At 61.6% G+C, this 53,622-nt stretch carries 60 protein-coding genes and 1 pseudogene (2 of these 61 only partly in view); 32 read left to right on the forward strand and 29 right to left on the reverse strand.

The window, feature by feature from the left end; genetic code table 11:
- On the forward strand, positions 1-165 hold the 3' portion of the coding sequence (locus AC1DLT_RS11455) for a hypothetical protein (protein ID WP_477486802.1). 81 nt of this gene lie to the left of the window's left edge; the window shows 165 of its 246 coding nt (coding positions 82-246); its start codon lies beyond the left edge, outside the window; the stop codon is at positions 163-165.
- Positions 166-483: 318 nt separating this feature from the next.
- Here AC1DLT_RS11455 and hutX read toward each other — a convergent pair whose 3' ends face one another.
- Positions 484-1,002: a heme utilization cystosolic carrier protein HutX gene (gene hutX, locus AC1DLT_RS11460; protein WP_477486803.1), complete on the reverse strand. Its 519-nt coding sequence runs from the start codon at positions 1,000-1,002 to the stop codon at positions 484-486.
- Between the two features lie 7 nt (positions 1,003-1,009).
- Positions 1,010-1,357: a heme-degrading protein HmuQ gene (hmuQ, locus tag AC1DLT_RS11465; protein WP_037076909.1), complete on the reverse strand. Its 348-nt coding sequence runs from the start codon at positions 1,355-1,357 to the stop codon at positions 1,010-1,012.
- Between the two features lie 163 nt (positions 1,358-1,520).
- On the opposite strand from hmuQ, the gene AC1DLT_RS11470 reads away from it, so the two are divergent.
- From AC1DLT_RS11470 to AC1DLT_RS11480, 3 genes are read left to right on the forward strand one after another with little or no spacing between them, the layout of a single operon-like run.
- Positions 1,521-2,405: a heme/hemin ABC transporter substrate-binding protein gene (locus AC1DLT_RS11470; RefSeq protein ID WP_477486804.1), complete on the forward strand. Its 885-nt coding sequence runs from the start codon at positions 1,521-1,523 to the stop codon at positions 2,403-2,405.
- The gene (locus AC1DLT_RS11475; RefSeq protein WP_477486805.1) at positions 2,405-3,493 is read left to right on the forward strand and encodes a FecCD family ABC transporter permease; all 1,089 of its coding nucleotides are present in this window, start codon (positions 2,405-2,407) and stop codon (positions 3,491-3,493) included. The genes AC1DLT_RS11470 and AC1DLT_RS11475 overlap by 1 nt, the downstream gene beginning before the upstream one ends.
- Positions 3,490-4,272 carry a heme ABC transporter ATP-binding protein gene (locus AC1DLT_RS11480; protein WP_477486806.1) on the forward strand — a complete coding sequence of 261 codons (783 nt, stop codon included), beginning with the start codon at positions 3,490-3,492 and terminating at the stop codon, positions 4,270-4,272. Before AC1DLT_RS11475 ends, AC1DLT_RS11480 begins: the two co-directional genes overlap by 4 nt.
- Before the next feature lie 11 nt (positions 4,273-4,283).
- Here AC1DLT_RS11480 and AC1DLT_RS11485 read toward each other — a convergent pair whose 3' ends face one another.
- Genes AC1DLT_RS11485 through AC1DLT_RS11495 form a run of 3 tightly spaced genes read right to left on the reverse strand, consistent with a single transcriptional unit; the run spans position 4,284 to position 5,333 of the window.
- Positions 4,284-4,640 (reverse strand): YbaN family protein, encoded by a 357-nt coding sequence (locus AC1DLT_RS11485; protein WP_477486807.1) that lies wholly within the window; start codon positions 4,638-4,640, stop codon positions 4,284-4,286.
- 20 nt (positions 4,641-4,660) lie between these two features.
- Entirely contained in the window at positions 4,661-4,984 is a 324-nt protein-coding gene (locus tag AC1DLT_RS11490) for a helix-turn-helix domain-containing protein (protein ID WP_247037887.1), read from the reverse strand.
- The gene (locus tag AC1DLT_RS11495) at positions 4,974-5,333 is read right to left on the reverse strand and encodes a type II toxin-antitoxin system RelE/ParE family toxin (RefSeq protein ID WP_247137092.1); all 360 of its coding nucleotides are present in this window, start codon (positions 5,331-5,333) and stop codon (positions 4,974-4,976) included. Before AC1DLT_RS11495 ends, AC1DLT_RS11490 begins: the two co-directional genes overlap by 11 nt.
- A 116-nt stretch (positions 5,334-5,449) precedes the next feature.
- Between AC1DLT_RS11495 and galE the strand changes: the two genes are divergently transcribed.
- The 4 genes from galE (at position 5,450) to AC1DLT_RS11515 (ending at position 8,861) form a co-directional block, all read left to right on the forward strand.
- Positions 5,450-6,439: a UDP-glucose 4-epimerase GalE gene (gene galE, locus AC1DLT_RS11500; protein WP_477483192.1), complete on the forward strand. Its 990-nt coding sequence runs from the start codon at positions 5,450-5,452 to the stop codon at positions 6,437-6,439.
- A gap of 11 nt (positions 6,440-6,450) precedes the next feature.
- On the forward strand, positions 6,451-7,137 hold the full coding sequence (ung, locus tag AC1DLT_RS11505) for a uracil-DNA glycosylase (protein WP_477486808.1): 687 nt from the start codon (positions 6,451-6,453) through the stop codon (positions 7,135-7,137).
- Between the two features lie 149 nt (positions 7,138-7,286).
- On the forward strand, positions 7,287-8,219 hold the full coding sequence (locus AC1DLT_RS11510) for a VOC family protein (RefSeq protein WP_477486809.1): 933 nt from the start codon (positions 7,287-7,289) through the stop codon (positions 8,217-8,219).
- A gap of 27 nt (positions 8,220-8,246) precedes the next feature.
- Positions 8,247-8,861, forward strand: a complete 615-nt coding sequence (locus AC1DLT_RS11515; protein ID WP_477486810.1) for an alpha/beta hydrolase — start codon at positions 8,247-8,249, stop codon at positions 8,859-8,861.
- Positions 8,862-8,931: 70 nt separating this feature from the next.
- On the opposite strand, the gene AC1DLT_RS11520 is transcribed toward AC1DLT_RS11515, so the two are convergent.
- Entirely contained in the window at positions 8,932-9,849 is a 918-nt protein-coding gene (locus tag AC1DLT_RS11520) for a DUF4344 domain-containing metallopeptidase (protein WP_477486811.1), read from the reverse strand.
- A gap of 444 nt (positions 9,850-10,293) precedes the next feature.
- On the opposite strand from AC1DLT_RS11520, the gene AC1DLT_RS11525 reads away from it, so the two are divergent.
- The 6 genes from AC1DLT_RS11525 (at position 10,294) to AC1DLT_RS11550 (ending at position 16,241) form a co-directional block, all read left to right on the forward strand.
- On the forward strand, positions 10,294-10,797 hold the full coding sequence (locus AC1DLT_RS11525) for a MarR family winged helix-turn-helix transcriptional regulator (protein WP_247137078.1): 504 nt from the start codon (positions 10,294-10,296) through the stop codon (positions 10,795-10,797).
- Positions 10,790-11,947, forward strand: a complete 1,158-nt coding sequence (locus tag AC1DLT_RS11530; RefSeq protein ID WP_477486812.1) for an HlyD family secretion protein — start codon at positions 10,790-10,792, stop codon at positions 11,945-11,947. Before AC1DLT_RS11525 ends, AC1DLT_RS11530 begins: the two co-directional genes overlap by 8 nt.
- Before the next feature lie 5 nt (positions 11,948-11,952).
- Positions 11,953-13,494: a DHA2 family efflux MFS transporter permease subunit gene (locus AC1DLT_RS11535; RefSeq protein ID WP_038544677.1), complete on the forward strand. Its 1,542-nt coding sequence runs from the start codon at positions 11,953-11,955 to the stop codon at positions 13,492-13,494.
- Between the two features lie 286 nt (positions 13,495-13,780).
- Positions 13,781-15,208, forward strand: coding sequence for an aldehyde dehydrogenase family protein (locus tag AC1DLT_RS11540; protein WP_477486813.1), 1,428 nt, complete (start codon positions 13,781-13,783; stop codon positions 15,206-15,208).
- Positions 15,198-15,590 (forward strand): RidA family protein, encoded by a 393-nt coding sequence (locus tag AC1DLT_RS11545; RefSeq protein WP_477486814.1) that lies wholly within the window; start codon positions 15,198-15,200, stop codon positions 15,588-15,590. Before AC1DLT_RS11540 ends, AC1DLT_RS11545 begins: the two co-directional genes overlap by 11 nt.
- Positions 15,591-15,812: 222 nt before the next feature.
- The gene (locus AC1DLT_RS11550; RefSeq protein WP_477483200.1) at positions 15,813-16,241 is read left to right on the forward strand and encodes a L,D-transpeptidase; all 429 of its coding nucleotides are present in this window, start codon (positions 15,813-15,815) and stop codon (positions 16,239-16,241) included.
- 8 nt (positions 16,242-16,249) lie between these two features.
- On the opposite strand, the gene AC1DLT_RS11555 is transcribed toward AC1DLT_RS11550, so the two are convergent.
- Together AC1DLT_RS11555 and AC1DLT_RS11560 are read right to left on the reverse strand one after the other, a co-directional pair.
- Positions 16,250-16,825 carry a transglycosylase SLT domain-containing protein gene (locus tag AC1DLT_RS11555; protein WP_038544669.1) on the reverse strand — a complete coding sequence of 192 codons (576 nt, stop codon included), beginning with the start codon at positions 16,823-16,825 and terminating at the stop codon, positions 16,250-16,252.
- A gap of 54 nt (positions 16,826-16,879) precedes the next feature.
- A complete protein-coding gene (locus tag AC1DLT_RS11560) occupies positions 16,880-18,079 on the reverse strand; it encodes a low temperature requirement protein A (protein ID WP_477486815.1) in 1,200 nt (399 codons plus the stop codon).
- A 107-nt stretch (positions 18,080-18,186) separates the two neighbouring features.
- Here AC1DLT_RS11560 and AC1DLT_RS11565 point away from each other — a divergent pair, with 107 nt between their 5' ends.
- Positions 18,187-18,654 (forward strand): GNAT family N-acetyltransferase, encoded by a 468-nt coding sequence (locus AC1DLT_RS11565; RefSeq protein WP_477486816.1) that lies wholly within the window; start codon positions 18,187-18,189, stop codon positions 18,652-18,654.
- Positions 18,651-18,800, forward strand: coding sequence for a hypothetical protein (locus AC1DLT_RS11570; protein ID WP_477486817.1), 150 nt, complete (start codon positions 18,651-18,653; stop codon positions 18,798-18,800). The genes AC1DLT_RS11565 and AC1DLT_RS11570 overlap by 4 nt, the downstream gene beginning before the upstream one ends.
- On the opposite strand, the gene AC1DLT_RS11575 is transcribed toward AC1DLT_RS11570, so the two are convergent.
- From AC1DLT_RS11575 to AC1DLT_RS11600, 6 genes are all read right to left on the reverse strand, one after another.
- Positions 18,797-19,375, reverse strand: a complete 579-nt coding sequence (locus tag AC1DLT_RS11575; RefSeq protein ID WP_477486818.1) for an NAD(P)H-dependent oxidoreductase — start codon at positions 19,373-19,375, stop codon at positions 18,797-18,799. The genes AC1DLT_RS11570 and AC1DLT_RS11575 overlap by 4 nt on opposite strands.
- Positions 19,375-20,781 (reverse strand): FAD-binding oxidoreductase, encoded by a 1,407-nt coding sequence (locus AC1DLT_RS11580; RefSeq protein ID WP_247137087.1) that lies wholly within the window; start codon positions 20,779-20,781, stop codon positions 19,375-19,377. The genes AC1DLT_RS11575 and AC1DLT_RS11580 overlap by 1 nt, the downstream gene beginning before the upstream one ends.
- 2 nt (positions 20,782-20,783) lie before the next feature.
- On the reverse strand, positions 20,784-22,094 hold the full coding sequence (locus AC1DLT_RS11585; protein ID WP_408962383.1) for a cytosine deaminase: 1,311 nt from the start codon (positions 22,092-22,094) through the stop codon (positions 20,784-20,786).
- Positions 22,094-22,933 carry an ABC transporter permease gene (locus tag AC1DLT_RS11590; RefSeq protein WP_046632217.1) on the reverse strand — a complete coding sequence of 280 codons (840 nt, stop codon included), beginning with the start codon at positions 22,931-22,933 and terminating at the stop codon, positions 22,094-22,096. Before AC1DLT_RS11590 ends, AC1DLT_RS11585 begins: the two co-directional genes overlap by 1 nt.
- Entirely contained in the window at positions 22,933-23,757 is an 825-nt protein-coding gene (locus AC1DLT_RS11595; protein WP_477486819.1) for an ABC transporter ATP-binding protein, read from the reverse strand. The genes AC1DLT_RS11590 and AC1DLT_RS11595 overlap by 1 nt, the downstream gene beginning before the upstream one ends.
- A gap of 95 nt (positions 23,758-23,852) precedes the next feature.
- Positions 23,853-24,869 (reverse strand): ABC transporter substrate-binding protein, encoded by a 1,017-nt coding sequence (locus AC1DLT_RS11600; RefSeq protein ID WP_038544656.1) that lies wholly within the window; start codon positions 24,867-24,869, stop codon positions 23,853-23,855.
- A 191-nt stretch (positions 24,870-25,060) separates the two neighbouring features.
- Between AC1DLT_RS11600 and AC1DLT_RS11605 the strand changes: the two genes are divergently transcribed.
- On the forward strand, positions 25,061-26,032 hold the full coding sequence (locus AC1DLT_RS11605) for a LysR family transcriptional regulator (RefSeq protein WP_038544654.1): 972 nt from the start codon (positions 25,061-25,063) through the stop codon (positions 26,030-26,032).
- Here the strand turns inward: AC1DLT_RS11605 and AC1DLT_RS11610 are convergent.
- Positions 26,029-26,817 carry a creatininase family protein gene (locus tag AC1DLT_RS11610; protein ID WP_477486820.1) on the reverse strand — a complete coding sequence of 263 codons (789 nt, stop codon included), beginning with the start codon at positions 26,815-26,817 and terminating at the stop codon, positions 26,029-26,031. The genes AC1DLT_RS11605 and AC1DLT_RS11610 overlap by 4 nt on opposite strands.
- A gap of 249 nt (positions 26,818-27,066) precedes the next feature.
- Between AC1DLT_RS11610 and AC1DLT_RS11615 the strand changes: the two genes are divergently transcribed.
- Together AC1DLT_RS11615 and AC1DLT_RS11620 are read left to right on the forward strand one after the other, a co-directional pair.
- On the forward strand, positions 27,067-27,288 hold the full coding sequence (locus AC1DLT_RS11615; protein ID WP_477486821.1) for a hypothetical protein: 222 nt from the start codon (positions 27,067-27,069) through the stop codon (positions 27,286-27,288).
- Positions 27,289-27,626: 338 nt separating this feature from the next.
- Positions 27,627-29,801 carry a methyl-accepting chemotaxis protein gene (locus AC1DLT_RS11620; RefSeq protein ID WP_477486822.1) on the forward strand — a complete coding sequence of 725 codons (2,175 nt, stop codon included), beginning with the start codon at positions 27,627-27,629 and terminating at the stop codon, positions 29,799-29,801.
- 113 nt (positions 29,802-29,914) lie between these two features.
- On the opposite strand, the gene AC1DLT_RS11625 is transcribed toward AC1DLT_RS11620, so the two are convergent.
- A complete protein-coding gene (locus tag AC1DLT_RS11625) occupies positions 29,915-30,805 on the reverse strand; it encodes a DMT family transporter (protein WP_477486823.1) in 891 nt (296 codons plus the stop codon).
- A 289-nt stretch (positions 30,806-31,094) separates the two neighbouring features.
- Here AC1DLT_RS11625 and AC1DLT_RS11630 point away from each other — a divergent pair, with 289 nt between their 5' ends.
- The 4 genes and pseudogenes from AC1DLT_RS11630 to AC1DLT_RS11645 form a co-directional block, all read left to right on the forward strand.
- The gene (locus AC1DLT_RS11630) at positions 31,095-32,393 is read left to right on the forward strand and encodes an adenylosuccinate synthase (protein WP_038544646.1); all 1,299 of its coding nucleotides are present in this window, start codon (positions 31,095-31,097) and stop codon (positions 32,391-32,393) included.
- 59 nt (positions 32,394-32,452) lie between these two features.
- Complete coding sequence (locus AC1DLT_RS11635) at positions 32,453-35,140, forward strand: hypothetical protein (RefSeq protein WP_477486824.1); 2,688 nt, start codon at positions 32,453-32,455, stop codon at positions 35,138-35,140.
- A 72-nt stretch (positions 35,141-35,212) separates the two neighbouring features.
- Positions 35,213-35,491 carry a type II toxin-antitoxin system RelE/ParE family toxin gene (locus AC1DLT_RS11640; RefSeq protein ID WP_258719030.1) on the forward strand — a complete coding sequence of 93 codons (279 nt, stop codon included), beginning with the start codon at positions 35,213-35,215 and terminating at the stop codon, positions 35,489-35,491.
- Positions 35,492-35,504: 13 nt separating this feature from the next.
- A pseudogene (locus AC1DLT_RS11645) lies at positions 35,505-35,726 on the forward strand (HigA family addiction module antitoxin); the annotation flags it as partial.
- Between the two features lie 120 nt (positions 35,727-35,846).
- Here AC1DLT_RS11645 and AC1DLT_RS11650 read toward each other — a convergent pair.
- The 6 genes from AC1DLT_RS11650 to AC1DLT_RS11675 all read right to left on the reverse strand — a co-directional run bounded on the left by AC1DLT_RS11650 (position 35,847) and on the right by AC1DLT_RS11675 (position 40,060).
- Positions 35,847-36,230 carry an ACT domain-containing protein gene (locus AC1DLT_RS11650; protein WP_477486825.1) on the reverse strand — a complete coding sequence of 128 codons (384 nt, stop codon included), beginning with the start codon at positions 36,228-36,230 and terminating at the stop codon, positions 35,847-35,849.
- Between the two features lie 92 nt (positions 36,231-36,322).
- Complete coding sequence (gene rpoH, locus AC1DLT_RS11655) at positions 36,323-37,225, reverse strand: RNA polymerase sigma factor RpoH (RefSeq protein ID WP_038544637.1); 903 nt, start codon at positions 37,223-37,225, stop codon at positions 36,323-36,325.
- Positions 37,226-37,474: 249 nt separating this feature from the next.
- The gene (locus AC1DLT_RS11660; RefSeq protein WP_247039798.1) at positions 37,475-37,780 is read right to left on the reverse strand and encodes a DUF1127 domain-containing protein; all 306 of its coding nucleotides are present in this window, start codon (positions 37,778-37,780) and stop codon (positions 37,475-37,477) included.
- A gap of 99 nt (positions 37,781-37,879) precedes the next feature.
- Positions 37,880-38,041 (reverse strand): hypothetical protein, encoded by a 162-nt coding sequence (locus AC1DLT_RS11665; protein WP_247039799.1) that lies wholly within the window; start codon positions 38,039-38,041, stop codon positions 37,880-37,882.
- A 92-nt stretch (positions 38,042-38,133) separates the two neighbouring features.
- A complete protein-coding gene (locus AC1DLT_RS11670; RefSeq protein WP_477486826.1) occupies positions 38,134-38,967 on the reverse strand; it encodes a helix-turn-helix domain-containing protein in 834 nt (277 codons plus the stop codon).
- Positions 38,968-39,037: 70 nt separating this feature from the next.
- Positions 39,038-40,060, reverse strand: a complete 1,023-nt coding sequence (locus tag AC1DLT_RS11675) for an RluA family pseudouridine synthase (protein WP_247038038.1) — start codon at positions 40,058-40,060, stop codon at positions 39,038-39,040.
- A gap of 41 nt (positions 40,061-40,101) precedes the next feature.
- Here AC1DLT_RS11675 and AC1DLT_RS11680 point away from each other — a divergent pair, with 41 nt between their 5' ends.
- A complete protein-coding gene (locus tag AC1DLT_RS11680; RefSeq protein WP_038544630.1) occupies positions 40,102-40,488 on the forward strand; it encodes a hypothetical protein in 387 nt (128 codons plus the stop codon).
- The gene (locus tag AC1DLT_RS11685; RefSeq protein ID WP_477486827.1) at positions 40,488-41,309 is read left to right on the forward strand and encodes a TrmH family RNA methyltransferase; all 822 of its coding nucleotides are present in this window, start codon (positions 40,488-40,490) and stop codon (positions 41,307-41,309) included. The genes AC1DLT_RS11680 and AC1DLT_RS11685 overlap by 1 nt, the downstream gene beginning before the upstream one ends.
- Before the next feature lie 5 nt (positions 41,310-41,314).
- On the opposite strand, the gene AC1DLT_RS11690 is transcribed toward AC1DLT_RS11685, so the two are convergent.
- Together AC1DLT_RS11690 and AC1DLT_RS11695 are read right to left on the reverse strand one after the other, a co-directional pair.
- Positions 41,315-42,520: a coiled-coil domain-containing protein gene (locus AC1DLT_RS11690; protein WP_038544627.1), complete on the reverse strand. Its 1,206-nt coding sequence runs from the start codon at positions 42,518-42,520 to the stop codon at positions 41,315-41,317.
- 158 nt (positions 42,521-42,678) lie between these two features.
- Positions 42,679-43,272, reverse strand: coding sequence for a DUF1134 domain-containing protein (locus AC1DLT_RS11695; RefSeq protein ID WP_151043662.1), 594 nt, complete (start codon positions 43,270-43,272; stop codon positions 42,679-42,681).
- Between the two features lie 185 nt (positions 43,273-43,457).
- On the opposite strand from AC1DLT_RS11695, the gene chpT reads away from it, so the two are divergent.
- Both chpT and AC1DLT_RS11705 read left to right on the forward strand, forming a co-directional pair.
- Positions 43,458-44,105, forward strand: a complete 648-nt coding sequence (gene chpT / locus AC1DLT_RS11700) for a histidine phosphotransferase ChpT (RefSeq protein ID WP_038544625.1) — start codon at positions 43,458-43,460, stop codon at positions 44,103-44,105.
- A 104-nt stretch (positions 44,106-44,209) separates the two neighbouring features.
- Entirely contained in the window at positions 44,210-44,572 is a 363-nt protein-coding gene (locus AC1DLT_RS11705; protein WP_038544623.1) for a response regulator, read from the forward strand.
- Between the two features lie 146 nt (positions 44,573-44,718).
- Here AC1DLT_RS11705 and ctrA read toward each other — a convergent pair whose 3' ends face one another.
- A complete protein-coding gene (gene ctrA, locus AC1DLT_RS11710; protein WP_038544621.1) occupies positions 44,719-45,417 on the reverse strand; it encodes a response regulator transcription factor CtrA in 699 nt (232 codons plus the stop codon).
- A gap of 423 nt (positions 45,418-45,840) precedes the next feature.
- Here ctrA and AC1DLT_RS11715 point away from each other — a divergent pair, with 423 nt between their 5' ends.
- The gene (locus tag AC1DLT_RS11715; protein WP_007769465.1) at positions 45,841-46,191 is read left to right on the forward strand and encodes a hypothetical protein; all 351 of its coding nucleotides are present in this window, start codon (positions 45,841-45,843) and stop codon (positions 46,189-46,191) included.
- Positions 46,192-46,310: 119 nt separating this feature from the next.
- Here the strand turns inward: AC1DLT_RS11715 and AC1DLT_RS11720 are convergent, their stop codons facing one another.
- Positions 46,311-46,589 carry a GNAT family N-acetyltransferase gene (locus AC1DLT_RS11720; RefSeq protein ID WP_038544619.1) on the reverse strand — a complete coding sequence of 93 codons (279 nt, stop codon included), beginning with the start codon at positions 46,587-46,589 and terminating at the stop codon, positions 46,311-46,313.
- A gap of 106 nt (positions 46,590-46,695) precedes the next feature.
- Here AC1DLT_RS11720 and AC1DLT_RS11725 point away from each other — a divergent pair, with 106 nt between their 5' ends.
- Positions 46,696-47,148, forward strand: a complete 453-nt coding sequence (locus tag AC1DLT_RS11725) for a paraquat-inducible protein A (protein ID WP_477486828.1) — start codon at positions 46,696-46,698, stop codon at positions 47,146-47,148.
- A 90-nt stretch (positions 47,149-47,238) separates the two neighbouring features.
- Here AC1DLT_RS11725 and sciP read toward each other — a convergent pair whose 3' ends face one another.
- The 3 genes from sciP to AC1DLT_RS11740 form a co-directional block, all read right to left on the reverse strand.
- Positions 47,239-47,514, reverse strand: coding sequence for a CtrA inhibitor SciP (gene sciP, locus AC1DLT_RS11730; protein WP_018327815.1), 276 nt, complete (start codon positions 47,512-47,514; stop codon positions 47,239-47,241).
- 195 nt (positions 47,515-47,709) lie between these two features.
- Positions 47,710-48,462: a sugar transferase gene (locus tag AC1DLT_RS11735; RefSeq protein WP_477486829.1), complete on the reverse strand. Its 753-nt coding sequence runs from the start codon at positions 48,460-48,462 to the stop codon at positions 47,710-47,712.
- A 128-nt stretch (positions 48,463-48,590) separates the two neighbouring features.
- A complete protein-coding gene (locus AC1DLT_RS11740; protein WP_477486830.1) occupies positions 48,591-49,622 on the reverse strand; it encodes a DUF2793 domain-containing protein in 1,032 nt (343 codons plus the stop codon).
- Positions 49,623-49,860: 238 nt separating this feature from the next.
- Between AC1DLT_RS11740 and AC1DLT_RS11745 the strand changes: the two genes are divergently transcribed.
- The 3 genes in view from AC1DLT_RS11745 to AC1DLT_RS11755 are tightly spaced (at most 12 nt apart) and all read left to right on the forward strand, a layout consistent with a single transcriptional unit that may run on beyond the window.
- On the forward strand, positions 49,861-51,111 hold the full coding sequence (locus AC1DLT_RS11745; RefSeq protein ID WP_477486831.1) for a sarcosine oxidase subunit beta family protein: 1,251 nt from the start codon (positions 49,861-49,863) through the stop codon (positions 51,109-51,111).
- A gap of 12 nt (positions 51,112-51,123) precedes the next feature.
- Positions 51,124-51,405 (forward strand): sarcosine oxidase subunit delta, encoded by a 282-nt coding sequence (locus AC1DLT_RS11750; protein ID WP_151043638.1) that lies wholly within the window; start codon positions 51,124-51,126, stop codon positions 51,403-51,405.
- Positions 51,402-53,622, forward strand: the 5' portion of a protein-coding gene (locus tag AC1DLT_RS11755; RefSeq protein ID WP_477486832.1) for a sarcosine oxidase subunit alpha family protein. 737 nt of this gene lie beyond the right edge of the window; the window shows 2,221 of its 2,958 coding nt (coding positions 1-2,221); it begins with the start codon at positions 51,402-51,404; the stop codon falls past the right edge of the window. The genes AC1DLT_RS11750 and AC1DLT_RS11755 overlap by 4 nt, the downstream gene beginning before the upstream one ends.

Below are 53,622 nucleotides of genomic sequence, written 5' to 3' on the forward strand. Positions count from 1 at the left end.
GACGACCTGATGGAAGACTGGTTTGCGCCTGGAACGGGCATGAACCCCGTGAGCGAGGCAGCCTTGAAGGCGGCGGAAGCCTACGGCCGCCGCTTCGAATGCGAGTTCAAATATTATCCGGAGCGTATGGAAGGCGTTTTCTGGAAATGGGTGCCAGCTCTCTAGCGCGTCTTTCAAGTCTCGATGAGCAAGCCTCGATGAGGCTGGAAAAGTCGATGAGGCGCGCCGCGCCGCTAAGGATCGCTCTTCTCTGCCTCATGGCCAAGCGATCGGTCCGCCTATGGCGCGGCGGCGCCTCATTCAATGACAATCACCTCAAGGGGCGGTACGGGGGGCTGAAACGATCGTAACGCAGCCGCCAGCCTGCTTCGCAAGGCCTGCCATGACGCTGCAAATGCACGAGAAAAGGAAAGGTTCCGCTGAAAAGTGATTCGAACGGTTATTTTTCGTCCGAATCACCAAAACTCACGGAACGGCCACTGCTCAAGCGTAGCTGTCGCGCAGTGCTTCGAATTTCTGAAGCTGCTCGGCGATCAGTTCGCGTGCGGCATCCCGCTTCACGAAGACCTTGAACATCGCCGAACCCTTGGCATTCATGAACCAGACCGAGCAGGAGCGACGACCGTGGAAGGCACGATCGACGAAGGTCACCGACGCGCAGTTATCCTTCTTGATGTGACCGCCGATCGGGCTGTCGCCGTGGATGTTGAACCAGCCATGGCCCTCCGAACCCATCGGCAGGGTGCCTTCGGCTTCCAGCACGATGTCTTCGGTATGGACGATGAACAGGACCTCACCCCAGGTGCTCATCTCGGCCCAGATATCCGCGAAATTCTCCTTGTCGGCGATGACCGCCGCGCCCTTGGGCAGGATTTCGAGGATCTCGGCGGGCGTCACCTCGGCATTGGCGGCGATCGCCTCGACGACGCCGTCGGGCTTCTCCGCCAGAGCGGCGAGAGCTCGTTGGCGACGGTCCGGGCTGATTTCGGAAACGGCGTTCATCAGGACCTCAGGCAGCAGCGTCGGCGCGCACGCCGTTCTTGTCTTCGTGGATGATCACTTCGAAACCTTCGAAATGCGGACCCGAGAGATATTCCACCTTGCCGCGGTTGTTGCCGGCATTCGCATGGGCGGCGCGGAACTGTTCCGACTTCGTCCAGGCCTGGAAGTCCTCGAAGGTTTCCCACACGGTATGGGATGCGTAGAGGGTGTGATCCTCCGCCTTCGGGCCCTTGAGCATGTGGAACTCCACATAACCGGGCAGTTCTGCAAGCCGGCCCTGGCGGCCGCGCCAGATGGCTTCGAACGCCTCTTCATAACCCGGCACGACGCGGAATCGGTTCATGGCGATGTACATGGATAGTCCCTCACTTAAAGTTTCACTTTCGGCTCAAGATATCTGCGGCCGGTCCCCTTGAAAAGCCTAAAAAACTTGCGTAGTCAACTCAAGTTATCTCCGCCGGCCAGGCGGACCCGAGGCATATTGCGCCTCGATTTGGGCAGACAAGGAGCAGGGTATCATGGGGTCTTCCTTCACCTTGAGGGGGCTTTTCACAGCCGTCCTCCTGGGCACCGGTCTCGTCGCGGGCGTCGCGGCTGCATCCGACAAGGGCAATCCGGAGGCCAAGCGGATCGTTTCCATCGGCGGCACGATCACCGAGATCCTCTATGCGCTTGGCGCCGAGGACCGGATCGTAGCACGGGACTCGACGAGCTTCTATCCGGATGCGGCCAACTCCAAGCCGGATGTCGGCTATATGCGCGCCTTGTCTGCGGAAGGCATTCTCGGCCAGAAGCCCGATCTGATCCTGATGGAGCAGGATTCCGGCCCGCCGCCGGTCATCGAAATCCTCAAAGCCAGCGAAGTGCCGATGGTGGTCATCCCGACACCGCCGAAGGCGGATGCGATCGGCAGGAAGATCCGCGACGTGGGAGCGGCAGTCGGGCTTTCCGACAAGGCCGAGGCGCTTGCCGTGAAGACGGAAGAGGGGCTGAAGAAGCTCGCCGCTGACGTCGCCAAGATTCCCGGTCCGAAGAAGAAGGTCCTGTTCGTGCTGTCGCTCACCAATAACCGCGTCATGGCCGGCGGTGCCGATACGGAAGCGGGTGCGGTGATCGAAATGGCCGGCGGTATCAATGCCGCGCCGACGATCAACGGCTACAAGCCGCTCGCCGACGAAGCCGTCATCGCGGCCAAGCCGGATGTCGTGCTCGCCATGTCGCGCGGCGATCACGTCATGACGCCGGAACAGGTTTTCGCGATGCCGTCGATGCAGACGACGCCGGCTGCCGCCAACAAGGCGCTGGTCACCATGGACGGCCTGCTGCTGCTCGGTTTCGGCCCGCGCACCCCGGACGCTGCCCGCTCGCTCGCCGCCCAGATCTATCCCGGGGCGATCAACTGATGATGAAGGCGCTGGCGATGCCGTTCCGGCCGGCGGAGGATGGAGACCGGACCCGCCAGGGCGTCGTCATGCTTCTTCTCCTGGCGGTTATGCTGTTTGCCGCGTGCCTGCTTTCGCTCGGTATCGGCCCGACCGGCGTCGGCCTGCGCGATCTCTGGACCTATGCGACCGGCAACAGCGCCAGCCTGTCCACCCAGGAACGGGTGATCCTCGAAGCGGTTCGCCTGCCGCGCACCGCGCTCGGCCTGCTGGTCGGCGCCGGGCTTGCCGTCTCCGGCGCGATGATGCAGGGCCTGTTCCGCAATCCGCTTGCCGATCCCGGCATCGTCGGGGTGACTTCTGGCGCGGGACTTGCCGCGGTTGCGGCGATCGTGCTCGGCAACAGCATTCTGGCGCCGGTCGCCATGCTGCTCGGCAACCAGTTCCTGCCGCTGATGGCCTTCTTCGGCGGTCTCTTCAACACTTGGGCGCTCTATCTCATCGCCACCCGCGACGGGCGGACGTCGACGACGGCTCTGATCCTGTCCGGCATTGCGATCGGTGCGCTTTCGGCGGCGCTGATGGGCCTGATGATCGTCATGGCCGACGACCGGCAGCTGCGCGACATTACCTTCTGGAGCCTCGGCTCGCTCGGCGGCGCCACGTTCGGCCGAGTGTTGTCCATTCTGCCTTTCATCGGCGCGGTGATGCTCATCATGCCCTTCGTGGCGCGCGGGCTCGACGCGCTGGTGCTTGGCGATGCGGCGGCCTTCCACATGGGAATACCGGTGCAGCGGCTGAAGAAGATCGTCATCGTCGCGGTCGCCGCCGCCTGCGGTTCGACCGTTGCGGTTGCCGGCTCGATCGGCTTCGTCGGCATTGTCGTGCCGCATCTGCTGCGCCTCGTCATGGGGCCGTCGCACCGCTTCCTGCTGCCGGGTTCGGCGCTCGGCGGCGGCGCGCTCCTGCTTCTGGCCGATGCCGTTGCCCGTACGGTGGCTGCTCCGGCGGAACTGCCGATTGGCGTTATCACCGCCCTGTTCGGTGCGCCTGTCTTCCTCTTCCTGCTGCTGGGTAAAAACGGCGTCAACATGAGGGATATGCCATGATTTCCGCCGACCACGTCACCGTCACCCGCTCGGGCCGTAAACTGCTCGACAATGTCGGCATCGATCTCGAGCCGGGCCGATTCACCGTCGTCATAGGCCCGAACGGCGCCGGAAAATCGACGCTTATGAAGGTGATCTCCGGCGAGATGAAACCCGATATCGGCTTCGTCAGCTATCACGGCACCAGCGTCGATCTCTGCCAGCCGGTCGAGCTTGCCAAGCGCCGGGCGGTGCTGCCGCAGGCGACGCAGCTTGCATTTCCGTTCACAGCGCTCGAAATCGTCCGCATGGGCGCGGTGGCGCAAGGGGCGCTCAATCCGACCGAGCAGGCGCGCCTGGCCTTGTCTCGCGTGGGCCTGCGCGGTTTCGAAAGCCGGCCCTATCCGTCGCTGTCGGGTGGCGAGCAGCAGCGGGTGCAGTTTGCGCGCGCCCTTGCGCAGGTGCCGCAGCCGGTCGCAGACGGCGTGCCGAGGGCGCTGTTCCTCGACGAGCCGACTGCGAGCCTCGACCTCGGACACCAGATCTCGGTGCTGGAAATCGCCCGCGACTTCGCCAATGCCGGCGGGATCGTGCTCGCCATCCTGCACGACCTCAACCTGGCTGCCGAGTTCGCCGACCATCTCGTGGTGCTGAACCACGGCCGGGTGGTGGCGGAAGGCGCCTGCGCGGAAACGGTGAACGACGAGATCATCGCCAGCGTCTATGGAATAACCGGTGCCGTCGGCCGCCTGCCGGCTGCCCACATCCCCTACGTATTGCCGCAGTCGCGACACCGCTGACGATTGGATGGTCAGGTGTCCGGGCGGGTGACGATGAAGGTCGCCGAGCCGAACATGACCGCGGCCACCAGCGCCGCCCGCCACAACGGCGGCGAGGTGCCGAACCAGAACACCGCATAACTCACCGCCATCAGCGAGATCGCTGCAATCTTTGCCTTCCGCGCGATCGCACCCTTTTCCCGCCAGTTCCTGAGCGACGGCCCGAATTTCGGATGCTCGAGCAACCACGCCTCCAGCCGCGGCGAGGAGCGGGCGAAGCAGGCGACAGCGAGAAGCAAAAACGGCGTGGTGGGCAGGACAGGCAGGAAAGCGCCAACAATGCCGATTGCGACGAACAGCCATCCGAGGGCGAGAAAGAGAAGACGCATGAAAACTCTTAAATGAAAAATTAGGCCAACATCTGAAGACCATGTTTGCGCACGATGTCCAGAAGTTTCAGCGCGGGCCCACTGGGGCGCTTGGCGCCGGTCTCCCACTTCTGCACGGTCGATTCGCTGGTGTTGAGATAACGGGCAAAGACCGGCTGGCTGACGTGATTGCCCTCCCGCAAGGCCTTGATCTCCTCAGGTCCAAGTTCCACCGGTACCGAAAGGCAGGTCTCGTCAAAGGTCCGCATTGTTTCCTTGTCGATCGTGCCGGCTTCGTACATGCCTTCCACGGCGTTATGGATCGCCTCGAAAGCATCGCTCTTAAATTTCCGGTTAGTTGCCATTGCAAATCTCCACCAGTGCGCCGCTTTTCAGTTCCGCATCGAAAGCACCGGGCGTCTTCTTTCGATAAAGTTCGGCCAGCTTGCGGAACGCCGCCAGTTCGTCATCGTCGATATTGGCCTGATCCTGTTTGGCGAACAGATAGGCATAGACCCAGAACTCGGCCGCTTTCGCCAGAATGATGGACCGATGCCGGTTGTCGTTGAGGCGCTTCTTGAAAACGCCGCCGCCGAGGTCATCCGCCTGACCCGAGGCAACCTGAGCAATGGCTTTGCAAAGCTCGCGGTCCGATATCCGGGCTTTCTTTGCCGCCTTGGCAAACCATGCCGTTTTGAATACCCGACCAAGCATAGTTGAATATAGCACCAGGTGCTATATTTTTCAATGTGGCTTGTTGTGGTCAAGTGCTGGCTTTTCGATCGCCGCCGGTTATAGTGCCGCCGGCTTCAATAACCGCAGGGGAAATGATGTCAGGGAAAAAAGTACTCGTGGTCGGCGGGGCTGGCTATATCGGCTCCCATACGTGCCTGGTGCTCGCCGAGCGAGGTTATCAGCCTGTTGTCTTCGACAATCTCTCCAATGGGCATGCGGAATTCGTGCGCTGGGGTGAACTGGAACAGGGCGATATCCGTGACCGCGCCCGGCTCGATGAGGTATTTGCCAAACACAAGCCGGACGCCGTGCTGCATTTCGCGGCGCTGATCGAGGTGGGGGAATCGGTCAAGAACCCGGTGGCCTTCTACGACAACAACGTGATCGGCGCGCTGACGCTGCTGTCGGCGGCGATCGATGCGGGTGTGAAAGCCTTCGTGTTTTCCTCCACCTGCGCCACTTACGGCCTGCCGGATCGCGTGCCGATGGACGAGACCCACAAACAGGCGCCGATCAACCCGTACGGGCGTACCAAATTCATCGTCGAGCAGGCGCTGAAGGACTACGGCACCTACAAGGACCTGAAATCGGTCATGCTGCGCTATTTCAATGCGGCCGGCGCCGATTTCGAGGGCCGAGTCGGCGAGTGGCATACGCCTGAGACCCATGCCATTCCGCTCGCGATCGAGGCGGCGCTCGGCCGCCGCCAGGGTTTCAAGGTGTTCGGCGACGATTACGACACCCGCGACGGCACTTGCGTGCGCGACTATATCCACGTGCTCGATCTGGCCGACGCGCACGTCCGGGCAGTCGACTACCTTCTCGCCGGTGGCGAAACGGTTGAACTCAATCTCGGCACCGGCACCGGCACGACGGTGAAGGAACTGCTCGCGGCGATTTCGGCGGTTTCCGGAAAACCGTTCCCGGTGGAATATACCGGCCGGCGCGAAGGTGATTCCACATCGCTGGTCGCCAATAACGACAAGGCGCGGGCGGTTCTCGGCTGGGAGCCRAAATACAGCCTGAACGATATCATCCGTTCGGCCTGGGACTGGCACTCCCGCTCCAACCATCATGTGATTTGAAGGACCACGGCATGGCGGAAGGCGAGGTCAAGCTCGAGGAAAGCTGGAAACACGCGCTCGGGCCTGAGTTTTCCAATCCCTATATGAGCGAACTGCGCCGCTTCCTGGTTTCAGAAAAGGAAGCGGGCAAACGCATCTTTCCGAAGGGCTCGGAATATTTCCGGGCGCTCGACCTGACGCCGCTCGATGAGGTGAAGGTGGTGATCCTCGGCCAGGACCCCTATCACGGCTTCGGCCAGGCGCATGGGCTTTGCTTCAGCGTTCGTCCGGGTGTCCGCGTCCCGCCGTCGCTCGTCAACATCTACAAGGAGATGGAGACCGATCTCGGCATTCCGCCGGCCAGGCACGGATGCCTCGAACATTGGGCGGAGCAGGGCGTCCTGCTGCTGAACAGCGTGCTGACGGTCGAGGAGGCGAGGGCGGCCTCGCATCAGGGCAAGGGCTGGGAACGGTTCACCGATGCGGTGATCCGGGCGGTTAACGACGAATGCGACGGTGTCGTCTTTATCCTGTGGGGCTCCTATGCCCAGAAGAAGGCGGCCTTCGTCGATCAGCAGCGCCATCTGGTGATCAAGTCGGCCCATCCGTCGCCGCTTTCTGCGCATAACGGCTTTCTGGGCTCGCGGCCGTTTTCCAAGGCGAATGCCTATCTGCAGTCGATCGGCAAGGATCCGGTCGATTGGCGCCTGCCGGAATAAGTCTAGTTCTGTGAACGATTAACCGATGATCGTCTACGCAGAGTGAACAATGCGTTCGGATCGTCGCGTCTATCCAATCCCCGGTCCTTCCACCATCTTTACCCCAGAACAGCAGGCCGCACAGGCGGTCCGCAGAAAAGGGGTTTAAAATGCTCGACCAGATCAAAGGCCTCCACCACGTCACGTCGATGGCTGCCAGCGCCAGCACCAACAACAAGTTCTTCACCGACACGCTCGGCCTTCGCCGGGTCAAGAAGACCGTCAACTTCGACGCTCCGGATGTCTACCATCTCTACTACGGCGACGAAGTCGGTTCTCCCGGCTCTGTCATGACCTATTTCCCGTTCCCGCATATCGCCCGCGGCCGTCAGGGCACCGGCGAAGTCGGAACGACACTCTTCTCGGTTCCTGAAGGTTCGTTCGGTTTCTGGACCGACCGCCTGACGAAAGCCGGTGCGGAAGGCATCAAGGCCGATAGCGCCTTCGGTGAAAACCGCCTGCATTTCGCCGGCCCTGACGGCGACGGGTTCGCGCTCGTTGAAGTCAAGGACGATGCCCGCAAGCAGTTCGTCGGCAACGGCATCTCCGAAGATCACGCGATCCGCGGCTTTCACTCCGCTTCGCTTCGTCTTCGCGATGAGGGTGCTACCGCCGAGCTCCTGAAATTCATGGGCTATCAGCAGATCGACGACAAGGATGGCGTGCTGAGACTTGCCATGCCGGGCGGCAACGGTGCCGATGTCATCGACATCGAGACCATGCCGAACATTGCCCGCGCCAATCTCGGTGCCGGCTCGGTCCACCACATCGCCTTTGCCGTCGAGAACCGCGCCAAGCAGCTCGAAGTCCGCAAGGCGCTGATGGATACCGGTTACCAGGTCACGCCGGTCATCGACCGCGATTACTTCTGGGCGATCTATTTCCGTACGCCGGGTGGCGTGCTGTTCGAAATCGCCACCAACGAACCCGGCTTCGACCGCGACGAGGATACCGCCCATCTCGGCGAAGCCCTGAAGCTGCCCGCACAGCACGCACATCTGCGGGCAACGCTCGAACAACATCTCGAACCGCTGGACGCCTAGTCAGTCGACGCGTCCAAGGAGACCATCATGAGTTACGACAGTTATGTGCACCGGGCGCGCCCCGGTGCATCCGGAGCGCCGATCCTCTTTGTTTTTCACGGCACAGGCGGTGACGAAAACCAGTTCTTCGATTTCGGCGGCCGGTTGCTGCCGGAAGCCACCGTAATCTCGCCACGCGGCGACATTTCCGAACACGGGGCGGCGCGTTTCTTCCGCCGCAAGGCTGAAGGTGTCTATGATTGCGAGGATCTCGCCCGGGCGACCGAGCGGATGAGCGAATTCGTCGCCGCCAACCGCGAACGTTACGGTTCCTCGACCGTGCTCGGCCTCGGGTTTTCGAACGGTGCGAACATTCTCGCCAATATCATGATCGAGAAGCCCGGCCTGTTCGACGCGGGCGTGCTGATGCATCCGCTGATCCCGTTCGCGCCAAAGGACCGCAAGGGCAAGCTTCAGAGCCGTGTGCTGATCACCGCCGGCCAGCATGATCCGATCGCCTCCGTGGCCCAGACCACCGACCTTGCGGACTACTTCAAGACGCAGGGCGACACGGTGACGCTGGAATGGCATGGCGGCGGGCATGAGATCCGTCCCAACGAGATCGAGGCCGCCAAAAAGTTCTTCGCGCCCTACGGCGCTTGACGCCAAAATGAAAACGCCCGGCTCCTCGATTGAGAGCCGGGCATTTTGATCTCAAGTTTTGCCGGCTTTTCTATTGGCGGGCAGTCGCCGTTCCGAATACTCTTGTCGGGGCCGGCTTTGCCTCGGAGGTCTTCTCCTCCGCTTCGTCGTCGCTGCTCTTCTCGCCGTTGCGGAAATAGTTGGCAACCGTTTGCGTGTGCAATTGCATCAACTCGTAGCAGTAGGTCACTTCCCGTTCGCTTGGCGACCAGTAAGCATTCGACTCGCCGCATTCGGCGGCCGTCAGCTTGATGCCGTCATCGAGTTTGTAGAGCCCGGAAAGAAGCTCGGCCAGGATATCCAGAACCTTCGCCGTCTTCGTTAGGTCCGCATAATCCTGGAGCTCCTTGTTGTTCGGCTTCTTGTAGGTGATCGTGAACTTGTTGTTCTGTCCGTCGGCCTGCTGATGCGGTTTCAGGACACCGAACCAGCTGTCACGGGCTTTCTGATATTCGCCGACGCACTGCTTGCGGCGCTCCTCCGGAAATTCCAGGTTATCGGCTGATTCCTTGAATTTCTCCGCACCCTTGCCGACCATCATGCAGACCATGCTGAAGGCGCGCTGGCGGTCGAGTGCGTGGACATCCCACAGGGCCTGCTCCTCTTCAGCCGCCTCGCTGGCCTCGGCGGATAACGTCCAGCCGTCGACGGAGTCGGTCAGCGCCGTATCGAAAACCTCGCCATCCGCCTCCAGCAGGAGCAGCGTGGAGAGCGTGTCGACGGCATCTTCCTCGCGGCCAAGAACCGGCAGGTTGAATTCCGAAACCAGCATATGTCCGGCTTCATGGAACAGGAAAAACAGCGCATTGCCGAATGCGAACTCGACACTGTCCTCGACCTGCTGCTTGGAAAGGCCTTGAAGGTCGTCGGTGAGTGCTGCCGCCTGGGCGCCGGGCATCGGCAGCGCAAGCAGCCCGATAAGGGCGAGAGGGAGAAGGCTGCGTTGCATCGGGCCGGTGCTTTCTGAAATCGATATTGATCTGTCGCGTCCGCGATCCAAGCGATGCGGAGAGATTTGCCGGTCGTCGCGAGGCTGATTTATTCTATAACGCCGAGCTTTTAAGGTTGGATGAAGCAGTATTGTTGCCGATGTATTTCGACAGCCTTCGCGAACATTTAAGGTTTGTTAGAATTCCCTCACTTTCATTGGTGAGCGAACTCCTAATGTAGCAGCGGGATCGTCCCGCAATTGATTTGCCGGCCTATAGCGAGATCGCCGAAAGCTTCCACATGTCCGGAAAATCAAGTTTGCCCTACAGCAGGCAGCGAGGCGATCCGCGCACGAAACTGTGATGCCGACGGCGACAGAACGTCGCAGGGTTCTTGGTTGTCAATCGACCTCAGAATATATACATGCTTATCATCAGCGCACTAGTATTTGCAGAATATATACATGCTTATCATCAGCGCACTAGTATTTGCCATGCCAAACAACAACCCGACTCTCGGCTTTCTTTTTAATGACGTCGCACGCCTGTTTCGAAAGCGCTTCGAGCAGCGCGCGAAGCATATCGGCCTGACGCGCGCCCAGTGGCAGACGATTGTCTATCTCTCCCGCTGCGAAGGCATTCACCAGAAGGCGCTTGCCGAGCTTCTGGAAATTTCGCCGATCTCGGTGATGCGGGTGCTCGACAACCTTGCGGAACGCGGCCTCATCGAGCGACGCCCGCATGAGACCGACCGGCGGATCACATTGCTCTACACGACCGAAAAATCGAGGGCTCTAATCGACGACGGCCGCGAACTTGGAGATGCGACGCGCCAGGATGCGCTCGAGAACATTTCGGACGCCGACCGCGCCCGTCTCTTTGAAATACTCGAACACATGAAATCCAACCTCGTTACGGCCTGCCGCGCGCCGGCCGACAAAGCTCAAAAGAAGTCCTCCCATGACTGAGACCACCGCCCGTTCGTCCGAAGACAGCAACGTCACCGTTCTCGAAACACCCGCTCCGGCAGCCGCCGAACACAGCAGGGCGCGCAAGCGACGGAACCTCAAGCGCCCGGTGCTCTTCGCGCTGCTGCCGATCGCGCTGGTCATCGGCGGTTATTATTACGTCGAAGGCGGCCAGATCCTGTCGACCGACAACGCCTATCTCCAGGCGGACATGATCGGCGTAACGACCGATGTCGCCGGCACCGTGGCGTCCGTCGATGTGCATGAGAACCAGGAGGTCAGCCAGGGCCAGGTTCTCTTCACGCTGAAGCCGGACAGTTTCCGCATCGCGCTTGACGGGGCCAAGGCAAAGCTCGGGGCCGCACGCAACCAGCTCCTCAACCTGCAGGCCTCCTACCGTGAATCGCTCGCCCAGATCGCTCAGGCGGAAGCCGACATTCCTTATTTCCAGACCGTTGTCGAACGTCAGGAACGGCTGATCTCCGGTTCGGCCGCCTCGCAGACGGCATTGGATGACGCCAAGCACAATCTCGACGCCGCCCACCAGAAGGTGGCGGTCGCCAAGGCGCAGGCCGATGCGACGCTTGCCCAGCTCGGCGGCAATGCCGACCAGCCGATCGAACAGAACCCGCTCTATCTCGAAGCCCAGGCCGCGGTCGACGATGCGCAACGCCAGTTGAATAACACGGTCGTGCGGGCGCCGTTCGACGGCATCGTCACCAATGTCAGCGCGCTGCAGGTCGGCAGCTATCTCGAAGCCGCTCAGCAGGGCTTCTCGCTGGTCTCGACCAGGAACATGTGGATCGCCGCCAATCCGAAGGAAACCGAGCTTACCTATATCAAGCCCGGCCAGCCGGTGACGATCAGCGTCGATACCTATCCGGGCGTCCAGTGGACGGGCAAGGTCGCGAGCGTCAGCCCGGCTTCCGGTTCCAGTTTCGCGTTGCTCCCGGCCCAGAACACGTCCGGCAACTGGGTCAAGGTCGTGCAGCGCATCCCGATGCGCGTGACGATCGACGACACGGCCGGGAAGCCGCCGCTTCGGGCCGGCATGAGCACGGTGGTCGATGTCGATACCGGCCACAAGCGCGGCCTGCCGGAATTCGCCCAGAAGTTCCTCAAACTGTCGACCGCCTACGCGCAAGAGTAACGACCATGAGCAACGTCGTTTCATCGGCAGCGTCCGTGGTCGCCAATCGCGGTGCGATCACCGCCTGCGTCATCCTGGCCGTCATCATGCAGGCGCTCGATACGACGATCGCCAACGTCGCGCTGCCCTATATCCAGGGCAGCGTTTCGGCTTCCGCCGACCAGATCAACTGGGTGCTGACCTCCTATATCGTCGCCGCGGCGATCATGACGCCGCCGTCCGGTTTCCTGGCCGCCAAGTTCGGCCGCAAGCGGGTGCTGCTCGTCGCAATCTTCGGCTTCGTCGCCGCCTCGGTCCTCTGCGGGCTCGCCCAGTCGCTGCCGCAGATCGTCGGTTTCCGCCTGCTGCAGGGTTTTTTCGGCGCAGCGCTCGTGCCGCTGTCGCAGGGCATCCTGCTCGATATCTATTCTGTCGAGGAACGTGGTTCGGCGATGGCGCTGTTCGGCGTCTCGGTCATGGTCGGCCCCGTGCTCGGCCCGGTCATCGGCGGCTGGCTGACTGACAATATCAGCTGGCGCTGGGTGTTCTATATCAACGTGCCGATCGGCATCCTGGCCTTCATGGGCATCAGCGTCTTCGTCAAGGAGACCAAGATCGACGCGCAGGCGAAGCTCGACTGGTTCGGCTTCGGCATGCTCAGTCTCGCTATCGCGTCGCTGCAGCTCTTCCTCGACCGCGGCCAGCAGCTCGACTGGTTCTCCTCGAGCGAGATCGTCGTCGAAGCCATGGTCTGCGCGGCAGCCTTCTACCTGCTGCTCGTCCACACGTTCACGGCAGAAAAGTCGTTCATCAATCCGCGCCTTTTCCTCGACCAGAATTTTACCGTCAGCATGATTTTCATCTTCGTGATCGGGGTGACCTATCTCGCCTCGCTCGCGCTGATGACGCCGTACCTGCAATCGCTGATGGGCTATCCGGTGATTACCGCCGGCATCGTCATGGGGCCGCGCGGTCTCGGCACGATGGTGTGCATGTTCTTGGTCGGGCGGCTGATCGGCAAGGTGGATACGCGCATCCTGATCTTCCTTGGCCTCGCGATCACCGCCTGGGCGATGTATGACATGATGGGCTGGACGCCTGACGTCTCGCAGTGGACGATCGTCTATGTCGGCTTCATACAGGGTGCGGGCCTCGGCTTCCTGTTCGTGCCGCTGACGACGATCGCGTTCGCGACGCTGCCGGCGCATATGCGCGGCGACGGGACCGGTCTCTACAATCTGTCGCGTAATATCGGCTCCAGCGTTGGCATCGCCGTCGTCTCGGCGCTGCTGGTGGAAAATGTCCAGCGCAATCATGCGGACATCGTCAGCTACGTGACGCCGTTCAACCACGCCTTCCACGCAAAGGCTGCGGCGGGCCTGGACCCGACGACGGTTGCCGGCGCCAGCGCACTCGACAGCATCATCACGCTGCAGTCGACGATCATCGCCTATGTGGATGATTTCAAGCTGCTGATGATCATGTCGCTTGCGGTGATGCCGCTGCTGTTCGTGCTGCGCAAGCCGGCCAAGGCACCGGCTGTGGATCACAGCGTGGCGATGGAATAATCGGCCTTCCGGGGCATGGAATTGCCCCTCATCCGGCTGCCGCCACCTTCTCCCCGTTCTGACGGGGAGAAGGACGCAAGCCGCGTGATCCCCGTCCCTCTGGATCGGGGTTTCGGCTGGGCAAAGTGGTGCGGCATATCTCTTCTCCCCGTCCATACGGGGAGAAGGTGGCGGCAGCCGGATGAGGGGCAAAGCTCCACATGCAAACGCCTCCTTCGGGCTTGCGAGGCAAATAACGATGGCCGATAGTGGCTCGATCACGTTTCTGGCTGCCCGGAGGTCTCCCATGAGTAACCACCTGAAATTCTTCATCGACGGTGTCTGGGTGGGGCCGGCCATTCCGGTTGCTCTGGATGTCATCGACCCATCCACCGAAGAGGCCTATACGCGCATCGCGCTCGGCTCCAAGGCGGATGTGGACAAGGCCGTTGCGGCAGCCAAGGCTGCTTTCCCGGCCTTCTCACAATGGTCGAAGGAGGAGCGGCTGGCGTTGCTCCGTCGGATTCTTGTCGAATACGAAAAGCGCTACGAGGATATCGCGCAAGCCGTTTCCCAGGAAATGGGTGCGCCGATCGGCTTTGCGAGGGACGCGCAGGCCGCTGCCGGGCAGGGGCATCTCAAGGCGACGATCGAGGCGTTCGAAGCCTACGAATTCACGGAGACGCGCGGTACGACGACCATCGTGAAAGAGCCGATCGGCGTTTGCGCGCTGATCACGCCGTGGAACTGGCCGCTCAACCAGATCGTCTGCAAGGTGGCACCGGCGATCGCCGCCGGCTGCACCATGGTGCTCAAACCCTCCGAGATCGCGCCGATCAGCGGCATCATCTTTGCAGAAGTGATGGAGGCAGCGGGTGCGCCGAAGGGCGTCTTCAACCTCGTCAACGGCACCGGACCGGACGTGGGCCAAGTGATGGCCGGCCATCCGGATGTCGACATGGTGTCCTTCACCGGCTCCACCCGCGCCGGCGTGATCGTCGCCAAAACCGCCGCCGATACCGTGAAGCGGGTGGCGCAGGAACTCGGCGGCAAGTCCCCCAACATCATCCTGTCCGATGCGGAATTCGAAAAGGCGGTGGCGGACGGCGTGACCACCTGCTTTGGCAATTCCGGCCAATCCTGCGATGCGCCGACCCGCATGCTGGTGCCGGCCAAACGCCATGACGAGGCGCTTCAAATTGCGAAGGCTGCGGCCGAGAAACTGAAGACCGGCGATCCGCGCGCCGACGGCATCGATCTCGGCCCGGTGGTCAGCCAGACCCAGTTCGACAAGATACAGCGGCTGATCGAGGCGGGCATCGCGGAAGGTGCGACGCTGGTCACCGGCGGCCCCGGCCGGCCGGAAAACCTCAACCGCGGCTATTATATCCGCCCGACCGTGTTCGGAAACGTCAGCAACGACATGACCATCGCGCGAGAGGAGATCTTCGGGCCGGTGCTGTCCATCCTCCCTTACGAGACGGAGGAGCAGGCGATCGAGATCGCCAACGACACGCCCTATGGATTGGCGGCCTATGTCCAGTCCGGCGATCTCGGCCATGCCCGCAAGGTGGCGGCGCGCCTACGCGCCGGCTCGGTGTTCATCAATTATCCCGAATGGGATCTCTTCGCGCCCTTCGGCGGCTTCAAGCAATCCGGCAACGGCCGCGAATATGCCGACTGGGCCATCCACGACTTCCTCGAAATCAAGGGTATCGTTGGTTATGGCGTTTAAGACCTTCAATCCTCCCTCCGTCCGCAAGCCGTTCGGCGGCTACAATCACGGCCTGCTGGTGCCGCCAGGCGCGAGCCTGCTGGTCACCTCCGGCCAGCTCGGCATTTCGCCGGAAGACAGGATCCCGCCGGATGTGGCGGGCCAAGCCGAACTTTGCTTCAAGGCGATCGGCGCGATCCTCGAAGAGGCGGGCATGACCTATGCGGACGTCATCCGCATTTCCGGCTTCGTCACCAGCCGGGAGGATTTTCCGGCCTATATGGCGGTGCGCGACCGCTATACGCTCGACCCGAAACCGGCCTCGACGCTGATCGTCGTCGGCGGCTTTACCCGGGCCGAATTCCTGGTGGAAGTGGAAGTGACGGCGGCGAAGGTGTTCTGACGCCGCCTTCAAATAAATAAAGGATTTGTACCTTTGATGTCGAGCATGATCGCTCTAGACGGATTTATTTTTTATTGATCACGTGATTGTTTCTATTGGGAAGCCAAGTGCCGGATTTTTTCATTTGCAGAAAAATCACGGCCACTCTTTAAATATTCCTTGAGCTGATTGGGGTATCAGTGAGCCGTGGGGTTCTGATCAAGGTTATTCGGGGGTTTTTCCATGCGTCCTGTTGTAATGGGTGCCTTAGCACTTCTGTCTGCGCAATTTCTCGCGCCCGCTGCCTTTTCCGCAGGTCTCGTTGCCAGCGTCAGCCTGTCGTCGCAGACCATGACTGTCGAGCGTGACGGCGTCGTGGTTTACGAATGGAAGGTCTCGACCGCTCGGCCAGGTTATTCGACGCCGACAGGAAACTGGGGCGCCAAGTCGTTGTCCAGGAACCATCGTTCGCGCAAATACGACAACGCGCCGATGCCGTTTGCGGTGTTCTATAACGGCGGTTATGCCGTGCACGCCACCTTCGAGACAAGGCGGCTCGGCCGTCCGGCCTCGCATGGCTGCATCCGCCTGCATCCCGAAAACGCCGCGACATTCTTCACGCTCACCAGCCAATACGGCCTGTCGAACACGCGCATCGTCGTCAGCCGCTGAGTTACGGCTCAGTAGCCGCAGCTCCTCAGCTGCGCTTCGTATTTGGCGGCCATGCCGGCGGATTTCTGCGCGGTCTGCTTGACCCCGTTGCCGAATTCGCCGCGCGCATATCCTGCCTGGCCGGTGTAGTAGGCGAGGTAGAGATTATAGCTGTCGGTGAGTGGAATGCCGTTCTTGAGATGGCTGCGGTTGTGATACCAGCCGACGAAATGAACAGCATCGCCGAAATCGGTGCGGCTGGCGCTCCAGCGGCCAGTATCCTGCTTGTAGGTCAGCCAGGTGCCGTCGAGCGCCTGGGCGTAACCATAGGCCGTCGAGGCGCGCGTCCACGGGATGAAGCCGAGCAGTTTGGTGCGCGGCGGCCGGGCATAGGGCTGGAAGCCCGATTCCACATAGATCGTCGCCATCAGGATCGGCACGGGCACGCCGAATTCCCGCTCGGCCTTCTTGGCGTCGCGCGCCCAGTTGTTGAACAGCCCGTCGCGCTGCTCGAAGATCGCGCAGGCATTGGTGACCCGGCTCGGCGCAGACGCGCAGGCAGACAGGGACACGGTCAGGAGGGCGATGAAAAACGCAATACGCATCGCTTAATCTCTCGGTTTCCAGAGATTAATAACCGGTAAAATTTAAGGAAAAGTTTAGTGGCCGGGATGAGATGTTGGTGACGCTAAATGGGCGCGTCCGGCAAACAGGTTTCGCACGATGACGCCGAGCGCGGTCGCCGCCGCAATGCCTTCGAGCCCAAGCCCGATTGCCGGCGCAAGCAGCGTCAGAACCGCAAACACCGCGAGCGTGAAGCGTGCTGGGCCTATGCAGACATACCGGTCGCGCACGAACCACAGGCTCGCCAGATAGATCGCGACCGGGATCGCCACTGCATAATCTCCGACGAGGATGGAGACTTCGGAATGGTGGGTGATGATGTCGACAAGCACGGCAAAACCGGCGCCAACGGCGGCTCCCGAGGTGAAGATGAAGAAATGGCCGTAGCCCCAGAGAAGCGAGCGCCTCAAATGATGGCTGCCCAGTTGTTCCTCGCGGGCGAAATAGACCCACCAGAGTGAAAAGACGATGACCAGCGCCGAAAGCGCCGTATGCACCAGCATGATGTTGACCTCGCCGGCGAACTGGCGAAGTGCGGTCGAACCGGCGAGCAGCGTCTCGCCGAGGACGATGATGTTGAGCAGGCCGTAACGTTCGACGATGTGGTGGCGATGCCAGGGCGTGTTGGCGGTCAGCCGTTCGGCGACGGCGGGCACCGCAAGTTCAAGAACTACGGCGAGTGCCCAGAGGATATAGGATACGCCGAAGGTGAGGGGCTGCAGAAAGAGGAAGCTCAGCCAGAGAAGCTGGACGAGGAAGATCCCGATCGCATAACCGAGCGCAGTGGGCCGGCAGCCCGGGTCGTGATAGGCCGCGCGCAGCCACAGGATGATCATGGCGATGCGCATGACGGCGTAGCCATAGATCACCAGCGTGAAATCCGGTGCCACGGTAAAGAGAGCCGGAATGCCGGCGGCAATCGTCAGCGAGCCACCCATCAGCACCATGGTCAGCAACCGATAGACGACGTCGTCATTGTCATAGGCAGACGAGAACCAGGTGAAGTTCATCCAGGCCCACCAGATGGCGAAGAAGGCCATGATGAAGGTCATCACCCCCTGCGCCGCATGATTTTCGGCAATCGCATGATGCAGGCCGGCAGCGGCGGATGCGATCGCGATCACCGACACGAGGTCGAACAGCAGTTCGAGCGGCGTTGCGACCCGGTGATGCTCGTTCGGATCACGAGGATGCAAGGGACGCAGGATAGTGGCGAGTGGTGAAGCCTCAGTCATTTTCTGCCAGTCCCTCAGCATGAAGATTCGCGATCGAGGAAAATAGCGCAAAAAAGCATGTTCAAGTAAAGAGTGGCGGGCGATATCGCGATGATCGAGGACTTGGGATGCGTGACGTTCTTGAGACGGAAAGGCTGATATTGCGGGAGATCGGGAAATCCGACCTGCCGATCTTGTTCCGCATCTTCGGCGATGCCGAGAGCATGCGCTTTTATCCGCGCGCCAAGAGCCTCGAAGAGACCGAAGCATGGTTCGAAAAGCTTGCTTTCCGGAGTTATGCGGAAAACGGTTTCGGTCTCTGGGGTATCGTAGAGAAGGCAACCGGCGAGCTGATCGGTGATTGCGGCATTACCCTTCAGCCGACGCCCAACGGCTTGGAGCCGGAGATCGGTTATCATCTCCGGCGCGAATGGCTCGGTCGTGGTTATGCCGCCGAGGCGGCCGCTGCCTGCCGTGATTTTGGTCTCGGCGGCCTCGGTTTCGAGCGGATCGTCTCGATCGTCAGCCCGGAAAATATACCGTCGCTCCGGTTGCGGCGAGGATCCATCAGCGGTGGGAAATCTATCGGACGGTGACGGCGGCTGGGGCGCAGGTGGATCGGTTTCTGTTCATCTCCGAGCGGAATACGCCGGACGCAGACGAACCGGATGCGGCCACGCGGGTCGCAATGGTCGAGGCGGCGGCTCTTCTGGTAATGCGCCGCCGCGAAACGGAGGGCTAGAACCGCTCCATCTCGCGCCGGACCTTGTCGAGGAACGCAGCGCGTGTCTCCGGCGTGCAGTTGTTCATGTCGTAATGGGCCAGAAACGTTACCGGCCGGGCAGGGTTGGTCTGCACCCGCAGCACGCGTTTCGACAGCTTTCGCGGCGGGTCGCCGGCGAGGAAGGCGCGCCAGCGGGTGGCGCCGTAGGTGGTGACCACCGCCACTTTTTCGATATGCAGCTTTCGCGTCAGCTTGCCGTCCTTCAACTCGAAGGTGATACCCGGCAGCCAGACACGATCGAAATAACCCTTCAGCATGGCCGGCCAGCCGAAATTCCAGACCGGGGTGACGATCACCAGTCCTTCCGCCGCCTGCAGACGGTCGACATAGGGTTTCACCAGCGACAGGTTGTTCGGATAGTCGTGATAGGTCATCCGGTCATGGCGGGACATGACCGGATCGAAACCTTCGGCATAGAGGTTGCAGTCATCCACCTCATGGCCGGCCTTCAGAAGGCTTTCGCGTGCCTGCCTGTGCAGCGCTGCGCCATAACTTTCCTCGACCGGATGCGAATGGACGAGCAGGACACGCATCAGCCACCTGCTGCGGCAAGGCCCGGGAAGAGGTAGTTCTTGCCGGCCGAGAAATCGAAATCGGGATTGTCCCAGGCGATCATCTTGCCGGGGTTGAGGAGGCCCTTGGGATCGGTCTCCTTCTTGAAGGCGAGCTGGACGATATCCGTCTGTTTCATGCCGCCTTCTTCCAGCGTATAGCGGTGGGGGTTGAAGATCGGGCAGCCGTTGTCGCGATGGATCTGCATGATCTCCTCCAGCCGCTCCCTGGTCGTGTAACGGACGAGAGGAAGGCCGGAGCACTGCATGCGGCCGTCGAACTTGATGAATTCCAGATGGCCCGGCACCTCGTCGCCGAACAGTTTCGTCATCTTCTCGACCTTGGCGACATGATCCGGTCCCGGATACTGGACCTGCAGATAGGTGAAGCCGGGATCGACTTTCAGGGCACGCAGCGTCGTGTGGTTCCAGGCAAGTTCGTAGGCATGCGGAATGCCTTTCATGCTTTCCACCTTGTCGGAGCGGAACAGGATCTCGCCCTTCTGGCGCTCGGCAAAGGCGGTGAATGCGTCGATCGAATGCGGCGCGATCATCAGCACGACGATCGACTGGTTGCGGTCGCGCAGGAACGGCTTGTGTCGCGGGAAATAGTCGTAGGGGATCGGTGCGGCGATCGGGGCGATTTCCTTGATCAGCAGGCCGTTCTTGTGAGCCAGCGCATCGCCGAAGCGCACTGCGTCCATGAAGTCGTCGTAACCGACCAGCACGTCCACCCAGTCATAGGCAGGCGCCAGCGGCATCTCGACCTCGACGATGATGCCGTTGGTGCCATAGGCGTGGGTCACCTTCTGCAGGTCCCAGGCGGTGAGGTCGAGCACGCGCGGCTCGGCTTCCATGGTGACGACGCGCAGCCGCAGGATATTGCCGAGGTCGCGCAAACCGCCCCAGTGGATCGAGCCAACGCCGCCGGAACCGCCGGCAACGAAACCGCCGATCGTCGCGGTCTGGGCGGTGGAGGGATGGAAGCGCAGTTCCTGGCCGGAATGCGCTTTTGTCTGCCGGTCGAGTTCGGCGATCACGATGCCGGGCTCGGCGATGACGCGGCCCGGATGGATTTCCTTGACCTTGTTCATGTTGATGAGGTTGAGCACGATACCGCCGGAGAGCGGCATGGCCTGGCCGTAATTGCCGGTGCCTGCACCGCGCGGGGTCACCGGCACGCCATGCGCATAGGCCACCTTCAACACCCGGATCACCTCTTCCTCGCTTTTCGGCGAGACGACGAGATCGGCGGTGACGCTCTCGAGTTCTTCCTTGAGGATCGGCGAGTACCAGTAGAAATCGCGGCTCTTCTGGCGCACCAGCGCCGGATTGTCCTCGACCGCGAGGCCTTCGAGTTCTTTCTTGATCTGTGCGTAATCCGGCATGTTCACTTGTCCAAAATCGGGTCCAGGTCACGGTAATCCGGCAGGCGACGGTCGATGCCCATGCCATTCCGCATCACGATGCGGTCGGCCTGCGGACGGGAAAGGAATTCGCTCCAGCGCCTTGCGCTGAACAGCACGAGATCGGCGGGGCCACCTTCGGCAATGACGCCGATATCCGGCCGCCCAAGGATTTCGGCGGGCGTCAAGGTGACGACGCGGGCGGATGTGTCGAGCGGGTGGTCGAGATGCAGGATGCGGACCGCCTCGCGGAACACTTCGACCGGGTCCATGTCGCCATAGGCGTAGAACGGGTCGCGGGTATTGTCGGAGGAGACGGCGGTCTTCACGCCGGCAGCCGCCAGTTCGTGGAACAGCGTGACGCCGCGCCAACGGGGCGTGCGGCCGGCATGGCGGTCCTGCAGGTACATGTTGCACATCGGCAGCGAGACGACCGAGATGTCGGCTTTGGCCACCTTGTCGATGACGCGGCTTGCGGTCTCGTCGTCCTGCCGGGCCAGTGAGCAGCAATGGCCGACGGTCACCGAGCCTTCGAAACGGTTGCGGAGTTTTGCCTCGGCAATGGCCTCCAGGGTGAGGACCTGCTTGTCTTCCGTCTCGTCCACATGCAGGTCGATGTCGAGGCCGTTGTCGGCGGCCGCCTCGAAGAGCGTGTCGAGGATCCGTTCGAAATCCGGCAGAATGCGGGTGGCGCCGCCGAGTAGTCCGCCATAACGCCTCGCCGTCGCGACGATGCCGCCGAAGACGCTTTCGTCGAGCACGCATTCCAGCGGCAGCAGGGCGACTGCCTGCAGCGCAATCCTATCCTTCCATTCGGCGCGAAGCTCGTCGAACAACGGAAAGGAGATATCCGGCTGCGGTGGGATCGAATCCAGATGGGTGCGGATGAGCTTGGTGCCGTGGGCATAGGCGCTTTTCAACGAGAATTCGAAGCGGGCGCGGATGTCTTCGGCCGTCCAGTTGGCGATCCGGTCCTCGCGCACATTCATCAATGCGCCTTCGAACGTGCCGTCCGGGTTGGGGCGTCGGTCCCAGAAATGGCCCTTATCGAGATGGGTGTGCATGTCGACAAAGCAGGGCCAGATCATGCCGCCGCGCATGTCCGCAGTCACCAGATCGGCGGGTGCGGAACCCCTTGGCAGGATCGCTTCGATCTTCCCGTCCGCGATGACGAGATCGGCCTCTACGAGCCCATCCCTTACGATAGCCGACAGGCCTTTGACGAGAACCGCCGGCAGCGTTGCATTGGTGAGCGCGAAACGGCGGGCGTCGGGAAGCGTCATGAAGGCAGTCATCAGTTTTCTCTTTTCAGGCTGCTTTCATGCCAGCGGTGCAGGAAAAACCAGGAGATGAAGGAGGTGATCGCAAAAATCACCACGCCGAGCAGCGACAACAAAATCAATGCCGCAAACAGGCGCGGAATGTTGAGGCGATACTGGGATTCCAGCAGCCGGAAGGCAAGGCCCGAACCGGCGCCCGCCGAGCCTGCCGCGAACTCCGCAACGACCGCCGCGATCAGTGCCAGGCCACCGCCGATCCTCAAACCCGTCATGAAATAGGGCAGCGAGGAGGGGAGCTTCAAGTAGAGCAGCGTCTGCCAGCGCGAGGCCCCGTAGAGATCGAAGAGGTTGAGCAGGTTGTGATCGACGCTCTTCAGGCCCTGGACCATGTTCGACAGGATCGGGAAGAAGGCGACGAGGAAGGCGCAGATCAAAAGCGCCACCTGGGTCGTCGGGGCATAGATCAGGATCAGCGGCGCGATCGCCACGATCGGCGTTACCTGCAGGATGACCGTGATCGGATAGAAGGCGGTCTCGATCCATTTCGACTGGATGAGAAAGACGGCAATGCCGACGCCGCCGATCAGCGCCAGCGCCAGCGCCTGCATGGTGATCTGCGTCGTCACCCACAGGGCCGGGGAGAGCGTGCCCCAGTCGTTGTAGAGCGAGTTCGCGACCGCCAGCGGACCCGGCAGGATGTATTGCGGGATGCTGTTGACGGTGATGATGAACTGCCAGAGGAGGACGAGGCAGACCACCACGCAGATCGGGACGAGGGTGCGCAGCAGCGTATCGCGGTTGCGGCTGAGGAAGCCCGGCTTTGGCGGCACGAGGGCGGTATCGGTGTCGGCCATCAATGTTCCTCCCCGCCGATTGCTTCGATGAGCATGGTCGAGACCTTTTCGCAGGCCTGGCGGTATTCTTCCGAGGTGCGGTAACGTGCATCGCGCTCGAGGCTCGTCACCAGCGGGAAATCCGCATGCACCCGGCCGGGTCGCGCCTTCATCACCACAATGCGGTTGGAAAGATAGGCGGACTCGAATACGGAATGGGTGACGAAGATCACCGTGATGCCGGTCTCGCGCCACAGACGCAGCACGTCGTCGTTGAGTTTCTGGCGGGTGATTTCGTCGAGCGCCGCAAAGGGCTCGTCCATCAAARGCAGCTTCGGTTTGGTCACCAGCGCGCGGGCGATCGAGACGCGCATCTTCATGCCGCCGGACAGTTCGCGCGGATAGGCGTCGGCGAAGTCCTGGAGACCGACGGTCGCCAGCGTCTTCATGATTTCGTCACGAGCGGCGGATTTGGAAACACCGCGCAGTTTCAGCGGCAGGTAGACATTTCCGAACACCGTCTGCCACGGCATCAGCGTCGGCTCCTGGAAGACGAAGGAGATGTCGCCTTCCGGCAGGCCCTTGGAATTGATGCGGGAGCTCGGCCAGTCGATCGTGCCGGTCGAGACGTCGCCGAGGCCGGCAATGATGCGCAGTGCCGTCGATTTGCCGCAGCCGGACGGCCCGAGCAGGCTGACGAACTCGCCGCCCTCGACCGTCAGCGACATATCTGAAAGCGCCAGCGTGCCGCTGGAGAACATTTTCGAGACGGAGCGCATGACGACCAGCGGGCGTCTGCGTGTCTCCCCGGGGGCGGGTATCAGCGGGGCTTGGGACATGCTCATTACGGGCCTTGAACTTCGTCGGGATAGGGCGGCAATTCCCTCTTTCCCGTGGCAGGCACAGCAAAGAGGGAATGAACCATTGCGCTCTTCCGAGACTATTTTTTCAGCGCCATGCCGACGCCCTTGCAGACGAACTTGGTCGAATAAGCCTTCTTGTAATCAAGGTCGGCCGGTTCGACGCCGATCGAGACCATGGACTCGAAGAACTTCTTGTAGCGCTCGTCGGTGATGCAGCCGATGCCCTTGGTTTCGGCGTCGCCGGAAACCACGATGCCGTATTCCTTCATCTTGGCGATGGAATAGGCGATCTGGCCATCCGTCATTTCCGGATTGTCCTTCTTGATCAAGTCGTTAGCGGCTTTGTTGTCACCATAGAGATAAGTGTACCAGCCTTCGAGTGAGGCATCGACAAAACGCTGCACGACATCGGATTTCTTGTCGATCATCGTCTGCGTGGTGGTGATCATCGTCGAATAGGGGCCGTAACCGGCATCGGCGATCAGGAACACTTTCGGCGTCCAGCCGGCCTGCTTTCCGATCTCATAGGGTTCGGAGGTCAGGTAACCCTGCTGTGCGGAAGCCTTGTCGGCGATGAAGGGGGCAGGGTTGAACGTGTAGGGCTTGAACTGCTCGTCCTTGAAGCCTTTGAAGTTCTTCTTCATCCACTCGAAATAGGTGGTGTAGCCTTCCTTGCCCATGAAGATGGTCTTCATCTTGGCCAGGTCCGCGAAGGTCTCGACACCGGCATCGGGATGGGCGAGCAGGACCTGCGGGTCCTTCTGGAAGATCGAGGCGACACTGACCAGCGGGATGCCCTGCTTGACGGCATCCATGTCGCCGAGCGGACCGCCCATGTAGAAATCGACCTTGCCGGCGATCAGAAGCGCGCGGTTGGCGGCATTCGGCCCGCCCTGCACGATCTTCACCTTGAGGCCATGCTTTTCATAGGTGCCGTCGGCGACCGCCTGGTAGAAGCCACCATGTTCGGCCTGAGCGAGCCAGTTGGTGCCGTAAGAGACTTCGTCGAGAGCTGCAGCCGGCTGAGCGGCGAGCGCCATCGCCGAAAGGCCGAGCGCGGCCAGAAAACTCTTCATCATCAATGATTTGGACATGTCGCTTTGTTCCCCTGTTAAACCGTGCGGCATCGTGAGAGCAGCTTATGATGGACATTTGTACGGTTGCGTTGCTCTTTGAAAAGCATCAAAATTCGTTCACATTGATGCCTTTAGGGCAGCGCTCGAATTTTAACCTGCCAAATTGTGGTGCATGATCAAAAAACATGCAATGAGGGGCTTCGGAGAAAATGCTGCACTCGCGAAAACTTCAATATATCGACGAGATCGCCCGTTGCGGGTCGATCCGCAAGGCGGCGGCCCGGCTGAACGTCGCGTCGTCGGCGATCAACCGACAGATTCTGGCCCTGGAGGAAGAGTTCGGGGCGCCGCTCTTCGAGCGGATGCCGCGTGGGCTGAAGCTGACCGCAGCTGGCGAGCTCTGTATCGAGCATATCCGGGAGGTGCTGAAGACCTATGAGCGGATGGAAGCGCGGATCCGCGGTCTCAAGATGCCGCAGGCCGGCAAGGTGACACTGGTCTCGACCGTCGGGCTCGCCGCAGGGCCGCTCCCCGAGATCATAGCCCGCTTCGTCGCGCAGCATCCGCGCGTGCGGGTTCATCTGCGCAATGACGGGCCGTCGAACACGATGCAGCCGGTGATTACGGGGGAGGTGGATTTCGGGCTTGGCTTCAACATCCCGGCGACGCCCGGCATTCGGACACTTGCCAATTTCGACATACCGATCGGCGTGGTGATGCCGCCAGGGCATCGGCTGGCGGTGGAAGAGGGGCCGGTCGATCTTGCGGATGTCGTGCAGGAACCGCTGGTGCTTGCACAGTCGGGCACCAGTTTGCGCAACATCATCAACCTGGCGCTATCGCCGCTGTCGATCGCGGTGGAGCCGCTGGTGGAAAGCAATGCCTCCGAAATGCTGAAGAAGCTGGTTAAGGCGGGCACCGGCCTGACACTGCTCAATCCGCTCGACGTGCTGTCGGAATGCCGTCGCGGCGAGTTGATCTTCCGGCCGATCGCCAACCCGCACGCGCGCCACCAGCCGATGAAGCTTTTCGCCCGTGCGCGCACGACGCTCGATACGGCGACCAGTCTGTTCGTGGAATTCCTGCTGTCGGAGCTTGCCGCGATGGTCGCCGAGCTGCAGGCCAAGGGCCATCTGCCGCTCCAGCCGCATGGCCGGGACGCGCAGCGCGACGAGGGTTAGCGGGAATAAAGTTCGTCGAGCGGGAATGTTTCGAATTCCCGCAGCATCTCGATGAAGCCCGCGACCTGATGGCGGCAGATAGCCGCGCCTTTTTCGGCGGTGCCCTTCGAGGCGTCGCCGACGACGCCGTGGGGGTTCAGGTCATGGGCCACCCAGGACAGCACGTGCGGGGGGGCAGGCTGCATGTATTTCGAGCGGCTTTCCGCCTTGGAGACGAAGTTCTGCGCGTTCTCCATCCGCACCAGTTCGGGGCGGAAATGTAACATCAGCGAGGTTTCGACTTCGCCGCCATGGATACCGTATTTCTGCTCGTGCTCGCTGATCAGGCCGGGCGGATTGCCGAAGCGGCCCCATTGCGTGCCGATCACCGCCATCTTGTAACGGACGCGCAGCTCGCGGCCGACGATGCTCATGATATCGACATTGCCGCCATGCGAATTGACGAAGACGAGCTTCTTCACGCCTGCTTCCGCCACCTTGGCGCCGATCGCGGTCCAGGCGGGGATCAGGATCTCCGGGCCGAAGGACAGCGAGCCGGGGCCGTAGACGTGTTCGTTCGCCTTGCCGATCTCCTGGGTTGGCAGAACGAGGAAATCGAGGTCTTCGGGGCGCTGCGTCTTCAATTCGGCCAGCATGCCGTTGGCGATTGCCACATCGGTTGCGATTGGTAGGTGAGGACCGTGCTGCTCGGTGGAAGCGATCGGCAGGATGGCGATGGTCTTTTCAGGCGAAAGGCCGGCGAAATCGAGTGTGTTGAGTTCGTTCCAGTAAAATGGCTTGCCCATGTTATCCTGCCTTTCTGCATCTCGTTTTTGAGGGGTAGGAGATCGGGCACATCTCGAAAAGCATCAATTTCCGCCTAGTCTGCTGCCTTTTTGAGTGCACTGTTTCGAGCCTTCTGTGCCAAGTCGGGAAAAAAGCTGATTTCACTAAAATTGCATCTTTCGGTTTAAGCGGCCCGAAATAGCGTCTGAATAGGATGAAGCCATTCAAGAAACGGCATCCAAGCCGTCCGAAGAAAAGGGTGCAGAGCCATGATCAAGAAGCTCATTATCTCCGCAATCGTCCTGACGGCGCTTATTGTCGGCAAGGAATCGCGGGCAGCGGGTGTCGGCGGTTTCGCTCGTGTGCTGTCCGAGAATGTGGCAACCGAACGCCATGAAGGCGCGATGAAAGATAGATTGCTGTCCGGCGATCAGGCGCAGAGCCCGATCCGTGAACGTCCTGCGGTCATTCCGACCTATCGTCATATCTGATCCGGAGCGACTCTCCTCGCTCCCGTCCGTTGCAGCACGACGGACCGGCCCGCCTTCCTTCCATGGGGAGGCGGGTTTTCGCCATTCGGCAATTGCGATGCTTCAGGTTTGCAAAATGATTCCGCAGGCTTCCGGAACGCGTTGTATTTAATTGAATATTTAACGTTCTACGCGAGGTTAGGCCATCTTTCCCGTCCAAGTCCGGAAAGCCGCCGAACCAGCCAACCCCGCGGCGGTTGTTGAAATAAGGAGCGATGCAGGTGCGGATTTCGATCAAGCATACTTTGATATTGGCTTTTGTTGTCTTGAGCCTCGGCATTTTGGGTCTCGTGGGCAAAATGCTGTCTCAGGAGATAGACCGCTACCGGAACTCCACCCGGCTCTCGGAACTAGCACAGCTCGACGAAGCACTTTTCAATGCGTTGATCGGACTACGCGGCGAGCGCGGCGGCATATCTTCGGCCATCAAAATGGAACCTGCCGAGGTCGCGTCCAGCCGCAAGAACATGGATACCGGCCGCGAGTCGATGGACAAGGCCTTCTCGGCGGTAAAGACCCTGACCGCCAACGTCGAACAGCTGAGCCTGCGCAACACGATCTCTCCCGTCCTCAACGCCTACATGCAGTGGGCGGGTTATCGTGCGACTGTCGACACCGCGCTGATGCAGGCGGTCAAGGATCGCGATCCGGCACTCGGCAAGGCCGTGCTCGGACTTGCCGATACGATGCTGGCCGATCTCGAAAAGGCCGCCAATCAGGTCGAGGCCACCATCAATGCGCGCGGGCCGGGGATGATCATGTTCACACAGATCCGCTCCCTTGCCTGGACGGCGCGCACGCAGCTCGGCACTGCCAACTCCACCTTCGTCAGCGCCCTGATTGCCAAGCAGCCGCTTGCCGCTGACAAGCTGACGGAAATCGCGGTTCAGGATGCACGCGTGGCAACCGCATGGGATGTCATCACCCAGCTTTCCAATGCAGAGACGACGCCGGAAAAGATCAAGACGCTCTATCGAACGGCACAAACGACCTATTTTGCCGGACCTTATGCCGAACAGCGCACTGGCGCCCTGAAGGCGTTTCAAGCCGGCAAGCCCTTCGATATGGCGGTCGACGACTGGCGCAAGCCCGCCGCGCCCGCACAGGCTTCGATTGCCGATATGGCCTCCGCCGCGCTCGACGAGATGACGAGGCTGACGGCGGAGGAGGTTGCTTCCGCAAAGCAGTCCATCACCATCTACAGCGTTGCGACCCTCATCGCTTTTGCGCTTTCGCTTCTCGGCATCTACACGGTCATCGTGCGGATCGCCAACCCGATCAGCCGGTTGACGGGTGTGATGCGCACGCTCGCCGGCGGCGACCTTTCCGTCGAAATCCCGGGTGCTGCTCGCACCGACGAGATCGGCGACATGGCACGCGCGGTGGAAATCTTCCGCGAGGCAGCGCAGCAGAACCGCCAGCTCGAGGCGGATGCGGAAAGCTCACGCAAGGCGGCGGAAGCCGAACGCGCCGAATTCCAGCGCAGGGCAGAGTCCGAAGCCGAGGAACGGCTGACCCAAGCCACCTCGGAACTCGCCTCCGGCCTGCAGCGTCTTGCCGCCGGCGATCTGCTGTGTGAGATCGACAGGCAATTTTCCGCGCAGTTCGAATCCTTGCGTCATGACTTCAACAGCTCGGTCCGTCAGTTGCGCACCGCGCTCGAAGGCGTGAACCTGACCGCCCAGGGTGTTCGCAGCGGCAGCGACGAAATCTCGACTGCTTCCGACCAGCTTTCGAAGCGCACGGAACAGCAGGCCGCATCGCTGGAGCAGACGGCGGCGGCGCTGGAAGAAGTGACCACCAACGTGAAGCAGACGTCCGAAAGGGCGAGCGAAGCACGAGAAATCGTCCGCGATGCGAGCTCCCGCGCCCAGAGCTCCAGCACGGTCGTCTCCAATGCGGTTAATGCGATGCAGAAGATCGAGATGGCGTCGAACCAGATCAGCCAGATCATCGGCGTCATCGACGAGATCGCGTTCCAGACAAACCTGCTGGCCCTCAACGCAGGCGTGGAAGCCGCCCGCGCAGGCGAGGCGGGCAAGGGATTTGCAGTCGTTGCCCAGGAAGTCCGCGAACTGGCGCAGCGCTCGGCCAAGGCCGCCAAGGAGATCAAGACGCTGATCGGCAATTCCGAAGCCGCCGTCAACCAGGGCGTGGTTCTCGTCAACGATACCGGCGACGGTCTCAAGGAGATCGCCAAGCTTGTCGCGGCGGTCAACCAGCATATGGAGGCGATCGCCATCGCGGCAAACGAGCAGGCGTTAGGCCTTTCGGAAATCAACACGTCCGTGAACCACATGGACCAGATGACCCAGCAGAACGCCGCCATGGTCGAAGAAATGAATGCGGCCGGCGCTACTCTGGCGCAGGAAAGCAGCCGCCTTTCCGAACTGCTGGCGCGCTTCGAAGTGAGCCGAAACAACGGGCGCGATCAGCGATCGTTCGCTCCCGGACGGCTGGCCATGGCCAGCTAAGGAAGCGCGCCCGACATGCCGCCTGGTGCCTTTGCAGGCGAGGGGGCATCGATCGAGGCTCTGAAAACCGCCGGCTCGTTTGCAAGAGCCGGCGGTTTACTTTTCCAGCAAGACTACCGGTCCAGGTGGGGTTTCCCCCATTCGGCGATGGCGATGCCGCCGAGTGCGAGCGCCAGCGCGACGATATGGAAAAGCTGCAGGCTCTCGCCGATGATGGCGACCGAGAGCAATGTGCCGAACACCGGCACGAGATTGATGAACAGCCCGGCCCGGTTGCCGCCGATCTCCTCGACGCCCTTGATGTAGAGCACCTGCGCGATCAGCGAGGCGAAGATGCCCGTATAGAGCACCACGACCCAGCCTTTCGCATCCGGCCAAATCACGCGATCGGCCGAATATTCCCAGAATACCAGCGGCAGCGAGAAGACCATTGCGAAGAAAGCCGGGACCGCCATCAGCGTTCGCCAGTCGATCTTCGGGCGCCATCTGAGCGCCACCGTGTAGATTGCATAGGCAACGACGGCGATCATCATGATCGCGTCACCGAAGTTGACGGTCAGCGTCACCAAAGCGCTCAGATCGCCGTGGATGGCGGTGATGATGCCGCCGAAAAGCGTCAGGGTGAAGCCGAGGATCTGCGCCCAGGAGACCTTCATCCGGAACAGGGCGAAGTTGATGACGAAGATCAGCATCGGGATGACCGCCTGCTCGACCGTCACGTTGATCGCCGTCGTGTAGTTGACGGCGGTATAGAGCGCGCCGTTGAAGACGACATAACCGACGACGCCGAGGAAGAGGAGAATCGGCAGGTTCTTCCTGACGACCGGCCAGTCCTTGATGAGCTGCGGCACAGAGATAGCGAAGATGATGGCGACGGCGAAAAACCAGCGCCAGAAGGTCAGCATCATCGGGCTCACATGGCCGACGGCGAGCTTGCCCGCTACCGCATTGCCGCCCCAGGCCAGGGTTGCAATGACGAGCGAGAGATAGGCCTTTTTATGCAAGATGGTCTCCGGCGCCGAAAATGACGGTGGTTTCAGGGGTAACGGCCCGGGAAATAGCGTGCGGTCCACGCTTTTGTCACGTAAAAACCACGGCCGAGTGACAAACAGGTCGCTTTCCGTCTGACGAGGCCTTATAGATGCGGCCGTTTGCAATGCCTCTGAGCAGGTTCCATCCGCCAAAGGCAGTGCATGCAAAATCAAATTGGCGCATCGACCGTATATCAATATTGATCTACGGAAGGTGCGCGTGTGGTCGCGTGGGGCTTTGCCCGCAATACAGGAAACGCAGATGACGAACGTAGTCGTGGTTGGTTCGCAATGGGGTGACGAAGGCAAGGGCAAGATCGTCGATTGGCTTTCTGAACGTGCCGATATCGTGGTGCGTTTCCAGGGCGGTCACAATGCGGGCCATACGCTCGTCATCGACGGCATCAGCTATAAGCTTTCGCTGCTGCCCTCGGGCATCGTCCGTCCCGGCAAGATCGCCGTGATCGGCAATGGCGTTGTCCTCGACCCGCATGCGCTGCTGGCCGAAATCGAAAAGCTGGGCGCGCAGGGCGTCAAGGTCACGCCTGAGAACCTGCGCGTCGCCGATAACGCCACGCTGATTCTGTCGCTGCACCGCGAGCTCGACGGCATGCGCGAAGATGCCGCCTCCAACAGCGGCACCAAGATCGGCACGACCCGCCGCGGCATCGGCCCGGCATATGAAGACAAGGTCGGCCGCCGCGCGATCCGCGTCATGGACCTTGCCGACATGGAGACGCTGCCGGGCAAGGTCGATCGTATTCTCACCCACCATAACGCGTTGCGCCGGGGTCTCGGAGAGAAGGAAGTTTCGCACGAGGCGATCATGCAGGAATTGACCTCGATCGCCGACCGTGTGCTACCCTTCCGGGAAACCGTCTGGGAACTGCTCGACAAGCAGCGCCGCAAGGGCGCGCGCATCCTCTTCGAAGGTGCCCAGGGCTCGCTGCTCGATATCGACCACGGAACCTATCCGTTCGTCACTTCGTCGAACACGGTTGCCGGCCAGGCGTCTGCCGGTTCCGGCATGGGGCCGGGCTCGCTCGGCTATATCCTCGGCATCACCAAGGCCTATACGACCCGAGTCGGTGAAGGCCCGTTCCCGACCGAGCTCAAGGACGAGATCGGCCAGTTCCTTGGCGAGAAGGGTCATGAATTCGGCACTGTGACCGGCCGCAAGCGCCGTTGCGGCTGGTTCGACGCAGCGCTCGTGCGCCAATCAGTTGCCACCAACGGCATCACCGGCATCGCGCTCACCAAGCTCGACGTGCTCGATGGTCTCGACGAGCTGAAGATCTGCGTCGGCTACATGCTCGACGGCGAGCAGATCGACCATCTTCCGGCAAGCCAGGGCGCCCAGGCTCGCGTCGAGCCGATCTATGTCACCCTCGAAGGCTGGAAGGAATCGACGGTCGGGGCACGTTCCTGGGCGGATCTGCCAGCCCAGGCGATCAAATATGTCCGCCAGGTCGAGGAATTGATCGGTGCGCCGGTTGCCCTACTTTCCACCAGCCCGGAGCGGGACGACACCATACTTGTGACCGACCCGTTTGAAGATTAAAGTCAAGAATTGATTACCATTCGGCCGGCCTTCGGGCCGGCTTACATGAGAAAGTGCTGATGGCTGATTTTGTAGCGGTGATCCGCCGCGCCGTTGACGGTCTGGCGAACAATACGCCGGAGATGCGTGCGAAGGTTTATGAAAAGGCTCGTGGCGCCGTCCAGCGGCAACTCGAGAACATGAAGCCGCGTCCGCCTGAAGACATGCTGCGGCGGCAGCTCGACAAGCTCGAAGCCGCTATTGTCGACGTCGAGAGCGAACATGCCGAAGCGCTGGGACCGATAGCCGACGACGCAACTGCTGTGGATGCCCAGCCGGCCGAGGGGGCGCCTCCCGTCGAGCGGGTTTCCGAGTACCAGGACGACCAGCAGTCCGCTGCCGAACCGGCTCAGGTGCCGGAAAACCATGAGCCGGCAGAGACGCCGGCCGCATCCGAATCAGCCCCCGTCGTTCGCGCAGAGCGGCCCGTCTTTTACGAAGACGGTTATGAAGAGCCGGGACAAGCCGTCGTTCAGGCCGAGCCCGCCGAGCCGGAGCCGGTTGCGCAAGAACCCGCCTACGTTGAGCCTCCGGTCTCCGAGCCGGCCGTCCTCCACGAGGAGGAAGAAGCAGCGGCAGTTGCCGATCAGCAGGAGCCCGCCGTCCAGCAATATGGCGATTGGCGGGACGACGTACCGTCGGAAGCGCCGTCATCCGAAACTCACCCTTACGATCATATCGAACAGGCGCCCGAGGCTTCGCAGGCTTTCGACGAGAGCACGATCGAGTTTCCGACGGCGGCACCGCTGCCGGCGTCCGAGCCGGTTGTGCCGGAACCGGTCAATGCCGAATCGGTGGCCGCCGAACCGGTCGATACCATTGAGAACGATGCCGCCGGGAACGAAACGCCCGAGGACGATTTCCCCTATCCGACGCGTGGCGACCAGACCGTTCAGCAGGGCGCTCCCGAGTTCGTGGAGTCATGGCACAGCGAACCGCATCCGTTCGAAGATCAGCATCCGGTCGAGGACCGGATGGAGGTCGAGCAGCCAGCCGAGGAGCATCAGCCGCCGGAACCGGCCAAGCCGGTAGACGAGGATTGGGGCTGGGAGGTGCCGGCTCCGGCCGAGCCGCCGGCGCCGAGCCCGCAAACGGTCGCTGCCGCGGCATGGAACGATGTGCCCGAACTGGTCACGGCCGGTCCTGTCGAACCGATTGGCCATGGTCACGGAACCGCAGCCCCGGCCGCGGCCCATTTCGATCCGGAGACCCACGTGGCGGCCGCTTATGTCCGCATGCCGTCGGTCGCCGATGTGCCCGAACTCGCGCAGCAAAAGGGTACGGCAGCGTCAGCAGAGGGGGACGAGGCTGCCGGGATCGATCCATTCGCCGAATACCTTGACCAGCAGCAGCCCCAGAAGGCCACTGCCGCGCCTGCGAAACCGGTCGAAAACGATCCGTGGGGTGATCTCGAGGAACTGATCGGCTTCAACAAGGACACGTCGTCCTCTTCAGGCGGCGGCGCGCGCAGTACGCTTCACACCGACGCGGATGCGGACGACCTGATGCATGCGCCGGCAAGGCCTTATCGGGTCACCCCGGTGCGCAAGCGTAACTATGCCGGGATCGTGCTGGCGATCGTCGGCCTGGCGCTTGTCGGCGGCGGTGGTTATGCAATCTGGCTGAACCGCGACTCGCTGAACGACATGGTCGATGGCCTGATCCAGTCGAGCCTGCCGGGAAGCCAGACAGCGCAGCAGACGCGTACGCCGGCACCCGCGCCCGCCACACCGCAGCCCAACCGCAGCACCCCTTCGACACCTTCCACCCCGGCAACGCCGTCCCCGAACGGTGCGGCCAATACGCAGGCACCTGCGACGCCCCGCGCCGCGGACGGATCGGCGGCCGGGACCAAATTCACGCAGCGGCTGATGGCCGACGGAAGCGAGGTCGATGCGGGACCGGGCGTCACCGCCGGCCTGGCGCAGAATGCCGAAGGGCAGTCGGTAGCCCAGCTCAACGCGCCGCCCGCCAATCCTCCGGCGCAGCCAGCGCCCACTCCGAGTGCGCCGGCCGCGGCTCCGCGGGCTCCGAATGGCAGCACCAGCGCGGCACCGGCTCAAACGCCACCGGCGGTGCCCACGCCGAATAACGTCGCCCCGCCCGCCAGCACCCCGCCGGCGAACCCGGCGGAGGCTCCGGCGCTCGCAGGCCAAAAAATGTTCCTCTACGAGGAGCGGATCGGCCAGACGGCACCGACGGCCATCGACGGCACGGTGTCCTGGTCGCTTCAACGCGAAGCCGGTGCGAACGGCCGGCAGGAGCCTGTCGTTCAGGGACGGATCAACGTGCCGGGCAGGGGACTGACGGCGCTGATGACCTTCAAGCGCAATAGCGACCCGTCGCTGCCGGCAAGTCACCTGATCGAGATCGTCTTCGCCGTGCCGCCGGATTTCGAAGGCGGCGCGATCGAAAGCGTGCAGCGCATCGCCATGAAGTCGAGCGAGCAGGATCGCGGCAACGCACTGATCGCGGTGCCTGCCAAGATCACCGACGATTTCCACATGATCGCACTCAACGATTTCCCGGACGCACGCTCGACCAATCTGGAACTCCTGCGCAACCGCAACTGGATCGACATTCCGATAGCCTATCGCAATGGGCGCCGTGCGCTGCTGACGCTCCAGAAGGGGCCGGACGGCGAACGCGCTTTCAACGATGCTATCCGCGAATGGGGCACGCTCGGAGCGACCGCCAGCGGACAGTGACCGAGGCACGGCACTTTGAAGCCTAATGGTGGTGATGATTGACGGACTACGCCGAGCGTAGTACGTTTTGTCATGATCAAATCGTGGGTCAATAGTTCAACCCGTCGCTTTGCCGAGGAAGGCAAAGCCAAGTTTTCGGGGATGAACGAAGAGGCCGCGATCGAGTTGTTGGCGGCGCTCCACGCAGCCTCGTCCCTGAACGATCTCAGTCCACTGAAATCGGTCGGCCTTCATAAGCTTTCCGGAAATCGCTCAGGACAGTGGGCAATGACGATCAACGGGCCGTGGCGGATCTGTTTCACGTTCAGGGATGGAGATGCCTGGGACGTGGAAATCGTCGACTATCATTAGGAAGGGTATGTAGATGATAGCAGTTCATCCGGGTCGCATTTTGAAGCGCGAACTCACCGCACGCAGCCTGTCGGCTAATCAGCTCGCTCTTTCACTTCGCCTGCCGTCAGGCCGCATCACCGACATTCTCAACACAAAGCGCGGCATCTCGCCCGATACGGCCCTGAGATTGGCGCGGTATTTTGGAAACAGTGCCCGCTTTTGGCTTGATCTACAGACCGCATATGAACTCGCTCTTGCCGAACGAGAAAATGGCGAACGGATCGCGGAAGAGGTCAAACCGGCCGAAGCTGCCYGACGTTCCAGCCGGTGTAGCCACCCGCTTTTTGCCAGTAGATGCCAAACGGTGATTTTCCTAAACAAGCGTGTGACCGGCCGCCTGCAGCAGCTCGCGGACCTTCGGTCTGTCGGTCGTCTTGATCAGCAGATGGTCGCCGTCGAAGGTGGAGACGACGAAAATGCCGATGCCGTTTTCCGAAAGCGGTTGGATCACTGAGAGCACGATGCCGGTTTCTCCGAATGCGAAAGGCCCCTGCAATTTATAGCAGGTCCAGCCGCCATCCTGTTTGATGCCGGAAGGCACGCGCTCCTCGCGGCAGGCGATCGAAAGTTCGTCGTCGGTGCGGTTGATGCTGACGAAACCGTCGCCGTCGGCCCATGCGGGAATATGGTCGGCAGCTTCAAGCCTGGCAATGGCGTAGCTGCCGGCAAGCTCTCTGAGTGTGATGCGCGATGCCATCCCTGCTTCTCCCTTTCCAGTAGATGGATGCTCAAGATAAAGAAAAGGGGCCGCCGAAGCAGCCCCTTTCATATCGTCAGCGTCGCGGCGGACTACGCGTCGACGACGCGCAGAGCGTTCGCCTGGGCGAGCGCTTCCTTCTGAACCGCTTCCTGCACCTTTTCAAAGGCACGGACTTCGATCTGACGGACGCGTTCGCGGCTGATGTCGAACTCGGCCGACAGTTCCTCAAGAGTTACCGGATCGTCGGCAAGACGACGGGCTTCGAAGATGCGGCGTTCGCGGTCGTTCAGCACGCTCAGCGCCTTGGCCAGCATGCGGCGGCGCGTGTCGAGTTCGTCCTGCTCGATCAGTACGGCTTCCTGGCTTTCGTGGTCGTCCACCAGCCAATCCTGCCACTGGCCGGATTCGCCTTCGGTGGCGCGGATCGGCGCATTCAGCGAGGCGTCGCCGGACAGGCGGCGGTTCATGGAAACCACCTCCTCCTCGGAGACGTTCAGCTTGGTGGCGATTTCGGCCACCTGGTCGGGCTTCAGATCACCTTCGTCGATCGCCTGGATCTTGCCCTTCAACCGGCGCAGGTTGAAGAACAGCCGCTTCTGGTTGGCGGTGGTGCCCATTTTCACGAGCGACCAGGACCGCAGGATATATTCCTGGATCGAGGCCTTGATCCACCACATTGCGTATGTTGCCAGGCGGAATCCGCGTTCCGGGTCGAACTTCTTGACGGCCTGCATCAGGCCGACATTGCCCTCGGAAACGACTTCGCCGATCGGCAGGCCATAACCGCGGTAACCCATGGCGATCTTTGCCACGAGACGAAGATGGCTGGTGACCAGCTTGTGGGCCGCATCCCGGTCGGCATGTTCGGCATACCGCTTTGCCAGCATGTATTCCTGCTGGGGTTCCAGCATGGGAAACTTACGGATTTCGTCGAGATAGCGGTTGAGGCCGGCTTCACCGGCAGTAATGGAAGGCAGAGTATTGCGGGCCATAAAGCACCCCTTTCCGATCTATGTATCGGCTCCCTTTTTGATCTTGCTGTACATGCTGAAGGCGAGCCAAGCGGCGCAGGTCATTTTCGACCCCGCACCGACCCAAGTGACAGATAAGTACGGCAGAACAGTGATTCAAGTCATCACAGAAGCGTTATATCATTACAATGTCGTAATATACGGCGCTCCGCTGGACCCGCTGGGAAGCGGGGTTTTTGGCGTTTCTTTGCCTCACCTATTTCTGCCGGGTCAGAGGCATTTGCGTTCCAGACTGTGCGCGCTGCTGCGGCGGTAGCGGCTGATATCGCCATAAGCCTGGCTGCGGGAGACGCCGATATCTTTCAGCTGATCATCGGTCAACTCGAGCAGCGCCAGCCGGTTCCGGTATCGGCGGAATGTTCCGACGATGACGGCGACCAAGCGGTGCAGGAGCGACGGTTTGGCCGATGGAACGTCCGCTGCGGGCGGCTGGTGCTCCGCTGTGGGCGGTAGTTCCAAGACAAGGTGATAGCGTTCCGATGCGCGGTCGAAGACCGCCCGGTTCTCGTTTTTCATGGTCTTTCTCCAGATGGGGTGGCCGATGCACGGCCGGTGTTTGGGAGGCGGGCGTCTGGCGCCCGTCTCGATGTCGGTCGTTTACGTGTTGGCTGTCATTTACTTACTGGCTGCCTGGGCCGTGCGGGTCGCAGCTTCCGCTTCGCGCAGTGCTTCGGCGCATTCCTCGCAGCAGACCTCGACCGTCTTGCCGCCGATCTTCACCGCAATCCGCGTTGCATCGAGTTCGCAGTCGCAGGCGGCGCAGGTATTCTCTTTCATGATGGCATCTCCCGATGTTGACCTTACGGGAAGAAGAAAAGCACTTTTGGCCGGTCTTGCGCTGTCAGAATCTTTAGCGACTTTGCGCCGTGTTATCTCAAGCCCGCAAAGCGCTGGAATTCTGCCGGCGTCCGGCTATAGGCCTGCCGGAAAGCCGAGGAGAAGTGGCTGTGGCTCGAAAAGCCAAGGTCCAGCCCGAGCTCCGTCAGGTCGTCATAAGTGCCGAGCAGGTCGAGTGCGCGGGCGAGCCGGAGACGCAGCTGATAGCGGTAGAGCGGCGTGCCCTCAACCTGCTGGAAAACCTGGGTCAGGTAGACTGGCGAGACGCCGGCCTCCCGGGCGATCTCGGCAAGCGTCCAGCGGCGGGCGAGATCGGAGGAGAGGGCGAGCTTGGCGCGATCCACCAGCTTTTGGCGGCCGGCGCTGGCGGTCGCGGCGCGGGCGGTGCGCACGCCGACGGAGCGGCGCACCAGCGTCATGGCCAGCGTTTCGGCTTCCAGCGTCTCGGCGGTGCCACGCATCAGGCTGTGACGCAGCAACGCCACCAGCGCCTGGGCGCGCTCATCGATCCTGAGCCGCTGCTTGTTGAAGACAACGCGCGATCCCTTGGGATTGCGGTGCTCGGCCGGGACCAGTTCCTCCAGCATCGCCTCGGGCACGTCCATGCTGAGGCAGGAATCGCCGCCTTCGACCGGATGGCTGATCTGGTAGGCCTCGTCGCAGTTGAAGAACAGCACCTGGTTGGCCTCGGCGACGGTGTCGTCGCGGCCGACATGGCGCATGAACACGCCGCGATAGGGGAAGACGAGGCTGGTTGCATGCGAGCATTCCTCGCCGCTCCGGTGCCGGCATTCACCGCCACACACGACGTCGCGGACCTTGATCAGGTCAGTATCGAGGAGCTTTGTGACGGCGAGCTGGCTCATGGAGGACCTTGGGATACCTCGTGGATGTCGTCAGCTATATACTCTCCGGCAGCCCGTCAGGCCACCCGTTTCATGCCTTCAGCGCCTCGATAAGTTCAGCCATGTCGTCCGGCATCGGTGCCTTGAATTCCATCACCTCGCCGGTGCGGGGGTGTTCGAAGGCGAGCAGAAAGGCGTGCAGCGCCTGACGTGGAAAGCGGTTGACGACGCTCTTGGCGAAATCCGGCAGCAGGTTGGCCTTGGTCTTGAAGCCGGCGGAGTAATCCTGATCGCCGATCAGCGGATGGCCGATATGAGCCATGTGCACGCGTATCTGATGGGTGCGGCCGGTTTCCAGCCGGCACTCGATCAGCGCGGCGAGCGCGGTCGCATCCGGCTTCTCGTGGAACCGTTCGATCACCTGGTAATGGGTGATGGCCTCGCGGGCGTCGCTTGCGTCTTCCTTCTGCACGGCGCGCTTGGTGCGGTCTCCGGCGCGTCCGAGCGGCGCGTCGATCGTGCCTTTCAGCCCACGGGGACGGCCCCAGACGACGGCCTGATAGGCGCGCTCCAGGGGACCCGAGCGGCCATGGTCGGCGAACTGGTCTGCGAGGTGGCGATGGGCGATATCGTTCTTGGCGGCGACCATCACGCCGCTCGTATCCTTGTCGAGCCGGTGGACGATGCCGGGACGCTTGACGCCGCCGATACCGGAGAGGCTTGCGCCGCAATGATGGATCAGCGCATTGACCAGCGTGCCGGTCCAGTTGCCGGCGCCCGGATGCACGACGAGGCCGGCGGGCTTGGCGATGACGATCAGGTCGGCATCCTCGTAGAGCACTTCGAGCGGGATATCCTCGCCCTTGGGCTCCGGGTCCTCGGGTTCCGGAAGGTCGATCTCGACGGTGTCGCCGGCATTGATCTTCTTCTTCGGCTCGAGAACCGGTTTGCCGTTCAGGCTGACGGCGCCCTGTTCGATCAGGGCCTTGATGCGGTTTCGCGAAAACTCGCCTTCGAGCACCGAAGTCAGCCAGGCGTCCAGCCGTCCTTCGGCCTCGTCGGAGGCGGTGAGGACTTTCCTTGGGCGCTCGGCTTCTTTAAAGGGATCGTTCATTCAATCATTCCGATAGCATTCGACAAGAACAAGGACGTCCCATGCCCCAACCCGAGATCGAGGAAAAGGAAGAGCCGCTTGATCCGGCAATGGAGAGAATCCGCCGGAAAATGGTGCTTCTGATACTCGTTTCGGGCGGGATCTTGTTCGTCTGCTTTATGGCGGTCCTTGGCGCCATTGTCTACAAGGTCGCGCAGCGGCCTGCCAAGCCAGAGACGATCGCCTCGACAGGCGGGTTCTCGGTGCCGGCCGGCCAGCCGCTTGCTGCCACCGCGGAACTGCCTGCCGGCTTCGTGGTGCAGGGCGTATCGCTCTCCGGCAGCCAGATCCTGTTCTACGGCCTGCTGACCGGCGACCAGAAGATTTTCATCTACGATATCGCCGCCGGCCGCATCGTTGCCGATGTGACGGTGGCCGTTCCGCAATAATGGCGCCGGTTCGCATCGAAGACGCGGACGACCCGCGGATCGCCGAATTCCGGTCGATCCGCGAGCGGGACCTGACCGGACGCGAAGGGCGGTTCATAGCCGAGGGCACGGTGGTGCTCAGGATGCTCGCCGCCGCGCATGGTTCGGGTGGCGATTTTCTGACCGAGAAGATCCTGCTGCTTGAAAACCGGGTTGCGGGGCTTTCCGAGATCCTTGAAGGTTTTCCGGCAGATATTCCGGTCTATGTGGCGTCCACTGCCGTGCTCGATCAGATCGCCGGTTTCCACCTCCATCGCGGGGTGCTGGCGCTTGGCCGCCGCCGGCAGGAGAGGAGCGCTTCCGAACTGATTGCGAGGCTGCCGGAGAAGGCATTGGTAGTCGCCGCCTTCGGCATCTCCAATCACGACAATATCGGCTCGATCTTTCGCAATGCTGCAGCTTTCGGCGCCGATGCAGTGCTGCTCGATGAGAGTTGCTGCGATCCGCTCTATCGCAAGGCGCTGCGCGTCTCGGTGGGGTCGGTGCTTTCGGTGCCTTATACGCGGCACGGCACGATGTCCGATATCCTGGCGGTGCTGATGGAGAACGGTTTTGCCGTTTGGGGGCTTTCTCCCGCTGGCTTCGTAGAGATCCGCGAGGTGCCGGCGTCGGACCGGATGGTGCTGATCACCGGCACGGAAGGCGAGGGGCTGCCGGCAGAGGTGCTTGCCCGCATCCGATCGGCGCGCATCGCCCAGGCACCAGGCCTCGACAGTCTCAATGCCGCGACGGCGACGGGGATCGCGCTCTACGAGATCGCCATGGCTCAGGGCAGGTTATAGAAGTCTCAGGTATTCGCGTCCTGGGCGGTAGCGAGCGTCTTCTTCGACTTCGCTGCCAGACTTTCCCGGTTGCCGTTTCCGGATTTGCCGGAGAGGATCTTGTGGATCGGTGAGGACGAACCTTCGGACGCCGCCGTCATCGCCACCATGCTGGCGGCGATCGCGGCGAGCTCCTGGCGAATCGCTTCGTCGCTGCCGCTGTCGTTCTGCAGGCGCTCGGAGAGCGCCATTGCTCTACTGCGGGCATCCTCAGCCATTCTGGCCACGACGGGATCGACGTCGGGTTGTCCGGAAATCCGGGCTTGTCGCGGAGGCGGAGCATGCGGAATTTCACGCAGGTTGATGTCCTCCGGAGTAATCTTCTTTTTCGGCCCCGCCTTTATCACCGGGCGGACGACGGCCGAATCGCGAAGGGCGCGACTGGAATCCCGCGCTTCGGCATTGGCGCCTTTCAGCTTGTCCCGCAACCGACCGATCTCTGCAAGCCGACGCTCCAGCGTCGTCTCCCTGTCGGCACGGTCGGCAATTTCCTTGGCAAGCTTGTCCTCAAGTCGCTGGACGCGATGCTCTTCCTGGGCGAGCCGGGCCTCGGCGTCCTTGGCGCGGGAGGTCTGCAGCCGGACGTCGTTGCGCAACGTGTCCCGTTCGTCGCGCAAGGCGGTGATCCGGAATTTCAGGTTCTCCACCTCGGTGTCGCGGGTGGAAAGGTCGATCCGGAAGTTGTCGGCGTCGGCTATCATCAAAAGCTGGCGCTGCTGCAGCTTCTCGATCTCCTGATCCTTGGCGGCGACGCTCTGCTCGGCGGTTTCGAGCGCTGCCTTCAACTGCTGGATATAGCTGTCCTCCTGACGCAGGCGCGAGCGGGCGTCGGCGGCCTCGACATCCATGGTGTCGATCTGGGTGCGCAGGTCGGTGATTTCGGATAGCAGCTGCCTGGTTTCCTCGGCAAGGCTTTCGCTCCTGATCTGCAGCGCGACCGCCTTGTCTCTTTCCTGGACGAGTTCCTGCTTGGTACGCGCGTTCTCCGCGGCATAGACGGCGCGGGCCATATCTCGCTGGGCGCGGACTTCCTGCGGGCTGATCGGCAGCGTCGCCTTGATACGGTTTTCGGTGTAGCGCACGATGCGATTATGGACCGCCGGGGCAATCAGCATCACTGCAAGTGCGGCGCTCAGGAAACCCAAGCCGAACAGAAGAGCAAACTGAATCACGATGCGGCCGTTTCGCGGTCTGGATGGAAATGCGCAGGCTGTTTAAGCATGGCCGTATTCAACCGGCAAGCGCCCTTCAGGCAGAAGGCGGGATTATGGGGCGCTGCGGTGAAAAACATCAAATCCTCTCCGGTGTCCGGGGAGGATAATGGCAAATTTCAGAAAGGGTTCCAGGTCGGCGACTGGGTGAGCTTCAGATAACCGACGTTGATGCCGAGGCGAGCGCCGAGGCCGGTGCGAATCGGTACCAGGATCACATTGTTGTTGCGCAGCACCGTCATGCCGACGCCGGCGACCACAAAGGCGGAGCCGGACACGCCGCCGAAGCGCGCATAAAGGCTGTTGACCGAGGGAAGGTCGTAGACGAGCATCATCGCTCGTGTGCCTTGGCCGCCGTAATCGATGCCGAGCGAAGGCCCTTGCCAGAACACGGGGTGCTGGCCGGCGTTCTTGGTGTAGAGTTCACCTTCGCCATAGGTCAGACCGGCGATGAAGGCGCCCGACCCTTCCTGGCCGAGGATATAGCCGTTCGGCAGGCCGTATTGCGAAAAGGCCTTCTCGACGACCTTGGCAAGCCCGCCGCTGGTGGAGCCGAAGAAGCCGTGGCCGGCATCGACGATTTCCTGGGCAGAATATTGGTTGGCGCCCTGCTGGGCTGATGCCGGGCCTGCGAAGACCGCGATCACGGCAAACACCGTCGCTGCGAAACGTGCGAGGGCCGAAGGGGTGTGGATGCGCATTGTCAGATCCATGATTGTATCATCCAGGGGCATGCCTTTTGCATCATGCTTAAGGCCCAGCCATTTTGAGGCCATGATCTTAACAATCGGTTTACCAAATATGGTGTCATTATGACCAGGAACATTGCTTCATCCCCGCGCAACCTTCAGATGGCAAGGCGAACGCGGGGGGAGCATTTCCCAAACAGGAGACCTACATGCCGAAGAATCCGAATCTTACCCTTGCCGGGCCAGATCTCGCGGCACTTCTGTGCAGCCGTGTCTGCCATGACGTGATCTCCCCGGTCGGCGCGATCAACAACGGCCTTGAGCTTCTCGACGAAGGTGCCGCCGACGGCGACGCGCTCGACCTCATCCGCACCTCGGCCCTCAACGCCTCTGTGCGCCTCAAGTTTGCCCGCCTCGCATTCGGTGCTTCCGGCTCGGTCGGCGCCTCGATCGACACCGGCGAGGCCGAAAAGGCTGCCAAGGATTTCGCGATCGCCGAGAAGAAGACCGAGGTCACCTGGAACGGCCCGCGGGCTATCATCGCCAAGAACCGGGTCAAGCTGCTCCTCAACCTCTTCCTCGTCGCCTATGCGGGCATTCCTCGCGGCGGTTCGATGGACGTGACGCTGGAAAATCCGGAATACGACGCGAAATTTATCCTCACCATCAAGGGACGGATGATGCGCGTGCCGGCCAAGTTCGTCGAAATCGCCAGCGGCACGCTTGAAGAGCCGATCGATGCCCATTCGATCCAGCCCTATTACACGGTACTGCTCGCGGAAGAGTCCGGCATGGAGCTGAGGCACGTGGTTTCGGAAGACAAGATCGTCTTCATCGCCGAAACTGTGGCTGCCTGAGACGATCTCCGGTTGATTGCTGCCCTAGGGTAACCATTCATTAGGGCCATCCTCCTAATGATAGACGCTTGGAACCAGAGCGGGTTCAGCGTCAGGGGGACACGATGCAGCGTTTAATGATCGCCGACGGATCGGACATCGTACGGACGGTCGGCAAGCGGATCCTGTCGGAACTGGGCTTTCTCGTCGTCGAGGCCGACACCGCGCGCGCGGCGGTGACGCGCTGCAATGCCGAGCTTCCCAATTTCCTGATCGTCGACGCTGGCCTGGAGGGCGCGCTCGAACTCATCGGCACCATCCGGGCGATGCCGAACGGCAAGAGCATCCGCATCTTCTATTGCGTCATAGAGGCGGACCTGAAGAAGATGATGGCCGGCAAGCGCGCCGGTGCGGACGATTTCCTGCTGAAGCCTTTCGATCGCAAGATCCTGACGTCGGTCTTCTCGGCCCTGGCACAGGCGGCCTGATCCACAAGCCGATACATCTACATCCGCTCGACCCAGGGCAGCCCACATGGCCGCCGCTTTTCGTTTGAGGTCCGCAAGCAGGCTCAAAACAAAACGCCCGCCGGGCAAGCCAGGCGGACGTTTCGAAAGGGGATTTTCAAGGCAGCTCAGGCGGTTTCGGCGTATTCCGCCTCAGGTTCACGCAGCACGTAGCCACGGCCCCAGACGGTTTCGATGTAATTTGCGCCGCCGGCGGCATTGGCAAGCTTCTTGCGCAGCTTGCAGATGAAAACGTCGATGATCTTCAGTTCCGGCTCGTCCATGCCGCCGTAAAGGTGGTTCAGGAACATTTCCTTGGTGAGCGTGGTACCCTTGCGGAGCGAAAGGAGCTCCAGCATCTGGTATTCCTTGCCCGTCAGGTGAACGCGCTGGCCGCCGACTTCGACGGTCTTGGCGTCGAGATTGACGATCAGTTCGCCGGTGATGATGATCGACTGTGCATGACCCTTGGAACGGCGGACGATCGCGTGGATGCGAGCGACCAGTTCATCCTTATGGAAGGGCTTGGTCATATAGTCATCGGCGCCGAAACCGAGACCACGGACCTTGTCTTCGATGCCGGCCATGCCGGACAGGATGAGGATCGGTGTTTTGACCTTCGAAAGCCTCAGAGTGCGAAGCACTTCGTAGCCCGACATGTCGGGCAGGTTGAGGTCGAGGAGAATGATATCATAGTCGTAAAGCTTGCCGAGATCGACACCTTCCTCACCGAGGTCGGTCGTATAGACGTTAAAGCTTTCCGATTTCAGCATCAGCTCGATGCTCTGGGCAGTCGCGCTGTCATCTTCGATGAGTAGAACCCGCATATTTTTCCCCTTTACCGCCGCGTAAGGTATCTTTGCCCCCTTACTCGATACGGATCCAGACTGAGCCTGATTTGGAAGCTGCCACTAAATGGTTAACAAATTATGATTCAACCTGGCAAGGTTCATGATTTCGTTAAGCAAAATTAGCAGCAACCTGATTTCCCTTTAAGATTGGTCATCACCAGGACTGAATCAGCGGATGAGGAAATTCCGCTAAGTGATTCATTCGACTCATACATTGTCGCGGCCAATTTAGGCCCTGGCATTTACCGACCCTTAAACGATCCGGTTTATCATTAATGATGCCCGTAAACGAAAGGTTAACGCGAAGCTTAATTTATTAACGTCGCGGGAATTTTTTGATCCGGAGTGTACCAATCCGGATACACGGGCCTGGGTCTCGCTATCCACGGAGTATTGCGTATGAAGTCGCGTGACAGCCTGGTTCGCCTGAAAAGTTTTCAGGTCACCGAAAAGCGTCGTCAACTGCAGCAGTTGCAGATGATGATGGCCGAATTCGAGAGAATGTCTAAAGAACTCGAGCATCAGATCACTCTGGAAGAGAAGAAATCCGGGATTACCGACCGGAATCACTTCGCTTATCCGACCTTCGCAAAGGCAGCCCGCCAGCGCGCGGACAACCTTCAGGTCTCGATTCGCGAACTGAAGGTCCAGGAGGAAAGTGCCGAACTGGCGCTCGAGGAAGCGGAAGCAGAATTTGCCAAGGCTTCGGCGCTCGAAGAGCGCGATGGCGGAATGCGCGCCCGCGCTTAACAAAAGCCGGGCGGCATCAACGACGGAATGTCATAATCTGGGGCGGTGCCGCGGTGCCGGGCCCCATTTCCGTTTTTAGTCTTCCGTTAGCGTTTGTGATTCGGGCTCCGCATCCCGCGTTAACGAAGAATATCCTGCCAGTCGGGATGGCGTTCCGTCTGGGCCTTGAAGAATGGGCAGAGTGGGATGATCTTCCAGCCGCCCTTGCGGGCTTCTTCCACCGCATGCAATGCCAGCGCCTGGCCGACCCCTTTGCCGCGAAGCTCGTCGGGAACTCCGGTATGATCGACGATGATAAGTTCCGGGGAGGCGCGCGAATAGGTCATTTCCGCATAATGACCTTCAACCTCGGCTACGTAGCGCCCGCCCGACCGCGTCTCTTCATCGGTGATATTCATGATTGTCCCGCTTTTGTCCGTTCGCCAATGGTGTAATACGGGGAGGGCCGGAGGGAAATAGCTTAAACGGCCTCCCAAGGGTGACACATCGTCAACGGAGAAAGCGATGAACTGGCTGCGGCCGCTTCTTCTCGCGCTGGCCACAATCTTCCTGGCGCTCGGGCTCTTCCTGCCGATCATCCGTTTCGAGCGGCTCTATTTCTTCACCGAGACTCCGTCTCTGCTGGAACTCGTCGCGGCGCTGTTCCGGGAGGGAGATGTGGCACTGTCGATGGTGGTCGGGCTGTTTTCGATCGTTTTTCCGATCGTCAAGCTCGTCGGGCTGACGGTGCAACTGTCCGGACGGGCGGCGGAGGCGGGATTTTTCCGCCGCGCGATGCCGCATCTTTCGAAATGGTCGATGATGGACGTGATGCTGGTGGCGATCGTCGTCTTCGCCGCGAAGAGCAGCGGCCTGGCTGTTGCGGTCTCGCAGCCTGGCCTCTGGTTCTACGCCGCCTCGGCCATCATCGCCGGACTGCTGCCGTCACTGTCCCGGATCGGATCGGGGCAGAGCTGACCGAATTTTAGAAACCGAAAGGTGCCGTTGCATTCGTTGCAGCGGCACCTTTTGTTTTCCGGTGCGGGCTTGGCGCCCACGAATTCGGCGTCAGTGACGATATTGCTGAATGCGCGTGGTGCGCAGGCCGGCGAGGCCATGATCGTTGATGGAGGACTGCCAGGACAGGAATTCCTCGACGGTGAGCGTGTACCGCTCGCAGGCTTCTTCCAAGCTCAACAGGCCGCCGCGAACCGCGGCTACCACCTCTGCCTTTCGCCGGATGACCCAGCGGCGCGTATTGGCCGGCGGAAGATCGGCGATCGTCAAGGGGCTGCCATCGGGGCCGATGACATATTTTACTCGGGGACGTATCATTTCGGTCATTGGACTCTCTACACAACGCAAGACCACGTCGGTGAGCCTAGCCGCCCAGTTTTAATATTTGACTAAACAGGCCGCAGCATTTGTTCCCACTGTGGCAACAATCGCATTGCGTGTCCCAAGGCAGGACGAAAAAGGCTTTCCGGCCGCTGAAAAGGCGGTGTTTCGATGGTTGGGCAGCCTCGGCGAAGGCGGCGATCAGAAGCCTTCGCCGCCACGAAATTCGGCGAGCAGCGTGCCGAATATGATACGCAGGTCGAGCAAAATAGAGAAATTGTCGATGTAATAGAGGTCGCATGCGATACGGGCGCGCGCCTTGCCGGGGCGATCCGTCGGTCCGCGAAGACCGCGCATCTGTGCCAGGCCGGTCATGCCGGGTCGCATCGAATGGCGGCGATGATAATCTGCAACCAGGTTCTCGTAAGGAATGCCGGCAGCGAGCATGTCGATCGCGTGACAACGCGGTCCGACCAGCGACATGTCGCCTTTCAGGACGTTCAGAAGCTGGGGCAGTTCGTCGATATTGGCCTTGCGGATGAGAGCGCCGACACGGGTGATGCGCGGATCGTCGCGCACTGTCTGGGCAATCCCCTTCGCGTCGCCGAGGTCGGTGCGCATGGAGCGGAACTTGTAGACCCGGAACCTGCAGCCGTCCTTGCCCCAGCGCGTCTGTGTGAAAAGCACCGGGCCGTCGCTGTCGATGCGGATCGCCAGCGCGACGACCAGCATCAGCGGCAGGAGCAGGACCAGTGCCGAAAGCGAGACGCCGATGTCGATTGCGCGCTTTGCCGCGAGTTGCACCCGACGGCTGCCGCTGGATGCAAGGCGGGTGGATCCAGGGCAGGATTTAGGTGGTGCGATGGATTGCCAAATGCGAGTTGGCGGCGGCTCGCCACGCCGCCTGGCGCTCGACCTGTCGGCGGCGTCGTCATGCAGATCAGGAACACTCAAAACCAGCCACCCGTGCTCTACCCCCGAGCCTCGAAGGCAGCGGTGGCCTTTAATAGAACACCTCCCGAGATGAGTCATCAGCCAAGTTAACCTGGCGTTAAGAATGAAAAGAACTTTAGAATTTGCTGTTATGACAGCATTGCCAAGGATAGCTCTGTTTTTCCGGCGCCCAATTCCAGTTGTGCGGTTCCTGCATGCCCGAGTGTCAGGTAATCTCCGGCGGAAAAGGAAAAGATTCCCGTTGCGGACTGCATTTGTGCTCCACCGGCGATGCCGTTCAACAGAATAAGCGGCTGCGTTGCATTCTGCATCAGGCTGGTCGCATGGCCGGACGACGACAGGACCGCGACATTGAGGGCGACGAGGTACAGGCCGTCAGCTGGCACGACGACCCGGTTGCCGCCGCCGGCAACCGCGGTGCCCAGCGAAAGGCCGCCGTGTGCGAGGGCGAAGGTGGTGAAGCCGCTCTGCTGGCCGGCGGTCGGAGCGAAACTGGTGCCGGTGCGGTAAGCGCGGGCGGCCGGCTGGTTCGGTTGCGAAACATGGCCGCCGGGCGAGATCGACAGCCCGGTCTTCCATGTCGTCCCGTCGCTGACCTTGACGGAGAACTCGGTGTCGCCGGCCAGGCCCATTTCCGCATAACCCGTCCAGTTCGACTGGAAGAGCAGCGAAGCCGTGTCGGTCGAGGCGGCCTTGTTGACCTTGATCTGGTGACCGTTGCCGGCGTGGTTGAACAGGCTTGCCGGCGAGGCGAGGACGAGCCGGTTGGTGCTGTCGGGCGTCGCATTGATGCCGAGTTCGTCGAGGCGGCCGGTCGCGGGCAGAGGGATGTCCTGCCAGAGCGTGCCGGAAAATACTTTCAGCCTTTCGGAAGCGGCAAACCAGGCGCGCCAGCCGACACGTGGCTCTGAAAATGCCCAATAGCCATCCTGCCAGGAGGCAATGCGTCCCGTCTTGCCGGCCCAGGCGCCGGTCGGCGCGGTCGCGACCAGATAACAGGCGCCCTCGGCGGGTGCGCCGGGCGGGTTCTCGAGTTCCTCGGTGATCGTCAGATGCACCAGCGCGTCGAGCCGCAGCAGCGACTCGTTGTGCGTCACGTGTTTCTGGGCCTGCGAGGGCAGGATGAAAGGCATGTTCAGGTTCGCGGTCGTGTCGGCCATGGCTGTCTCCATTCTGTCGCCCGGGAGTCTAAGGCCAATGGCGGAGACGGGGAGGCGGAAGAGGGCAAGCCTTTGAAAAGCCTGACTGGGGCCTGCGGAAACGTACCCGCTTCGACGCGGCGTGCCTTTGAAGCAACGGATGGTCGTTTCGCCGCATGCAGGCTTCCGGATGTCCCGATTGCGCTTGTCCTTTCTCTCGCATATGCGAATGTGAGCGCGGCGAGAGACAGGGAAAAGCATGCGTTATTCGGCCTATTCGATCTTCAAGGAAGCGCTGTCCGGCAACCGGATGTGGAAGCCGGCCTGGCGCGAACCGCAGCCGAAACCGCATTACGACGTGATCATCGTCGGCGGCGGCGGGCACGGGCTTGCGACCGCCTATTACCTCGCCAAGGAGTTCGGCATCACCAATGTCGCGGTGCTTGAAAAGGGCTATCTCGGCTCCGGCAATGTCGGGCGCAACACGACGATCATCCGCTCCAACTACCTGCTCGAAGGCAACAACCCGTTCTACGAATTTTCGCTGAAGCTCTGGGAAGGGCTGGAGCGGGATTTCAACTACAATGCCATGGTCTCGCAGCGCGGCATGCTCAACCTCTTCCATTCCGACGGCCAGCGGGACGCCTATGCCCGCAAGGGCAACGGCATGCGCATCCATGGCGTCGATGCCGAACTGCTCGACCGCGAGCAGGTGCGCCGGAAAGCGCCCTATCTCAATTTCGACCACGCCCGTTTCCCGATCATCGGCGCGCTCTACCAGAAGCGCGCCGGCACGGTGCGGCACGATGCGGTCGCCTGGGGTTATGGTCGGGGAGCGGACGCCCGCGGCGTCGACCTGATCCAGCATTGCGAGGTGACCGGCATCCGCCGCGAGAACGGTCTCGTCACCGGTGTCGAGACGACCAGGGGCTTCATCGGCTGCAACAAACTGGCGCTCGCAGCGGCCGGCAATACGACCACCGTCGGGCGGATGGCCGATCTCGAACTGCCGATCGAGTCGCATGTGCTGCAGGCCTTCGTGTCGGAAGGACTGAAGCCGGTGGTCGACCACGTCATCACCTATGGCGCCGGCCATTTCTACATATCGCAATCGGACAAGGGCGGGCTGGTGTTCGGCGCCGAGATCGATTTCTATTCCTCCTATGCGCAGCGCGGCAATCTGCAGACCGTCGAGCACACGATGGAGGAGGGTGTGTCGCTGATCCCCGGCCTGTCGCGCGCCAAGGTCTTGAGAAGCTGGGGCGGTGTCATGGACATGTCGATGGACGGATCGCCGATCATCGATCGCACGCCGATCGACAATCTCTATCTGAACTGCGGCTGGTGTTACGGCGGCTTTAAGGCGACGCCGGCCTCCGGTTTCTGTTTTGCCCACCTGATCGCCAAAAACGAGACGCATCACGTCACCCGCTTCATGCGGCTCGACCGGTTCGAGCGCGGCTACACGATCGACGAAGCGGGCCGCGGCCCTCAGCCGAACCTCCACTGAGCAAGATCCCCCATGGCAAGCCTGATCACCTGTCCGCATTGCGGCACCAGACCCAAGGAAGAGTTTTCGATCCGCGGGGCCGCCGCGCCGAAACGCCCTTCACCGACCGCCAAGGACGAGGCCTGGCACGCTTATGTCTATGTGAGGGACAATCCGAAGGGCCGATACCAGGAATATTGGCACCATATCGCCGGCTGCCGCCGTTTTCTGGTGGTCGAGCGCGACAACCTCACCCATGAGGTTTTCGGCGTGACCGACGCTTCGGAATTCAAGTGGGCGGGAGCTGCCGAATGACCTCCTATCGTCTCGGGTCCGGCGGCGCGATCAATCGCGGCCAGTCGCTCAGCTTCACCTTCGACGGCCAGACCTACAAGGGGTTCGAGGGCGATACGCTCGCCTCGGCGCTGCTTGCCAACGATCAGATGCTGATCGCCCGCAGCTTCAAGTACCATCGCCCGCGCGGCGTGATGACGGCAGGATCCGCAGAGCCCAACGCGCTGATGACGATCGGGTCCGGCGCGCGGGCCGAGTCGAACGCCCGTGCAACGACGGTCGAGCTCTACAATGGTCTTGCCGCTGCAGGCCAAAACCGGTGGCCATCGCTGAAACACGATTTTGGCGCCGTGAATGATCTCTTGTCGCCGTTCCTCGGTGCAGGTTTCTACTACAAGACCTTCATGTGGCCGGGCGTGCTCTGGGAAAAACTCTACGAGCCGCTGATCCGCCGTGCCGCCGGGCTCGGCAAGGCGACGATGCAGGCCGATCCGGACCGTTACGAAAAATCCTGGGCGCATTGCGATCTGCTGGTGATCGGCGCGGGGCCGACCGGTCTCATAGCGGCGCTCGCCGCCGGCCGGGCTGGGGCGCGGGTCATTCTGGTGGACGAAGGCTTCAGGTTCGGAGGTTCGCTGCTGTCGGAAAGCGCAACGGTCGGCGGCCAGCCGGCTGCGGAGTTCGCGGCCGAAATCGTCGGGGAACTGGCGTCGCTGCCCAACGTGACGCTGATGCCGCGCACGACCGTGTTCGGCTGGTATGACGACATGGTCTTCGGCGCCGTCGAGCGGGTGCAGAAACACGTGGCCTCGCCATCGCCGGACCTGCCGATGGAGCGGCTGTGGCGCGTCGTCGCCAAGCAGGCGATCCTTGCCACTGGTGCCGAAGAGAGGCCGCTGGTCTTCGGCGGCAACGACAAGCCGGGCGTGATGACGGCCGGGGCTGCGCGCACCTATCTCAACCGCTACGGCGTCGCTGTCGGCGGCAAGGTCGCGGTCTTCACCAATGGCGGTTCCGGGTACCGCACCGCGGCAGATCTCCTTGCCCAGGGCATTGATGTCACAGCGATCATCGATGCGCGGCCGCAATCGGCCGACCCGGTGCCGGAGAGTGTTCGCGTCATCCGCAACGGCTCGGTGATCGCCACCAAGGGGCGCCACCGGATCGAGGGGCTGATCGCCGAGCGTTCCGGCTTCGAGGAGGTGATCGGCTGCGATGCGTTGGCGATGTCGGGCGGCTGGTCGCCGATCGTGCATCTGATGTGCCAGCGCGGCGCGAAGCCCGTATGGTCGGACGAGAAACAGGCATTCTTGGCGCCTGATGTCGGCAGCGCTTTCGTGGCGGCCGGTTCGGCTGCCGGCCATGCGTCGATCGGGGATTGCCTGAAGGATGGTTCGGCCAAGGCGCATGCTGCACTCGACGCGTTGGGCAGGCTGGTGGGCGCGCTTGAAACGCCCGAGGTCGAGGGCGAATACGATCCGTCCTTCGTGCCGCTCTGGTACGTGCCGGGTGCCCGGGACAAGGCCTTCGTCGATTTCCAGAACGATGTGCATGTCGGCGATCTCGGCCTCGCCCAGCGGGAAGGTTTTCGCCATATCGAGCACACCAAGCGTTACACGACCGCCGGCATGGCGACCGACCAGGGCAAGCTCGGCAACGTCAACGCGGCCGGAATCGTCGCCGGCATGCGCGGGGTGTCGCCTGCCGAGATCGGCACCACCACATTCCGGCCGTTCTACACACCGGTCTCGTTCGGCGCTCTCGCCGGCACTGCGCGGGCCGAACATGCGGCTCCGGTGCGCACCTCGCCGCTGCATAACTGGGCGCGGAAGAATGGTGCGACCTTCGTGGACTCAGGCCTCTGGTACCGTTCCGCCTGGTTCCCGCGGGAGGGTGAAAAGACCTGGCGAGAAAGCGTCGATCGCGAGGTCCTCAGCGTCCGCTCCAATGCGGGGCTCTGCGACGTCTCCACGCTCGGCAAGCTCGAGATATTTGGCGCAGGTGCGGCGGAATTCCTGGATCGCATCTATTCGAACGGCTTTCTCAAGCTGCCGGTCGGAAGGGCGCGCTACGGGCTGATGCTGCGCGAGGACGGTATCGTCTTCGACGACGGAACGGTGAGCAGGCTTTCCGAAAACCACTATGTCATGACCACGACGACGGCTTTTGCCGCGGACGTACTCGCGCATCTGGAATTCTCGGCGCAGACCTTCTGGCCGGAGCTCGACGTGCGCTTCG

This window comes from Neorhizobium sp. 05N33 (assembly GCF_056397445.1).

Excerpts from the sequence above, each read along its gene's own strand:
- AC1DLT_RS11745 (WP_477486831.1), top strand. The coding sequence starts at position 49,861 with ATGCGTTATTCGGCCTATTCGATCTTCAAGGAAGCGCTGTCCGGCAAC.
- AC1DLT_RS11545 (WP_477486814.1), top strand. The coding sequence starts at position 15,198 with ATGGCGTTTAAGACCTTCAATCCTCCCTCCGTCCGCAAGCCGTTCGGC.
- AC1DLT_RS11490 (WP_247037887.1), bottom strand. The coding sequence starts at position 4,984 with ATGGCAACTAACCGGAAATTTAAGAGCGATGCTTTCGAGGCGATCCAT.
- AC1DLT_RS11605 (WP_038544654.1), top strand. The coding sequence starts at position 25,061 with ATGCTGCACTCGCGAAAACTTCAATATATCGACGAGATCGCCCGTTGC.
- rpoH (WP_038544637.1), bottom strand. The coding sequence starts at position 37,225 with ATGGCCCGCAATACTCTGCCTTCCATTACTGCCGGTGAAGCCGGCCTC.
- AC1DLT_RS11555 (WP_038544669.1), bottom strand. The coding sequence starts at position 16,825 with ATGCGTATTGCGTTTTTCATCGCCCTCCTGACCGTGTCCCTGTCTGCC.
- AC1DLT_RS11610 (WP_477486820.1), bottom strand. The coding sequence starts at position 26,817 with ATGGGCAAGCCATTTTACTGGAACGAACTCAACACACTCGATTTCGCC.
- AC1DLT_RS11470 (WP_477486804.1), top strand. The coding sequence starts at position 1,521 with ATGGGGTCTTCCTTCACCTTGAGGGGGCTTTTCACAGCCGTCCTCCTG.
- AC1DLT_RS11675 (WP_247038038.1), bottom strand. The coding sequence starts at position 40,060 with ATGAACGATCCCTTTAAAGAAGCCGAGCGCCCAAGGAAAGTCCTCACC.
- AC1DLT_RS11725 (WP_477486828.1), top strand. The coding sequence starts at position 46,696 with ATGAACTGGCTGCGGCCGCTTCTTCTCGCGCTGGCCACAATCTTCCTG.
- AC1DLT_RS11665 (WP_247039799.1), bottom strand. The coding sequence starts at position 38,041 with ATGAAAGAGAATACCTGCGCCGCCTGCGACTGCGAACTCGATGCAACG.
- hutX (WP_477486803.1), bottom strand. The coding sequence starts at position 1,002 with ATGAACGCCGTTTCCGAAATCAGCCCGGACCGTCGCCAACGAGCTCTC.
- AC1DLT_RS11670 (WP_477486826.1), bottom strand. The coding sequence starts at position 38,967 with ATGAGCCAGCTCGCCGTCACAAAGCTCCTCGATACTGACCTGATCAAG.
- AC1DLT_RS11615 (WP_477486821.1), top strand. The coding sequence starts at position 27,067 with ATGATCAAGAAGCTCATTATCTCCGCAATCGTCCTGACGGCGCTTATT.
- AC1DLT_RS11715 (WP_007769465.1), top strand. The coding sequence starts at position 45,841 with ATGAAGTCGCGTGACAGCCTGGTTCGCCTGAAAAGTTTTCAGGTCACC.
- AC1DLT_RS11535 (WP_038544677.1), top strand. The coding sequence starts at position 11,953 with ATGAGCAACGTCGTTTCATCGGCAGCGTCCGTGGTCGCCAATCGCGGT.
- AC1DLT_RS11650 (WP_477486825.1), bottom strand. The coding sequence starts at position 36,230 with ATGGCATCGCGCATCACACTCAGAGAGCTTGCCGGCAGCTACGCCATT.
- sciP (WP_018327815.1), bottom strand. The coding sequence starts at position 47,514 with ATGACCGAAATGATACGTCCCCGAGTAAAATATGTCATCGGCCCCGAT.
- AC1DLT_RS11565 (WP_477486816.1), top strand. The coding sequence starts at position 18,187 with ATGCGTGACGTTCTTGAGACGGAAAGGCTGATATTGCGGGAGATCGGG.
- AC1DLT_RS11520 (WP_477486811.1), bottom strand. The coding sequence starts at position 9,849 with ATGCAACGCAGCCTTCTCCCTCTCGCCCTTATCGGGCTGCTTGCGCTG.
- AC1DLT_RS11740 (WP_477486830.1), bottom strand. The coding sequence starts at position 49,622 with ATGGCCGACACGACCGCGAACCTGAACATGCCTTTCATCCTGCCCTCG.
- AC1DLT_RS11600 (WP_038544656.1), bottom strand. The coding sequence starts at position 24,869 with ATGTCCAAATCATTGATGATGAAGAGTTTTCTGGCCGCGCTCGGCCTT.
- AC1DLT_RS11590 (WP_046632217.1), bottom strand. The coding sequence starts at position 22,933 with ATGGCCGACACCGATACCGCCCTCGTGCCGCCAAAGCCGGGCTTCCTC.
- AC1DLT_RS11585 (WP_408962383.1), bottom strand. The coding sequence starts at position 22,094 with ATGACTGCCTTCATGACGCTTCCCGACGCCCGCCGTTTCGCGCTCACC.
- ung (WP_477486808.1), top strand. The coding sequence starts at position 6,451 with ATGGCGGAAGGCGAGGTCAAGCTCGAGGAAAGCTGGAAACACGCGCTC.
- AC1DLT_RS11580 (WP_247137087.1), bottom strand. The coding sequence starts at position 20,781 with ATGCCGGATTACGCACAGATCAAGAAAGAACTCGAAGGCCTCGCGGTC.
- chpT (WP_038544625.1), top strand. The coding sequence starts at position 43,458 with ATGCCGAAGAATCCGAATCTTACCCTTGCCGGGCCAGATCTCGCGGCA.
- AC1DLT_RS11680 (WP_038544630.1), top strand. The coding sequence starts at position 40,102 with ATGCCCCAACCCGAGATCGAGGAAAAGGAAGAGCCGCTTGATCCGGCA.
- AC1DLT_RS11575 (WP_477486818.1), bottom strand. The coding sequence starts at position 19,375 with ATGCGTGTCCTGCTCGTCCATTCGCATCCGGTCGAGGAAAGTTATGGC.
- AC1DLT_RS11475 (WP_477486805.1), top strand. The coding sequence starts at position 2,405 with ATGATGAAGGCGCTGGCGATGCCGTTCCGGCCGGCGGAGGATGGAGAC.
- AC1DLT_RS11480 (WP_477486806.1), top strand. The coding sequence starts at position 3,490 with ATGATTTCCGCCGACCACGTCACCGTCACCCGCTCGGGCCGTAAACTG.
- AC1DLT_RS11630 (WP_038544646.1), top strand. The coding sequence starts at position 31,095 with ATGACGAACGTAGTCGTGGTTGGTTCGCAATGGGGTGACGAAGGCAAG.
- hmuQ (WP_037076909.1), bottom strand. The coding sequence starts at position 1,357 with ATGTACATCGCCATGAACCGATTCCGCGTCGTGCCGGGTTATGAAGAG.
- AC1DLT_RS11620 (WP_477486822.1), top strand. The coding sequence starts at position 27,627 with ATGCTGTCTCAGGAGATAGACCGCTACCGGAACTCCACCCGGCTCTCG.
- AC1DLT_RS11510 (WP_477486809.1), top strand. The coding sequence starts at position 7,287 with ATGCTCGACCAGATCAAAGGCCTCCACCACGTCACGTCGATGGCTGCC.
- AC1DLT_RS11705 (WP_038544623.1), top strand. The coding sequence starts at position 44,210 with ATGCAGCGTTTAATGATCGCCGACGGATCGGACATCGTACGGACGGTC.
- AC1DLT_RS11695 (WP_151043662.1), bottom strand. The coding sequence starts at position 43,272 with ATGGATCTGACAATGCGCATCCACACCCCTTCGGCCCTCGCACGTTTC.
- AC1DLT_RS11660 (WP_247039798.1), bottom strand. The coding sequence starts at position 37,780 with ATGAAAAACGAGAACCGGGCGGTCTTCGACCGCGCATCGGAACGCTAT.
- AC1DLT_RS11560 (WP_477486815.1), bottom strand. The coding sequence starts at position 18,079 with ATGACTGAGGCTTCACCACTCGCCACTATCCTGCGTCCCTTGCATCCT.
- AC1DLT_RS11640 (WP_258719030.1), top strand. The coding sequence starts at position 35,213 with ATGATCAAATCGTGGGTCAATAGTTCAACCCGTCGCTTTGCCGAGGAA.
- AC1DLT_RS11530 (WP_477486812.1), top strand. The coding sequence starts at position 10,790 with ATGACTGAGACCACCGCCCGTTCGTCCGAAGACAGCAACGTCACCGTT.
- AC1DLT_RS11525 (WP_247137078.1), top strand. The coding sequence starts at position 10,294 with ATGCTTATCATCAGCGCACTAGTATTTGCCATGCCAAACAACAACCCG.
- AC1DLT_RS11685 (WP_477486827.1), top strand. The coding sequence starts at position 40,488 with ATGGCGCCGGTTCGCATCGAAGACGCGGACGACCCGCGGATCGCCGAA.
- AC1DLT_RS11485 (WP_477486807.1), bottom strand. The coding sequence starts at position 4,640 with ATGCGTCTTCTCTTTCTCGCCCTCGGATGGCTGTTCGTCGCAATCGGC.
- AC1DLT_RS11515 (WP_477486810.1), top strand. The coding sequence starts at position 8,247 with ATGAGTTACGACAGTTATGTGCACCGGGCGCGCCCCGGTGCATCCGGA.
- ctrA (WP_038544621.1), bottom strand. The coding sequence starts at position 45,417 with ATGCGGGTTCTACTCATCGAAGATGACAGCGCGACTGCCCAGAGCATC.
- AC1DLT_RS11750 (WP_151043638.1), top strand. The coding sequence starts at position 51,124 with ATGGCAAGCCTGATCACCTGTCCGCATTGCGGCACCAGACCCAAGGAA.
- AC1DLT_RS11635 (WP_477486824.1), top strand. The coding sequence starts at position 32,453 with ATGGCTGATTTTGTAGCGGTGATCCGCCGCGCCGTTGACGGTCTGGCG.
- AC1DLT_RS11720 (WP_038544619.1), bottom strand. The coding sequence starts at position 46,589 with ATGAATATCACCGATGAAGAGACGCGGTCGGGCGGGCGCTACGTAGCC.
- AC1DLT_RS11495 (WP_247137092.1), bottom strand. The coding sequence starts at position 5,333 with ATGCTTGGTCGGGTATTCAAAACGGCATGGTTTGCCAAGGCGGCAAAG.
- AC1DLT_RS11550 (WP_477483200.1), top strand. The coding sequence starts at position 15,813 with ATGCGTCCTGTTGTAATGGGTGCCTTAGCACTTCTGTCTGCGCAATTT.
- AC1DLT_RS11540 (WP_477486813.1), top strand. The coding sequence starts at position 13,781 with ATGAGTAACCACCTGAAATTCTTCATCGACGGTGTCTGGGTGGGGCCG.